At 36.9% G+C, this 57,671-nt stretch carries 49 protein-coding genes (2 of these 49 running past the window's edge); 45 read left to right on the top strand and 4 right to left on the bottom strand.

Annotation, left to right across the window (positions count from 1 at the left end; translation table 11 throughout):
• The 12 genes from BHF68_RS11565 to BHF68_RS11510 form a co-directional block, all read left to right on the top strand.
• Positions 1-479, top strand: the final stretch of a protein-coding gene (locus BHF68_RS11565) for an AI-2E family transporter (RefSeq protein ID WP_069643819.1). 595 nt of this gene lie to the left of the window's left edge; the window shows 479 of its 1,074 coding nt (coding positions 596-1,074); its start codon lies beyond the left edge, outside the window; it ends in the stop codon at positions 477-479.
• A 181-nt stretch (positions 480-660) separates the two neighbouring features.
• Positions 661-3,291, top strand: coding sequence for an alanine--tRNA ligase (gene alaS, locus BHF68_RS11560; protein WP_069643818.1), 2,631 nt, complete (start codon positions 661-663; stop codon positions 3,289-3,291).
• A 90-nt stretch (positions 3,292-3,381) separates the two neighbouring features.
• A complete protein-coding gene (locus tag BHF68_RS11555) occupies positions 3,382-3,633 on the top strand; it encodes an IreB family regulatory phosphoprotein (protein WP_141706282.1) in 252 nt (83 codons plus the stop codon).
• Positions 3,634-3,635: 2 nt separating this feature from the next.
• A complete protein-coding gene (locus BHF68_RS11550) occupies positions 3,636-4,589 on the top strand; it encodes an aldo/keto reductase (RefSeq protein ID WP_069643816.1) in 954 nt (317 codons plus the stop codon).
• Between the two features lie 47 nt (positions 4,590-4,636).
• Complete coding sequence (gene ruvX / locus BHF68_RS11545; protein ID WP_069643815.1) at positions 4,637-5,053, top strand: Holliday junction resolvase RuvX; 417 nt, start codon at positions 4,637-4,639, stop codon at positions 5,051-5,053.
• A gap of 14 nt (positions 5,054-5,067) precedes the next feature.
• Entirely contained in the window at positions 5,068-5,379 is a 312-nt protein-coding gene (locus BHF68_RS11540; protein WP_069643814.1) for a DUF1292 domain-containing protein, read from the top strand.
• A gap of 160 nt (positions 5,380-5,539) precedes the next feature.
• On the top strand, positions 5,540-6,586 hold the full coding sequence (mltG, locus tag BHF68_RS11535; protein ID WP_069643813.1) for an endolytic transglycosylase MltG: 1,047 nt from the start codon (positions 5,540-5,542) through the stop codon (positions 6,584-6,586).
• Positions 6,587-6,647: 61 nt separating this feature from the next.
• The gene (locus BHF68_RS11530; RefSeq protein WP_069643812.1) at positions 6,648-8,342 is read left to right on the top strand and encodes a methyl-accepting chemotaxis protein; all 1,695 of its coding nucleotides are present in this window, start codon (positions 6,648-6,650) and stop codon (positions 8,340-8,342) included.
• A 202-nt stretch (positions 8,343-8,544) separates the two neighbouring features.
• Positions 8,545-9,180, top strand: coding sequence for an O-methyltransferase (locus BHF68_RS11525; RefSeq protein WP_084019395.1), 636 nt, complete (start codon positions 8,545-8,547; stop codon positions 9,178-9,180).
• 5 nt (positions 9,181-9,185) lie between these two features.
• Complete coding sequence (locus tag BHF68_RS11520) at positions 9,186-10,409, top strand: peptidase U32 family protein (RefSeq protein ID WP_069643811.1); 1,224 nt, start codon at positions 9,186-9,188, stop codon at positions 10,407-10,409.
• A 56-nt stretch (positions 10,410-10,465) separates the two neighbouring features.
• The gene (locus tag BHF68_RS11515) at positions 10,466-12,244 is read left to right on the top strand and encodes a peptidoglycan D,D-transpeptidase FtsI family protein (protein ID WP_069643810.1); all 1,779 of its coding nucleotides are present in this window, start codon (positions 10,466-10,468) and stop codon (positions 12,242-12,244) included.
• 74 nt (positions 12,245-12,318) lie between these two features.
• Complete coding sequence (locus BHF68_RS11510) at positions 12,319-12,888, top strand: GGDEF domain-containing protein (protein ID WP_084019394.1); 570 nt, start codon at positions 12,319-12,321, stop codon at positions 12,886-12,888.
• Here the strand turns inward: BHF68_RS11510 and sigK are convergent, their stop codons facing one another.
• Positions 12,889-13,590 carry an RNA polymerase sporulation sigma factor SigK gene (sigK, locus tag BHF68_RS11505; protein WP_069643809.1) on the bottom strand — a complete coding sequence of 234 codons (702 nt, stop codon included), beginning with the start codon at positions 13,588-13,590 and terminating at the stop codon, positions 12,889-12,891.
• A 145-nt stretch (positions 13,591-13,735) separates the two neighbouring features.
• On the opposite strand from sigK, the gene BHF68_RS11500 reads away from it, so the two are divergent.
• The 22 genes from BHF68_RS11500 (at position 13,736) to BHF68_RS11395 (ending at position 42,060) form a co-directional block, all read left to right on the top strand.
• A complete protein-coding gene (locus BHF68_RS11500; RefSeq protein WP_069643808.1) occupies positions 13,736-16,060 on the top strand; it encodes a xanthine dehydrogenase family protein molybdopterin-binding subunit in 2,325 nt (774 codons plus the stop codon).
• The gene (locus tag BHF68_RS11495) at positions 16,057-16,902 is read left to right on the top strand and encodes an FAD binding domain-containing protein (protein WP_069643807.1); all 846 of its coding nucleotides are present in this window, start codon (positions 16,057-16,059) and stop codon (positions 16,900-16,902) included. The genes BHF68_RS11500 and BHF68_RS11495 overlap by 4 nt, the downstream gene beginning before the upstream one ends.
• Entirely contained in the window at positions 16,895-17,356 is a 462-nt protein-coding gene (locus BHF68_RS11490) for a (2Fe-2S)-binding protein (RefSeq protein WP_069643806.1), read from the top strand. The genes BHF68_RS11495 and BHF68_RS11490 overlap by 8 nt, the downstream gene beginning before the upstream one ends.
• Positions 17,357-17,426: 70 nt before the next feature.
• Positions 17,427-18,689: a putative DNA modification/repair radical SAM protein gene (locus tag BHF68_RS11485; protein WP_069643805.1), complete on the top strand. Its 1,263-nt coding sequence runs from the start codon at positions 17,427-17,429 to the stop codon at positions 18,687-18,689.
• 62 nt (positions 18,690-18,751) lie between these two features.
• Positions 18,752-19,498, top strand: coding sequence for a TIGR03915 family putative DNA repair protein (locus BHF68_RS11480; RefSeq protein WP_069643804.1), 747 nt, complete (start codon positions 18,752-18,754; stop codon positions 19,496-19,498).
• Between the two features lie 108 nt (positions 19,499-19,606).
• On the top strand, positions 19,607-20,569 hold the full coding sequence (locus BHF68_RS11475) for an ROK family protein (RefSeq protein WP_069643803.1): 963 nt from the start codon (positions 19,607-19,609) through the stop codon (positions 20,567-20,569).
• 17 nt (positions 20,570-20,586) lie between these two features.
• Positions 20,587-22,497 (top strand): 1,4-alpha-glucan branching protein GlgB, encoded by a 1,911-nt coding sequence (glgB, locus tag BHF68_RS11470; protein WP_069643802.1) that lies wholly within the window; start codon positions 20,587-20,589, stop codon positions 22,495-22,497.
• Positions 22,498-23,712, top strand: coding sequence for a glucose-1-phosphate adenylyltransferase (locus tag BHF68_RS11465; RefSeq protein WP_069643801.1), 1,215 nt, complete (start codon positions 22,498-22,500; stop codon positions 23,710-23,712).
• On the top strand, positions 23,709-24,842 hold the full coding sequence (gene glgD, locus BHF68_RS11460; RefSeq protein WP_069643800.1) for a glucose-1-phosphate adenylyltransferase subunit GlgD: 1,134 nt from the start codon (positions 23,709-23,711) through the stop codon (positions 24,840-24,842). The genes BHF68_RS11465 and glgD overlap by 4 nt, the downstream gene beginning before the upstream one ends.
• 30 nt (positions 24,843-24,872) lie before the next feature.
• Positions 24,873-26,324: a glycogen synthase GlgA gene (glgA, locus tag BHF68_RS11455; protein WP_069643799.1), complete on the top strand. Its 1,452-nt coding sequence runs from the start codon at positions 24,873-24,875 to the stop codon at positions 26,322-26,324.
• Positions 26,311-28,725, top strand: a complete 2,415-nt coding sequence (locus BHF68_RS11450) for a glycogen/starch/alpha-glucan phosphorylase (protein WP_069643798.1) — start codon at positions 26,311-26,313, stop codon at positions 28,723-28,725. The genes glgA and BHF68_RS11450 overlap by 14 nt, the downstream gene beginning before the upstream one ends.
• Before the next feature lie 3 nt (positions 28,726-28,728).
• Positions 28,729-32,115 carry a 4-alpha-glucanotransferase gene (malQ, locus tag BHF68_RS11445; RefSeq protein ID WP_069643797.1) on the top strand — a complete coding sequence of 1,129 codons (3,387 nt, stop codon included), beginning with the start codon at positions 28,729-28,731 and terminating at the stop codon, positions 32,113-32,115.
• 5 nt (positions 32,116-32,120) lie between these two features.
• Entirely contained in the window at positions 32,121-33,350 is a 1,230-nt protein-coding gene (locus tag BHF68_RS11440; protein WP_069643879.1) for a DUF418 domain-containing protein, read from the top strand.
• 159 nt (positions 33,351-33,509) lie between these two features.
• On the top strand, positions 33,510-34,661 hold the full coding sequence (locus BHF68_RS11435; protein WP_069643796.1) for an MFS transporter: 1,152 nt from the start codon (positions 33,510-33,512) through the stop codon (positions 34,659-34,661).
• A 136-nt stretch (positions 34,662-34,797) separates the two neighbouring features.
• Positions 34,798-35,202, top strand: a complete 405-nt coding sequence (locus BHF68_RS11430) for an ATP-binding protein (protein WP_069643795.1) — start codon at positions 34,798-34,800, stop codon at positions 35,200-35,202.
• 113 nt (positions 35,203-35,315) lie between these two features.
• On the top strand, positions 35,316-37,373 hold the full coding sequence (locus tag BHF68_RS11425) for a chemotaxis protein CheA (protein ID WP_069643794.1): 2,058 nt from the start codon (positions 35,316-35,318) through the stop codon (positions 37,371-37,373).
• Positions 37,374-37,389: 16 nt separating this feature from the next.
• Positions 37,390-37,818, top strand: a complete 429-nt coding sequence (locus BHF68_RS11420) for a chemotaxis protein CheW (RefSeq protein ID WP_069643793.1) — start codon at positions 37,390-37,392, stop codon at positions 37,816-37,818.
• A gap of 18 nt (positions 37,819-37,836) precedes the next feature.
• Complete coding sequence (locus BHF68_RS11415) at positions 37,837-38,199, top strand: response regulator (protein WP_069643792.1); 363 nt, start codon at positions 37,837-37,839, stop codon at positions 38,197-38,199.
• Positions 38,200-38,276: 77 nt separating this feature from the next.
• The gene (locus BHF68_RS11410; RefSeq protein ID WP_069643791.1) at positions 38,277-39,305 is read left to right on the top strand and encodes a ParM/StbA family protein; all 1,029 of its coding nucleotides are present in this window, start codon (positions 38,277-38,279) and stop codon (positions 39,303-39,305) included.
• Positions 39,305-39,670 (top strand): hypothetical protein, encoded by a 366-nt coding sequence (locus BHF68_RS11405; RefSeq protein ID WP_069643790.1) that lies wholly within the window; start codon positions 39,305-39,307, stop codon positions 39,668-39,670. The genes BHF68_RS11410 and BHF68_RS11405 overlap by 1 nt, the downstream gene beginning before the upstream one ends.
• 97 nt (positions 39,671-39,767) lie before the next feature.
• Positions 39,768-41,120 (top strand): citrate/2-methylcitrate synthase, encoded by a 1,353-nt coding sequence (locus BHF68_RS11400; protein WP_069643789.1) that lies wholly within the window; start codon positions 39,768-39,770, stop codon positions 41,118-41,120.
• A 136-nt stretch (positions 41,121-41,256) separates the two neighbouring features.
• The gene (locus BHF68_RS11395) at positions 41,257-42,060 is read left to right on the top strand and encodes a polysaccharide deacetylase family protein (protein WP_069643788.1); all 804 of its coding nucleotides are present in this window, start codon (positions 41,257-41,259) and stop codon (positions 42,058-42,060) included.
• 75 nt (positions 42,061-42,135) lie between these two features.
• Here the strand turns inward: BHF68_RS11395 and cybH are convergent, their stop codons facing one another.
• From cybH to BHF68_RS11380, 3 genes are read right to left on the bottom strand one after another with little or no spacing between them, the layout of a single operon-like run.
• Positions 42,136-42,906, bottom strand: coding sequence for a Ni/Fe-hydrogenase, b-type cytochrome subunit (cybH, locus tag BHF68_RS11390; RefSeq protein ID WP_069643787.1), 771 nt, complete (start codon positions 42,904-42,906; stop codon positions 42,136-42,138).
• Positions 42,907-42,926: 20 nt separating this feature from the next.
• Positions 42,927-44,636 carry a nickel-dependent hydrogenase large subunit gene (locus BHF68_RS11385; protein ID WP_069643786.1) on the bottom strand — a complete coding sequence of 570 codons (1,710 nt, stop codon included), beginning with the start codon at positions 44,634-44,636 and terminating at the stop codon, positions 42,927-42,929.
• A 19-nt stretch (positions 44,637-44,655) separates the two neighbouring features.
• The gene (locus BHF68_RS11380; RefSeq protein WP_069643785.1) at positions 44,656-45,756 is read right to left on the bottom strand and encodes a hydrogenase small subunit; all 1,101 of its coding nucleotides are present in this window, start codon (positions 45,754-45,756) and stop codon (positions 44,656-44,658) included.
• Between the two features lie 152 nt (positions 45,757-45,908).
• Between BHF68_RS11380 and BHF68_RS11375 the strand changes: the two genes are divergently transcribed.
• From BHF68_RS11375 to nifE, 11 genes are all read left to right on the top strand, one after another.
• Positions 45,909-47,087, top strand: a complete 1,179-nt coding sequence (locus BHF68_RS11375) for an FprA family A-type flavoprotein (RefSeq protein ID WP_069643784.1) — start codon at positions 45,909-45,911, stop codon at positions 47,085-47,087.
• Between the two features lie 66 nt (positions 47,088-47,153).
• Complete coding sequence (gene fba, locus BHF68_RS11370; protein ID WP_069643783.1) at positions 47,154-48,017, top strand: class II fructose-1,6-bisphosphate aldolase; 864 nt, start codon at positions 47,154-47,156, stop codon at positions 48,015-48,017.
• A gap of 94 nt (positions 48,018-48,111) precedes the next feature.
• Positions 48,112-49,467 carry an aspartate kinase gene (locus tag BHF68_RS11365; RefSeq protein ID WP_069643782.1) on the top strand — a complete coding sequence of 452 codons (1,356 nt, stop codon included), beginning with the start codon at positions 48,112-48,114 and terminating at the stop codon, positions 49,465-49,467.
• 308 nt (positions 49,468-49,775) lie between these two features.
• A complete protein-coding gene (glnA, locus tag BHF68_RS11360) occupies positions 49,776-51,107 on the top strand; it encodes a type I glutamate--ammonia ligase (protein WP_069643781.1) in 1,332 nt (443 codons plus the stop codon).
• A 37-nt stretch (positions 51,108-51,144) separates the two neighbouring features.
• Positions 51,145-51,717, top strand: coding sequence for an ANTAR domain-containing response regulator (locus BHF68_RS11355; RefSeq protein ID WP_069643780.1), 573 nt, complete (start codon positions 51,145-51,147; stop codon positions 51,715-51,717).
• A 241-nt stretch (positions 51,718-51,958) separates the two neighbouring features.
• The gene (gene nifH / locus BHF68_RS11350; RefSeq protein ID WP_069643779.1) at positions 51,959-52,783 is read left to right on the top strand and encodes a nitrogenase iron protein; all 825 of its coding nucleotides are present in this window, start codon (positions 51,959-51,961) and stop codon (positions 52,781-52,783) included.
• Between the two features lie 28 nt (positions 52,784-52,811).
• The gene (locus BHF68_RS11345) at positions 52,812-53,138 is read left to right on the top strand and encodes a P-II family nitrogen regulator (protein WP_069643778.1); all 327 of its coding nucleotides are present in this window, start codon (positions 52,812-52,814) and stop codon (positions 53,136-53,138) included.
• An 11-nt stretch (positions 53,139-53,149) separates the two neighbouring features.
• Positions 53,150-53,533, top strand: a complete 384-nt coding sequence (locus BHF68_RS11340) for a P-II family nitrogen regulator (RefSeq protein WP_069643777.1) — start codon at positions 53,150-53,152, stop codon at positions 53,531-53,533.
• Between the two features lie 34 nt (positions 53,534-53,567).
• The gene (gene nifD / locus BHF68_RS11335; RefSeq protein WP_069643776.1) at positions 53,568-55,199 is read left to right on the top strand and encodes a nitrogenase molybdenum-iron protein alpha chain; all 1,632 of its coding nucleotides are present in this window, start codon (positions 53,568-53,570) and stop codon (positions 55,197-55,199) included.
• Position 55,200: 1 nt separating this feature from the next.
• Positions 55,201-56,571 (top strand): nitrogenase molybdenum-iron protein subunit beta, encoded by a 1,371-nt coding sequence (nifK, locus tag BHF68_RS11330; protein ID WP_069643775.1) that lies wholly within the window; start codon positions 55,201-55,203, stop codon positions 56,569-56,571.
• 53 nt (positions 56,572-56,624) lie between these two features.
• On the top strand, positions 56,625-57,671 hold the 5' portion of the coding sequence (nifE, locus tag BHF68_RS11325) for a nitrogenase iron-molybdenum cofactor biosynthesis protein NifE (protein WP_069643774.1). It continues 342 nt past the right edge of the window; only the first 1,047 of its 1,389 coding nucleotides appear in the window; its start codon is at positions 56,625-56,627; its stop codon lies off the right edge, out of view.

Here is a 57,671-nt window from a genome sequence, read left to right as displayed (position 1 = left end):
ATCGTCATGGGATATTAAAATTATTTAGAAACATAGATGAGGCACTAGGGAACTATATCCGAGGTCAGATTACCGTTTGTCTAGTAGTTGGAGTACTATCATATATTGGTTACCTGATAATTGACATGAAATATGCGTTGGTACTTGCTTTAATCGTCGCCATTACAAATATTGTACCGTATTTAGGCCCAATCATTGGCGCCGCGCCAGCGGTGTTTATAGCTGCTACAATCTCACCTATAATGATCGTTAAAGTATTAGTGGTGAATATCACTGTACAACAATTAGAAGGGAACGTCATCTCACCACAAATTATCGGGAAAAAGCTACAACTACACCCTTTAAGTATTATTTTAGCCTTACTATTAGGTGGGCAAATAGCTGGAGTACTAGGGTTAATATTTGCAGTCCCTGTATTAGCTGTACTGAAGGTAGTTACGCAGCACCTAGTAACCTATTATACTCAAACAAAGCATTGACACAGTAAACGTCCCTCGATATAATTATCAAGAACTAGCTTTTATAATACATAGAGACCATCCTCTCGTCCCGGAACTGGATGAGGGGTTTTTATTTACAAAGCAGAATTTTTAACACAACGAGATAAATTTTAACACAACTAGATAAATGTAATATTTTCAGATTATGGAGGGATTAGAGTTGAAGCCATTAAAAGCAAGTGAAATACGCAAACAATTTTTGGATTTTTTTGCTTCTAAAAATCACGAAATCGTACCAAGTGCTCCGTTGGTGCCCATAGATGATGCTACCCTATTGTGGATTAACTGTGGAATGGCGCCATTAAAGAAATACTTTGATGGACGTGAAATACCTAAGAATCCTAGGATAGCGAACTCACAAAAGTCAATTCGTACTAACGATATTGAAAATGTAGGACGTACGGCTAGGCATCATACTTTCTTTGAAATGCTTGGGAATTTCTCAATTGGTGATTACTTTAAAGAAGAGTCTATTGCATGGGCGTGGGAGTTTTTAACAGACGTTATGAAGATGGATAAGGAACGCTTGTCTGTAACAATCCACCCAGAAGACGATGAAGCCTTTACAATTTGGAATCAGGTTATTGGCATACCAGAGGATAGAATTATTCGCTTGTCTGAGAATTTCTGGGATATAGGCGAGGGCCCTTGTGGACCTAATACCGAGATTTTCTATGATCGCGGTGAGCGCTTTGGCTGTAATGAACCAGGTTGTAAAGCGGGCTGTGACTGTGACCGTTATTTAGAAATATGGAACTTAGTGTTTAGCCAATATAACCACAACCCTGATGGAAGTTATACTCCATTACCGAAGAAGAATATTGATACTGGTATGGGGCTAGAGCGTATGGCATCTGTATTACAGGATGTCGACACTAACTATGAAACTGATTTATTATTTCCAATTATTGAACAAGCGTCACAGTTGGCCGGTAAACAATATAAGGTAAAAAAGGAATATGATGTAGCTTTTAACGTAATAGCTGACCATGCACGTACCGTTACGTTTGCGGTGTCAGAAGGGGTGTTGCCGAGCAATGAAGGCAGAGGCTATGTCATTAGACGCTTATTACGTAGAGCTGTACGCTTTGGTAAAGTATTAGGCCTAGAAGATGCCTTTCTATTTAAGCTTGCACCAGTTGTAGCTAATATAATGGAGGATTATTATCCAGAACTACAGAATAATCTAGACTTCGTGCAAAAAGTAATCCGTACAGAGGAAGAACGTTTTCATGAGACTCTAAACGATGGGTTAGTAATACTTCAGAACATGTTAAATGATTACAAACAACAAAATATAAATGAAATCAATGGACAAGCTGCCTTCAAGCTTTATGACACTTATGGATTTCCGGTAGATTTAACTGAAGATCTAGCAGAAGAGAGCGGATTTACGGTAGACAAAGAAGGCTTTGAGAAATATATGAATGAGCAACGTGAACGTGCACGAAATGCTCGTCAGGATGAGAGCAGCATGCAGGTTCAAGGCGGAGAAATAGCTGAGTTTAAAGAGCCTAGTGAATTTGTCGGCTATGATAACCTTGAAGCAGAAGCAAGGATTATTGCAATCTTTTCCGATAAAAAGCTAGTCCAAACAGCTGAACAACATCAAGAGGTTCATATCATTCTTAATCAAACTCCGTTTTATGCGGAGAGTGGTGGGCAAATCAACGATGTTGGTACTATATGTGCTAACGATGGATTAAGTGCAGATGTTTTAGACGTCCAAAAGGGACCAAATGGACAAAATATCCATCGTGTCAAAATCACACAAGGAAGTTTAAATGTAGGTAGTATAATTGCTGCTAAGGTTGATACTAATAGTCGAAAAGGTATTATTAAGAACCATACAGCTACTCATATACTACATAAAGCACTAAAGCAGGTCCTAGGAGAACACGTAAACCAAGCAGGCTCTTTAGTTAGCGCAGACCGACTAAGATTTGATTTCTCACATCTATCTAGTTTGACATCAGAGGAGCTAGTACAGATAGAGAACATTGTTAATGAACATATTTGGAAAAGCATACCTGTGTCTTGTGAAATAACGGATATTGAAACAGCTAAAGAAAAAGGCGCTATGGCTTTATTTGGTGAGAAATATGGTGATGATGTTCGTGTGGTATCTGTAGGCGACTATAGTATGGAGCTATGCGGTGGTTGTCATGTAGCTAATACAGCAGAAATCGGTCTGTTTAAAATCGCAAGCGAATCAGGAATCGGTGCAGGTATTCGTAGAATAGAAGCATTTACTGGTAAAAAAGCCTTTTCATTTTTTGATGAAAAGTATAATATGTTGGAAAGGGTAGCTTCTAGTCTTAAAACAAAAGTAGACGATGTTCCTAAGAGAATATCTCAGCTACAGGACGAAATTAAGCAGCTTCAGCGGGATAACGAGTCACTAAAAGGAAAGTTAAGCAGCTATGAAGCGACAGGTTTAATCAACAAGCTTGTAAGTGTTCAAGGCGTGCCAGTTCTTGCTCAGGTTATCAATGATGCTGATATGAAGGAATTATTGACTACTGTAGATGAGTTGAAGCAAAAGCTTGAAACTGGAGTAATAATTCTTGGTAGTGTAAAGAACGATAAGGTTAGCCTAGCAGCGTACGTTACGAGTGATTTAATCGAACGTGGCGTTCATGCAGGTAAATTGATCAAAGAGGTTGCTAGTATCTGTGGTGGCGGTGGTGGTGGCCGTCCAGATATGGCACAGGCAGGTGCAAAAGACGCTTCTAAACTAGGTGAGGCAATCCAGAAATCGTCCGAAATTATAATTAGCCAGATAAAGTAGTAGCGGTGACAGGAAAGGTAAGCTTAGAACCTAAGAAAGAGGGTGAGGATGTTGACTTCGAGTAACGATAGAACATCAATTGACCATACCATGAGATTTGATGTAAAAGCAGACGAGAATGAACTCCAACCTCGTGATGTTGTGCTGACAGTATATGAAGCCCTAAAAGAAAAGGGATACCACCCGATTAATCAAATTGTCGGATATATATTATCAGGAGATCCTGCGTACATTCCTAGACACAACAACGCTAGGAATTTAATTAGGAAAATTGAAAGGGATGACCTGATTGAGGAGCTTGTAACGTCTTACTTAAAGCAACACAAAAAGGCGGATTCTTAATCATGGAGCATCGGTATATTGGCTCTAACAAATTAAAAGTGTCGAGGATGTGTCTCGGCACTTTAACTATGGGTCCATTACAAAGGAATTTATCTATTGAAGAAGGCGCTAATATAATTGTCGAAGCAGTAAGACAAGGGGTAAATATATTAGATACTGCAGAGCTATATCAAACCTACCCTTATATTAAAAGGGCATTAGAGCAGCTAAGTGCAAATGATTATCCTCATATTATATCGAAATCATATGCCTATTCTGCTGATATGATGAAGTATAGCTTGGATAAGGCACTAAATGAACTTGGAGTCGAGCAAATCAGCGTATTTTTATTACATGAACAAGAATCAGAAGCAACATTAAAAGGACATTCAGAAGCATATGAGTATTTGTTAAAGGCCAAAGAAGAAAAACTAGTCCAAGCCGTTGGGATATCATGTCATTCGATTGAAGCCGTTTATGCTGCGGCCAAATTAGAGGGAATTGATTGTATTATGCCTATTTACAATCAAGCGGGAATTGGGATTATAGATGGTAATCGTCAGCAGATGACAGAAGCAATAAGTGCTGCCCACAGAAAAGGTATTGGGATTATTGGTATGAAGGCTTTAGCTGGTGGACATTTAATACCAAATACACATCAAGCTCTTGATTTTGTGTTAGGTTGTGATACACTTGATACGATTGCGATAGGTGTTCAGAATTTAAATGAACTGATGTATAATGTAGCTATCTTTAACAATCAGGAAATACATAATGTACATATTGAAGGTCTACAGCAACAGCCGCGAAGTCTTTTAATCGAAGAATGGTGTACAGGCTGTGCTAAATGTGTTAAACGCTGTACAGCTAACGCATTAACAATACATAATAATAGAGCAATAGTAAATCATAAGCTATGTAGATTATGTGGTTATTGCGGTAGTGTATGTCCTCATTTTTTTATTAAAGTACTATAATTACTAGTTTTATGGTTTTAGATTGATGCCAGAGGAGTATACTAATTATGAGGATTATGGGATTAGACATAGGCGATAAGACAATTGGCGTTGCACTTAGTGATGAAATGCTATGGACTGCTCAAGGACTAGAAACAATTCACAGAAAAAAACTTGCAGATGATTTACGGCGTTTACAGGAAATAAAAGAGCAATATGAAGTAGAAAGAATTGTTGCTGGTCTTCCTAAAAATATGAATGGAACACTAGGACCTAGGGCAGAATTGGTACAAGAGCTAGGCACGACTATCGCAAATGAGTTAGGCATACCAGTTATCTACTGGGACGAAAGGTTATCAACGGTTGCTGCTGAAAGAACATTGCTTGCCGCAGATGTTAGTCGTAAGAAGCGGAAGCAGGTTATAGATAAAATGGCGGCCGTGATTATATTACAAGGGTACCTAGATACCCAACAAGCAAAATAGAAGAGGTGATATTTATGACAAACCACGAGCATGATCATGAGCATGAAGAATCAACAGTAGTATTAACAGACGAAGAAGGAAACGAGCATGAGTTTGAGTTACTTACTATTTTAGAAGTTGAAGAAGTTAACTATGCTGTACTGTTACCATTAATTCAACCAGAAGCAACAGACGTTGATGAAGAAATTGAGGAAGAAGCTATTATCTTAAGAATTGCTCAAGATGAAGATGGTAATGATATACTTCAAGAAATTGAAGATGATGCAGAATGGGATAGAGTTGCGGCTGAATACGATAAACTCGTTGATGAAGAAGAGCAAGACTAATTTTAATACAAATTTTTCAATACGGAAAGGGCGCATAATTGCGCCCTTTTTCTAATAAGTGTGGTAAAATATCAATTAAAGTTTAAAAAATAAAAAAGTATAAAATCATAGTCAATTTATGAAATATTTATGGTACTATTACTACTAAGGAGATTTGAAAATGAATAAATATATTAGAGTTGCTTTGATTGTGATTGCTACACTTATACTGGTAATTGGCAGTGGGAGCTATTTTGTTTACCAATACTTTTGGAACCAGCTTGAGCCTGTTGAAGGTAATGAAATTATAGAAGTTCATATTCCTGCTGGATCTTCTGTGAGAAACGCTACGATAATTTTAGAGGAGCATGAATTGATTCGAAACGCTGAAATGCTTGCTTACTATATTCGTTGGCAGCATGAAGGCATTCAAATTATAGCTGGAGATTATCAGCTACAGCAAGGTTCTACAGTTGACGATTTATTATATGCTCTGTCGAGTGGGAATGTTGTTGCTAAAGAAACGATTCGTTTTACAGTACCTGAAGGTTATACTATCGAGCAGACAGCTAGGAAGTTAGCCAATGAAGGTATTATAGACGAGGAAAAATTTCTACAGGCAGCAAATAGTCGAGACTACGACTTTTGGTTCATAGATGAAATTCCTGAGGATACAAAAGCTAATTACACCTTAGAAGGATTTCTATTTCCAGAAACCTACGAAATGCTTAAGGGTGTTTCTGAGGAAGAAATAATAATAAGAATGCTACGGCAGTTTGAACTTGAATTTAAGCCAGAATGGAAAACTATACTAAATGAAATAGGTTTAACTGTATATGAGGCTGTAATATTGGCCGCGATTGTTGAACGTGAAGCTGTGGTAGACTTTGAAAGACCAATAATTGCAGGGGTGTTCCATAATCGACTAGAGTCTGCTTGGAAGCTTGAATCCTGTGCTACAGTTCAATATGCTCTAGGTAAACAAAGGGAGATTATTACATTTGCTGATTTAGAAGTAAACAGTCCATTTAATACTTATAAGAACGAAGGTTTACCACCTGCACCTATAGCTAATCCAGGTAGAGCTTCCTTAAAGGGGACAATTTTCCCTGAACAACATGATTACTATTTCTTTGTAACTAAGAAAGACGGTACAAATGAACATCATTTTTCAAAGACATACGCCGAGCATAGAAGTAATGATGCGATGAGCCGAGGATCGTGGTAGTAGATACGCTAATCTTTAATGCAGCAAAACTAATAATAGTTGGCGAGGAGGAATAGAGGAAATGAGAATGTTTAAAGGCTTACGAGGCAAGATTTTATTAGCTATAACCATGGTAGTTATTGTGAATATGGCAATCGTTATGGGATTCTTACAATTTGTATTACAGGATAGTGGGGAACATGCTGCATTAACCAAAGTAACCTCTGATTTGGCTACTGGTCGAGCAATTATAGATGCAACATATCCAGGGCCGTGGAATATTAGAGACGGGGAACTATTTAAAGGCGATGTACGAATGAATGAGAATTTTGAAATTGTTGATTACATTGGTGAGCTTACAGGAAATACAGTTACTATCTTTCTTGGGGACACAAGGGTAACAACAAATGTAATTACCCTTGAAGGCAATAGAGCAGTAGGGACACAAATCTCAGATGTGGTTGGGAATGCTGTATTAAACCGTGGAGAGACCTTTGTGGGAGAAGCAGATGTTGTTGGTCACACCTATCAGACTGCTTATGAGCCGATTAGAGACGCAGATGGCGACATTATTGGTATTTGGTATGTTGGTGCTTCTAGGGAATTCGTTACTGATATGATTTGGAACGCTCAGAGAGGTATGATTTATATTGCGTTAGGTGCAATCATTGTTTCTATGTTACAGGCTATGAGGGTTTCAACTAACTTCGCAAGGGCAATTGCTAAGATTAGTGAAGGAATTAAGCATGCTGAGAATAAGAATTTCAAGCACAGAATTGAATTAAATCGTAACGACGAAATAGGTGAATTAGCAAAATCATATAACAGTATGATTGATGAATTAGGCAATTTGATTAAGGATGTTAATCACAGTGTTGAGACAGTCTTAGTATCGGCAAAGGATTTAGATGCAGCATCAAGTGAACAAGCTAAAGCCAGTGAGCATATGGCAGCAACAGTTGACCAGATATCTGATGGCGCCAACAGCCAAACAAGTGCCGTAGATGAAACGGTTAATATAGTGTCAGATATCAATACGGGTATCGTAAGAATATCTGAAAATGCTTCTGAAGCTTATGATAGTTCGTATAAATCTGTTGAAATTGCTGATAGTGGTAAGGTCAAAATTGAGAGTTCCATTTCCCAAATGGAACAAATTAACGATAAGAGTCATGACACAGCAGATAAGATGAAAAACCTAGGTCAACGTTCAGAAGAAATCGGTAACATTATTAGCATGATTTCGAACATAGCAGAGCAGACCAACCTATTAGCATTAAATGCAAGTATTGAAGCAGCAAGAGCTGGTGAACATGGTCGAGGCTTTGCGGTCGTAGCAGATGAGGTTCGTAAGCTAGCAGAGCAATCGTCCCAAGCAACTGGTCAGATTGCTAACCTTGTTAAAGACATTCAACTAGAGATAGATGATGCGGTTAAAGAAGTAGAAAGCAATGTTGTTAGTATTGAAGAAGGGGTAGCTAGTGTAAGGCAGGCTAGTAGTTTCTTCGAAGAGTTACGCAACTCCTCGAACGAAGTTAGCGTAAAAGTTAAGGACATTAGCGACTCAGTTCAAAACATTCAGCAGGTTAGTAGAAATCTCGTAGAGAAAATTGAAGTCGTAAACGATGTAGCCAAAGAGACTGCTGATGGCACACAAACAATGGCTTCGATGTCTGAGGAACAAAGTGCAACATTACAAGAAATAAGTGCTACTGTTTCACAATTAACAAAAATAGCACAAGACCTAAAAGAAAAAGTAGATTGTTTTGAATGTTAATGTGTTCTAAATAAGTCTAAAGATAGTAAAGAAACTTGTTAAAAGATTCTTTACTATCTTTTTGTATTATTTTTGTATTAATTTTTGTATTAAAAAGAGATTCGTAAGTCTTGGTAAAATGTGATATATTATATTTCGTACTTTAGATGGCTTAGCCTTACTTTTAAATATTAATAATAACTATATAGTGGGTGGTTTAATCATGATAAATGAAGATTTAATTAAATATATGAGAACTATTCAACCTGCAAGAACTGAGACATACACAAAACTTGAGGAAATAGCGATTGCAGAAAAAATACCTATTATCCCTGAAGAGACTGGATACTTCTTACGATTAATCTGCTCCCTATATAAACCTCAAAACATTCTAGAGGTTGGGACAGCCATTGGTTACTCAACATTGTGGTTTCATGATAATAGTGAGGCTCAGATAGATACAATTGAGATTGATGAAGATAGAGTTAAGCGTTCAAGGGGTCTGTTTGCAGATTTGGGGTATGATAAACGGGTACGGGTACATCACGGAGATGCCAATGATATTCTCCCAACATTAGCAAAACAGTATAACTTTGATTTAGTGTTTATAGATGCGGCTAAAGGTCAATATAAAAAATATTTTCAAGAAATAGATGCAATGACTGACAAGGGTTCGATTGTAATAACAGATAATGTGTTTTTTCATGGGATGGTTGCGGGAATAAAGGCACCTACTAAGAAGCTGGCACCATTAGTTAAAAAGATACAAGCATACAATCACATGCTTAAAAATAATGATGGCTGGCAAACTACTTTCTATTCAATTGGCGACGGACTATCCGTCAGTATTAAGAGGTGATACATATGCTACAACACAACAATGATAAGCCTGAGTTGCTAGCTCCTGCAGGCAATCTTGAAAAATTAAAAATTGCTATTCGCTATGGTGCTGATGCTGTCTATATTGCTGGTGAACAGTTTGGCTTACGCAAAGCAGCAGGTAACTTTAGTAAAGATGATATGCGCGAAGGAGTAGAATTCGCCCATAAACACGGAGCTAAGGTGTATGTTGCCGCTAATATGATTTGTCATAATGAAGATCTTAAGAATTTAAAAGATTATCTTATAGGTATAGAAGAAACAGGGATAGACGCAATTATATTTGCTGATCCAGCTGTTTATTTAGCGGCCAAGGAAGTCATACCTAACGTGCCTTTACATGTTAGCACGCAAATGAGTACGACTAATTATGAAACAGTTAGATTTTGGGCAGAAGCAGGAATTGAACGTGTTGTATTGGCACGGGAATTAAGCTTTGAAGAGATTAGTGAAATTGGTCAACAGGTTAAAGTTGAGCTTGAATGTTTTATTCATGGTGCGATGTGTGTGGCCTATTCGGGGCGCTGTTTGCTATCAAATTATATGGCTAATCGAGATGCAAACCGGGGAGGCTGTGCACAATCGTGCAGATGGAACTATCGCGTACAGGCTAATAACCAACAGAATCAAATAGTAACAACTGAAGGACACTATATAATGAATTCACGGGATCTTTGTATGGTAGAATATATTCCGCAGTTAATACAAGCTGGTGTTAAAAGTTTTAAGATAGAGGGAAGAATGAAGAGTATTCATTATGTTGCTACGGTTACGAACGTGTATCGACAAGCAATAGACAATTTCTACTCTAATCCTGATAACTTTAAATTGAATCCTGATTGGATTAAAGAAATACAGAAAGCGTCCCATCGACCGCTCAGCACAGGCTTTTATTTTGCACATCCGACACATAACGAGCAAATGTACAAACCTGGGGAGAAGCTTAGAAAATATGATTTTATTGGTATGGTTCTTGAATATGACCCACTTACTCAGTTAGCTATAATAGAGCAAAGAAACCATTTTAGGATAGGTGATGAGATAGAGATTATTGGCCCAGGTGGTGTGTTTTTCAGCCAAATAGTAGAGGAATTATATAATGACAATGGAGAGCCAGTGGAGGTTGCTCCCCATCCTTTAGAAATACTACAGTTGAAAATGGCCCAGCCCGTTGAAGCTAACTATTTAATGCGAAAAGAAAATCTATAGCTGTTTACCCCCTAATAAGTATGGTCATACTGTGATTATATTAGGGGGTTTATTTTATGGTTAATGAGTCGTCGCGTCTATTTCATATTCGGCGTATAATTTTACTATTATTTATTATTAGCGCGAGCCTAGTTGCGATTATAATACATTTGGGATATATACAAATAGTTTCTAGCGGCAGGTATCAAGGAGTGGACTTGGTAGCCAATTCAATTGAGCAAAGATCTAGAAGCGTTTTATTAGACATTGGGCGTGGAGATGTTTTAGCCCGTGATTATACCCCGATAACTGGAAGGGAAAAACTCGCGTTATTATTACTACCTAGAAGATTAGACATAACAACAGAAGATTACAAAATCAGAGAGCTTGCAATTGTATTAGAAATTGATGAGGCACTGTTATTAAATAAAATTACAAACATCAGTTATCCGCAATTACTGACGATTAATAATCAAATTATAGATATTAATACTAATTTAATTAATGAAATTAAGGACATTAATTTGTCAGGTGCAATGTTTGTTGATGCAAAAGAACGCTACCCAGAAGATATGATTGCTAAGCATATAGTAGGCTTCATCGGTGAAGATTCGGCGTTAATAAATGCTAATTTTGCTGAGTATTTGGCTGCAGGAGTATATAGTGTGACTGATGTTGTAGGAAAAAAAGGTCTAGAGTATAACTATGAGCTAGAGATTAAAAGTGAAGGTGCTAAATATCTTTCTTATTACATATATCAGGATCGAAATTTGAATTTACATCCATTCTATGGACTTGGAATGAATATACAAGGCAATCAAAATCAACATAGACCCTTAAACATTATAACTACTTTAGACTATAATTTGCAGGAATATAGTGAGCGTTTATTAGATAAATATAATGTTGAGAAAGGTGCGATAGTAGTTTTAGAAGTTAATACTGGAGATATTGTAGCAATGGCAAGTCGACCTGATTATAATCCGAATCAAATTATAATGGATGAATATGAAAATACGAGAAATCGTGCTACGACGGCAAGCTTCCCAGGCTCAGTCTTTAAAACAGTTATAGCACTCGGTGTTCTAGAAGAGGGGATAGCAACTATACATGATCAATTTTATTGTAGTGGTAGTTTAGAGTTTACAAACGGCCAAAGCTTGCAGTGCTGGAAAGAGCATGGAGATTTAACATTACTAAGGGCATTTGCAGAGTCATGTAACACCACATTTGCTCAGCTTGCTATTAAATTAGGCAGAGAGAATATTCTCAAATACGCTAATGCACTAGGTTTGGGTGATGTAGTTAGCTACTACGACCTAAATATGAACCGCCTACAGCTTTATAACGAAGAGGAAGGTTCTATATTTCAAGTCAAGGGTGAAAATCAGCAATTATTGGCTAATACGGGTATAGGTCAGCAGGATGTGCGGATGACGCCAATACAAGCAGCGAATATGATGGCTATCATCGCCAACTATGGTAAACACAACCAACCTCGAATTGTAAGTGAATTACAGAGTAAAAGTGGTCATACTATTCATAAATATAATAATAAATCAGTTACAAATAACATCGGCAGACACAGCTACTATCAATTGCAACGGCTATTAGCAGCCGTTGTAGAAGATGGCACAGCTAGTCAACTTCATACAAAAGGAATAGCTGCTGCTGGCAAAACGGGCACTGCTGAGATTGGCAAAACAGGCAGAGTAAATCGCTGGTTTACAGGATACTTCCCAGATAAATATCCACAATACTCAATAGCTATAATCATTGAGGACGTAGCTTCCTGGGAACAAACAGGAACGTCAATCAATATTTTTTCTGATATCGTAAAATATATTTCTGACTGATAAAATTCAACAAACTTTGACATTATGTATATTATAATATAAAGATAGTATTGTTTTGAATTGAGGTGATTAGCTTGGACCAAAAGCAAAATTATAAAGACTTCTCAAAAGAAATTGAAAAAATGCATAAAGAATTAGAAAAAACCAAGCTTGAGCTAGAGAAATGGAAATATTATGCGCAGCGCGATGATATGACAGAAATTCTTAATCGCAGAGAAGGAATTATTTTACTTTCACAAGAGATTGAACTAACCAAGGAAACTAAAAAGCCTTTAACAATATGCTTTGTTGATATTGATGAATTAAAGAAAGTCAATGATACCTTTGGACATATAGAAGGTGACAATTTGATTATTGATGCAGTCAACATAATTAAAGACAATATCAGAAAATATGATATTGCCTTCCGTTTTGCTGGAGATGAGTTTATTATAATTTTTCCAAACACCAATATGAAATCTGCAGAAGAGGTTTGGAATAGAATAAGAGGTAAGATTGATTCTTTCAACAAAACTGCAAAAAAATATAAGATAGGCCTTAGTTATGGGATAGTAGAATATCCTTTGAATAAAAACCTATCGGTAAATGACTACATAAAATTAGCTGATAAAAAAATGTATCAATTTAAAAACTTAAAGCACTGATTATCTTAATTGTTTTTTATAGTACTCATTAAACATTTTATTTAGTGCTCTTTTTTCTATTCGTGAAACATAAGAACGGGAGATACCTAGTTTTTTAGCAATTTCCCTTTGGGTTCTTTCTTTTTCTCCATATATACCATAACGAGCTATTATTACTTCCCGCTCTCTATGATTTAATATATCCAAATGCTCAATAACTTTTTGCTTTTCTAAAGTAAGGGCTACTTCATCGGCTACCTCTGAATCCTCTGTTTTTAACACATCTATAAGCGTAATTTCATTACCCTCCTTATCGTGACCTATAGGGTCGTGGAGGGAAACATCCTTCTTAGTCTTCTTTGTAGAGCGTAAATGCATAAGAATCTCATTTTCAATACACCTGGCGGCGTAGGTTGCTAACTTCGTGCCTTTATTCATCTGGTAACTGTTAATGGCCTTAATCAAACCAATTGTGCCAATAGAGATTAAATCATCGTTATCTTCGTTTGTATTTTCAAATTTTTTGACGATGTGTGCTACTAAACGTAAATTATGCTTAATTAATTTTTCTCTTGATGCTTCACAACCATTGCGGAAATTTTTTAACGCTTTTTTCTCTTCCGCTGCATTTAATGGTGAAGGGAATGCGTTGTTCTTAATATAGGAAAACAATAGCCAAACTTCACGAAACATTAATCCCAAAGCTGCTAATAATCCTGACATAAGATTCCTCCCTGTTTTTAGGCATATAACTCATCATATGATTTGTTGTGCACGTCTGTGCAAGTACAATTTAGAAATAATTGTGTTTTAAAGTCTATCTAGCAGGCAATACTTTTAGTAATGCAATTGTCTAGGGAGGAACACAATGAGTATTGGTAACAGCGTAATCCGGAAAGAGTCCTATGATAAAGTTTCAGGTTCAGCAAAATACCTTGAAGATAAACAAGCTGTAGAGATGCTACACATTAAGCTTGTAATAAGTACATACGCCCATGCGAAAATTAACTCTATAAATACAGAAAATGCATGGAAAATACCTGGTGTTCGGGCAATTATTACTGGCAAAGAAGTTCCGTTAACAGGGGAAGAGATTCAAGACAGACCGATTCTTGCTGTTGAAAGAGTTAGATATCACGGAGAACCAGTAGCGGCTGTGGTAGCTGACACCCCTGTAATAGCGCAACAGGCTGCAGATTTAATAACTGTAATGTACGAGCCTTTGCCAGTTGTAAATAATCCGACTCAGGCATTAGCAGAAAATGCGCCGTTAGTGCATGAGAAATTAGAAGAATATAAGAAAATTCAACATGTCTATCCAGAGCCAAACACGAATGTTGCAAATAGAGAAAAAATTCGTAAAGGTGATATAGATAAGGGCTGGGCAGAAAGTTACCATCGTGTAGAATCTAGTTTTTCTTTTTCACCTTCTGATCATATTGCTATGGAGACCAGGTGTGTAACTGCTGAAATAAAAAAAGATGGTACGGTAATAGTTGGTTCTACGTCACAGGGTCCATTTATGGTTAAGAAGAAGCTAGCCGAATACTTAGGTTTAGATGTCGGGAAAATCATTGTCAATACTCCACTGGTTGGTGGAGGATATGGCGGGAAAGTACCTATCCAACTAGAGTTAATAGCGTATCTAGCATCTAAGGCTGTTGGTGGCAAGCCTGTAAAGCTTTTTAACTCTAGGGAGCAGGATATGATTACTTCACCTGTACATATCGGACTAGATGCGAATATTAAACTAGGTTGTGACAAGGAAGGCATTTTGAAGGTAGCGGAGATTACATATTTATTTGACACAGGTGCCTATTCAGATAAGGGAGCTACGATTGCCAGGGCAGCAGCGGTGAGTTGTACAGGACCATATAATGTAGAAAATATTAGCTGTGATTCGTTGGCAGTTTATACAAATCACCCATATGCGACGGCCTTTCGAGGTTTTAGTCATTCAGAAGCTTTATTTGTGTTTGAAAGAGCTATGGACATGCTTGCACAAAAGGTCGGTATAGATTCATTGGAATTACGACTAAGAAACGCTATAAAGCCTGGACATACAACGCCAACACAAATGACCCTTAATAAAAGCAATATCGGCAACGTTGAGAAATGCATAACAAGGCTAAAGGAATTAATGAGGTGGGATGAGGGGCAACGAATACAATTAGACAGTACTAAAATCCGTGCTAAAGGAATCAGCTCTATATGGAAGACTTCTACAATTGATACACATGCAAGCTCGGGGGTTATTCTTACATTTAATCCTGACGGTAGTATAAATTTAATATCAGGTGTAATTGAAATAGGTACAGCAACGAAGACTGTCTTAGCGCAAATGGTTGCTGATAGGATGCGCATGGATATAGACAAGGTTTATGTGAGGATGGAAGTAGACACACAGACTACTCCAGAGCATTGGAAGACAGTAGCAAGTAGAGGGACTTTTATGGCAGGAAGGGCTGTCATTAAAGCAGTAGATGACTTAATAAAGCAATTGAAGGACGTTGCTACCCATGTATTGGTTTGTGCAGCTGAAGATTTAGAAGTAGCCGATGGAAAAGTGTTTATAAGAGATGAGCCGTCAGTGTTTTGTCATATTAAAGATATTGCCTATGGATATAAAAATCCAAATGGTAATGCTATAGGTGGTCAAATAGTGGGTAGAGGTGACTATATACTAAGGCATTTAACACACATGCATCACGAAACGGGAGCAGGCAAACCTGGACCAGAGTGGACGGTCGGAGCCCAGGGTGTTGAAATCGAATACGATACGCGCACCTATACATATAAAATCCTCAAAGCATATTCAGTTATTGATGTGGGGAAAGTGCTAAATCAAAAAGCGGCATTAGGTCAAGTTATGGGTGCTATGAGTATGGGATTAAGCTTTGCAGCACGAGAATCCTTTGAGTTTGATAATCAAGGGAAGGTTTTAAACCCTAGACTTCGCACCTACGTTCCAACCCACTTTGGTGAACACCCCGAATATATAATCGATTTTCTTGATACACCGCACCTGGACGCTGCTTATGGGGCCAGGGGTTTAGGTGAGCATGGCTTGATTGGTATGCCTGCTGCCCTTGCTAACAGCTTATCGACTGCCACTGGCTGTAATATTAATAGATTGCCACTTGTGCCAGAGAATGTTTGGAAAATCACACAGCAAGCAGGTGATATTAAGTGATTCCTTTTGATTTCGAGTACCATAAACCACAAAACATTGCGCAAGCAGTGAGTTTATATCAGGAATTAAAGTCACAGGGTAGGAATGTTCTCTATTATTCAGGGGGGACTGAGATTATTACCTTAGGAAGATTAAATCAGGTTTATGCAGATGCAGTTATAGATATTAAAGAAATCTATGAATGCAATATAGCAAAAATTGAAGATGGCAAGCTTGTATTTGGTTCGGCCCTTACACTAGCAGAAATTAAAAATAAAAATATGTTCCCTGCGTTAACAAAAACAATAGGTGAAGTAGCCGACCACACAGTTAGAAATAAAATCACTCTAGGTGGAAACATTTGTAGTCAGATTATCTATCGCGAGGGGGTATTGCCGTTATTACTTGCAGATGCAGAAGTTGTATTAGCAGGTCCAGGTGGTCAAAGAAAAGTATATTTATCTGAGGTTTTTAATGGTAGCTTGCAAGCTAAGGCTGGAGAATTTCTTATTCAAGTTATCGTAGATCAGCAATGGGCAACATATCCATATCGTAGCGTGAAAAGAAGAAAGCAGGGTAATATCGGGTATCCATTAATGACAATAGTAGCAATGAATGCATCTAACAATCAGATTCGACTAGCAATCAGTGGTCTCTGTTCATATCCTTTTAGGTGCTTAGAAATGGAGATGGCAATTAATAATCAGGCAGCGCCATTAGATGAGCGCATAAATGATGCTATGGCAACTATACCTGATATTATCATTGACGATGTAGAGGGCTCGGCAGAGTATCGGCAGTTTGTCTTATATAAAACCTTAGAGGATATTCTAATGTCGTTAGAAGGTGAAGTAAATGTATAAATCAGAGATTACACTTGATATCAATGGTGAAAAAAGAACGGCATACGTCAGGCATGCTGATACTTTACTAGCAGTCTTACGCGAAAAGTTCGGACTTACAGGGGCTAAACCTGGCTGCCTGCATGGTGATTGTGGAACTTGTACAATTGGAATTGATGGAAAACCAATAAAAGCATGTCTGATGCTGGCAATTGAAGCGGTAGGCAAGAAAATCACTACAGTAGAGGGCTTGAATAACGCACCTATACAACAAACATTTGTAGATGAATTTGCATTCCAGTGTGGCTACTGTACGCCTGGTTTTATTATGAAAAGTCATCTGTTAATTGAAACCCATCCAGATGCTAATGAAAGTGTGATAAAAGAATGGCTTGAGTCTAATATTTGTAGATGTACAGGCTATAAAGAAATAGAGCAGGCAGTAAAAGCAGCACTCTTCAAAAAGCAAACATAAGTTTGCTTTTTGTTGTTTATGTGCTAATATAGTAAATAGAATCATTTAATTTTTTGGATGGTGTAGAGCTATGGATATACAAGAGAAAATAGAGATTTTGACAGAGGGTGCTAAATATGATGTATCCTGTTCGTCTAGTGGTAGTAGTAGAAGGGGTAGCTCTAATGGAATAGGGAGTACAGCTAGCAGCGGTATATGTCATAGCTGGGCTGATGATGGACGATGTATCTCGCTACTAAAAATTTTGTATAGCAACTACTGTATATACGATTGTATCTATTGTGTTAATCGGGCATCCAATGATGTTAGGAGAGCGGCTTTTACCCCTGAAGAGCTAGCAAAGCTTACAATAGAATTCTATAAGAGAAACTACATAGAGGGATTGTTTTTAAGCTCTGGGGTTATCAATACACCAGACTACACGATGGAGTGCTTAATCCAAACGATGAAAATATTAAGGGAACAGTATAGATTCAATGGCTATATACATATGAAAGCTATTCCTGGGGCTGATGAGAAGCTAATTCAACTGGCTGGTACCTATGCAGATCGTATGAGTATTAATATTGAATTACCGACGGAAGAAAGTTTATTGAAGCTAGCTCCGCAGAAGAAGAAAGAAATGATTACAAAGCCGATGACTTATATAAGTAATCAGATTTCAGAACAAAGAGAGAATAGAAAAAAGTATAAGCGAACACCTAGCTTTGTACCTGCTGGACAGAGCACACAGCTAATTATAGGAGCGACACCAGATAAAGACTATCAAGTACTACGTTTGACTGAGGGTCTGTATAAGCACTTTCAGCTAAAAAGGGTCTACTATTCCTCATATATACCAATCGTAGAGCATCCAAGCTTACCTACCACATCAGGTTCATCCCTTGTTCGAGAGCATCGACTTTATCAAGCGGATTGGCTGTTACGTTTCTATGGTTTTGATGTAGATGAACTGTTTAATAACAATTATGGACAACAGTTAGACTTAACACTCGACCCTAAGTGCGATTGGGCTCTTAGAAATATAGAGCTATTTCCAGTTGAGGTTAATAAAGCTGATTATGAGATGCTATTGAAGGTTCCTGGTATCGGTATAAAATCAGCTAGAAAAATCGTGACTGCTAGACGTTTTGGACCTATTTCCTATGAAGGACTAAAGCAGATGGGGATTGTTTTAAAGCGGGCACAATATTTTATTACTTGTCAAGGTAAGTATTATGGTAGCGTTAGTCTTGATGGGCATAGAATACGCAATAAGCTTGTTGGTGTATATGGTAATCAACAATCTAGTAATATCACTATAGGTCAGAGCTATCAGCTTTCATTTTTTTAATTTTAGATAAAGCGATATGATATATTTTATATTCTTGTATTTGGCTTAGGGGGTGAATCGTATTGGCTGTCTATGTTTTCGATGGAAGCTTTGATGGACTACTTACAGTTATATATCACGCGTTCAAAGAGCAATCAGAACCGACTGCAATTTATACAAAAGCTGACTTTAATGGCGATTTGTTTTCTCAAGTTATTGAAGTAAATACAGATTCTGAAAAAGCAAGCAAGGTGTTTAATGGAATAATTAATAAAAATTCACGTGAAATACTGCAAAGGATATATTATTTGTTTCTGTCGGAAGTAGAGGGTTCATATTTAGTAATCTATAGATATCTTAAGAAGTTAGGGAAGCTAGGTAAGGAATATGACCAAAATTTGCAGGATGAGACTATACGCTTGGCACATAAAATAAGTCAGACAGTAAGTCGCGAGCGCCACCGTATGCTTGGTTTAGCTAGATTTCAGTGTTTAGGTGAGGATATTTACTATGCTAAGATAGAACCAGAACATGATATTGTAGAATTACTAGCTCCTCACTTTGCCAAAAGACTATCTAATCAAGTTTGGTGCATACATGATTTAAAGAGAGAAAAGGCTGTCATGTATAATAACGGGGAATGGGTTACTACTACGTTTTCAAAAGATATGCAAATAAAAGGGCATACTAGTTCTGAGCAACTATACGAGCAGCTATGGCAAAAGCATTTTAAGCATATAGCGATTAAAAACAAAATAAATCCAAAATTACAAATGCAGAAAATGCCTAAAAAATACTGGCAGCATTTAACGGAAAAGACCACTTTTTAAACAAACAACTAAAAAGTGGTTTTTTAATGCAGGATTTACAAAATTTTAAACGTATATTTACAGTATATAGAGAATATACATATATATTGTTGCTAGGGAGGTCTTACTATAGATACATTATGCATAGGAGTAGATATTGGCGGCTCTACGATAAAAAATGGTTTATTCTTAAGCAGTGGTCAACTTGTATATGAAAGCAAGCTTCCCACTCCTAGAAATGGCAATTATCAAGAACTTTTAGATTCTTTGGCTAATGGGGTTAAGGAGCTTATTATGGGTGCCAATGTTTTATGGAGTCAAGTTTCAGCAATAGGGGTAGGAGTGCCAGCATTTATAAATTTTCGAGAAGGTATTATCTTACACGCTCCGAATTTAAGCTTAAGAAATATTAACCTGCAGAAGGATTTAGAAAAAATTTGGAACAAGCCTGTGTTTATTGAAAATGATGCAAATTTAGCAGCTCTTGGCGAGACCTGGTTAGGTGCAGGCAATGATTCTAAGCATTTAATGCTAGTTACGATTGGTACGGGAATTGGCTGCGGCATCATTATTGATAACAAAATATATCATGGTTCTATTGGTCTCGCTGGTGAAATTGGTCATATGACGATTGTGCATGAGAACGGCAGAGAGTGTACCTGTGGTAAAACTGGTTGTTTAGAGACTGAAGTATCGGCAAAGGCCATTTCAATAGCAGCAGGAAAACTTGCAACGCGGCTAAAGCAAGGCGTTTTAGTAGATTACTATAAAAAGCAGGGTAGTATTAGTTCAAGCTTTGTAATTGAACAAGCAAAGCTAGGGGACATAGATTGCCTTAATATTATTGCAGATATGGGGAAGATTCTAGGAAGCACTTTAGCTAATGTGGCAACAATACTTAATCCAGAAAAAATATTAATCGGTGGCGGGATTGCTAGTGTTGGTAACCATCTGATTGTTAATATTCAAAAAGGATTTAAGCAGCAAGCCACACCACTAATATATCAGAATACTACTATTGAATTAGCAAAGTTAGTAAATCGAGCGGGTATTACAGGTGCGGCTAAACTTGCTTTAAGCAATACTAAGTAGGGAAATGAGGGGTTGTCTTGAAACGTATTAAGCCAAGTAAACAAGAAATCAAATTGTTTCAAGAAGGCAAGCTATACAATAGCTATCAAGTATTTGGAGCGCATCCAATAATGAAGCGGGGATGTATGGGGGTGCGGTTTGCAGTTTGGGCTCCTAATGCACGCCAAGTCAGTGTCGTTGGAAGCTTCAATAGTTGGGATAGCAGTACTCATGTAATGGAGCATATAGATAACTCTGGTATTTGGTATATCTATACAGAAAATGCAAAGGTCGGAGATATCTACAAATATGCTATTACTTCGAATACAGGAGAGGTCGTTCTGAAAGCTGATCCCTATGCCTTCGCAGCAGAGTTGCGCCCCAATAGTGCATCAATCATAACAGAATTAAGTGGATTTACATGGACTGATAAAGAGTATTTAAATGATAGAGAGAAAAAATCTTCTCACAGGCAGCCAATTAATATTTATGAAGTACATTTAGGTTCTTGGAGAAGAAAGGATAACGGAGATTTTTTGAATTATCGTGAATTAGCTACTGAGCTTGTTGATTATGTTGTAGATATGGGTTACACACATATAGAGCTACTACCAGTTATGGAACACCCTTATGATGGGTCCTGGGGATATCAGCTAACTGGCTACTTCGCTGTAACTAGTCGATACGGGAAACCTGAAGATTTTATGTACTTAATTAATGAATGTCATAATAAAAATATTGGAGTAATCTTGGATTGGGTACCGAGTCATTTCTGTAAAGACTGTCATGGATTAGCACAGTTTGATGGCATGCCACTATATGAATATGATAATCCACAAAAAGCCGATAAAGGTGAATGGGGAACACTGAGTTTTGATTTTGCTAAGCCACAGGTACAAAGCTTTTTAATCTCAAATGCATTATATTGGCTAAAGATGTTCCATATAGATGGACTCAGAGTGGATGCGGTGGCTAGTATGATATATCTTAACTTTGGCAAAGAGGAGGGTCAGTGGACCCCTAACATATATGGAGGTAATGAAAATTTAGAAGCTGTTGCTTTTTTGCGGAGGCTTAATGAAGTCGTGTTTGATCAGGCTCCAAATGCACTTGTGATGGCTGAAGAATCTACCTCTTGGCCACTAGTTAGCGCCCCAACGTATTTGGGTGGTTTAGGGTTTAACTATAAATGGAACATGGGCTGGATGAACGACACGCTAAAATATATGGAATTAGACCCCATCCATAGAAAATGGCATCATAAGCTGCTGACATTTTCCTTTTTCTATGCTTTTTCGGAAAATTTCTTACTTCCATTGTCACATGATGAGGTCGTCCATGGTAAGAAATCGCTGTTGAACAAAATGCCAGGTGATTATTGGCAAAAGTTTGCTAGCCTGCGTGTCTTTCTCGGGTATATGATGACACACCCAGGTAAAAAATTACTCTTTATGGGTGGCGAATTCGGTCAATTTATAGAATGGAACGAAAACCAGCAGCTAGATTGGCTATTACTAGATTATGAAATGCATAAAAAGCTACAAGATTATGTTAGGTCATTAAACCATTTCTATAAATGTAGCCAAGAGCTATGGGAGTTAGATCATGAACAAGCGGGGTTTGAATGGATTGACGCTGACAATTATGAGCAAAGTATAATTGCTTTCATGAGACAAACTACAAATGGTGATTATGTTATTATTATTTGCAATTTCACTCCTATTGTCTATCATAGCTATCGGGTAGGAGTGCCTGAAAATACAACTTATATAGAAGCTTTTAATAGTGATGCAATAGCTTATGGAGGCTCGGGTCAGAGGGCAAGTGCTGATGTTATACAGGCTAATAATACAAAGTGGCACAACCAACCCTACAGCATAGAAGTTACTGTACCTCCGTTAGCTATAATAATCATACAACCTAATATCAACGATGGGGAGGATAAATAAATGCAAAAAAAACAATGTATAGCGATGCTGTTAGCTGGGGGAGAAGGGCGTAGATTAGCGCCGTTTACTTCGAAGTTAGCTAAACCAGCAGTTCCGTTTGGTGGTAAATACCGAATCATTGATTTTACGTTAAGTAATTGTGCTAATTCTGACATTAACACGGTTGGTGTATTGACTCAATATCGTCCCCTAGTATTGAACTCATACTTAGGAATCGGAAGTCCCTGGGATTTAGATAGACGAAATGGTGGTGTGACAATTTTGCCTCCTTTTATGCATCAAGAAGGTGGCGATTGGTACAAGGGAACAGCAAATGCGATTTATCAAAACATAGGATTTATAGACCAATATGACCCCGAATATGTATTGGTTATTTCTGGCGACCATGTATATAAAATGGATTACGCAAAAATGCTAGATTATCATATTGAGAAAAATGCTGATATTACAATATCGGTAATAGAGGTACCCTGGGAGGAGACTTCAAGGTTTGGTATTATGAACACCTCAGAAGATTATAAGATTACGGAATTTGAAGAAAAGCCTGCTAATGCTAAAAGTAATTTGGCATCTATGGGAATTTACATTTTTAATTGGAAGCTCTTAAAGGAGTATTTAATACTGGACGAACAGAACGAAAATTCAAGTAATGACTTTGGTAAAGATGTTATTCCTAAAATGCTCAACAACGATTGTAATTTGTATGCATATCCGTTCCAGGGCTATTGGAAAGATGTTGGTACGATTAGTAGTCTGTGGCAAGCGAATATGGATTTACTCGAGGAAAATCCAGATTTAGATTTGTATGATTCGTCTTGGAAGATATACTCTGTAAATCCTAACCAGCCACCTCAGTATATTGCACCATCTGCTAAGGTTTCTAGTTGTTTAATCAATGAGGGCTGTGTTGTAGAAGGAAATATTCACCGTTCAGTTCTTTTTTATGGTGTAGAGGTTGGGTCGCAAAGCTCTATTAAAGAGTCTATTATTATGCCAAATGTTAAAATTGGCAGGAATGTCTCAATTTATAAAGCAATCATAGGCGAAGGATCTGTTATTGAAGACGGAGTACAGATTGGCAATATAGACTGTGATGAAATTAGTGTGATAGATAACAACTCCGTCTTAAGCAAGCAGAATGATAAAACTAGCAAGGATAATAATCAAACAAGCAATGAAAATGAAAAAACAATAGATGGTGGTGCTGCTATATGAGTAACATAATGGGTGTAATTAACCTAGCAAATGACTGCAAAGAGCTACAGGATCTAACTATATTTCGCTGTAATGCATCTGTCCCCTTTGGAGGTAGGTACCGATTTATTGATTTTCCATTATCAAGCATGATTAACTCTGATATAACAAATGTAGCCATACTGGCAAATAAAAAATACACTTCGCTGATGGATCATGTTAAAAACGGAAAAGCGTGGGACCTGAACCGAAAGCGAGATGGACTATTTTTATTGCCGCCTGCTGACTACAACAATTTCCCTGGTATGAAGGGTGATATAAAGAATTTCTACTGGCATCTAGATTACTTCTATCGAAGTAATCAGGAATATGTAATCATAACCGAAAGTAATATTCTATTAAACATAGATTATCGTGATGTGTTGAAATACCATATGCAAAATAATGCAGATGTTACAGTGGTATGTGCTAATAGAAAACAAATAGCATCAGATACTTGGAATAACTATTGTAAAGCTATTAGATGTGATGATGAAGGCTTTATAAAATCTATGTCTGATGTGGATGGGCGTGATGCTGGTGGTAGCGAAGATACGATTATATCTTTAAATATGTATGTGATGAAAAGGACATTCCTTATCGAATTAATTGAATCATCTATGATTAAGGGGCATACTGATTTAATTAACCATTCAATTATAAAAAATATTAATCTGTTTAAAATAGCGGCCTATAAATTTACTGGGTACGTCGCACCTATTTTTTCAATTAAAGACTACTATCATCACAGTATGCAACTACTCAATTCAGAAACGAGAAATCAGCTATTTAACCTACCAGGAAAAATATTTACGAAAATTAAAGACGAACCACCTGTGAAGTATCTAAAGGATGCAGATGTTTGTAATTCACTAATAGCTAACGGTTGTTTAGTTGAGGGAGAAATCAATAATAGCATTGTATTCCGTGGTGTAAAGGTGCATAAAGGAGCTAAGATAAAAAATTGTATCATTATGCAACGCTGTGAAATTAGTGAGAATGCAGTATTGGAGAACGTAATACTAGATAAAGAAGTATTTGTCTCTAAGGGGGCAATTTTGAAAAATGAGGATGGCAATCCGAATGTAGTAGCGCGCCGCATGGTTATATAACTACTCATTATGAGGGGAGACTTGGTAATTATGAATATACTTATGGCCGCATCAGAAGCGGTTCCATTTGCTAAAACTGGTGGTTTAGCAGATGTAGTAGGTTCTTTGCCTAAAGAATTACATAGTAATAAAGTTAATGTTAGGGTCATATTACCAAAGTACGGAGCTATTTCGGAGGAATTTGTTGATAAAATACAGTATAAAACTTCAATTACTGTTAAGGTTGGTTGGCGGGAACAGTATTGTGGTATTGAAGAGTTAATTTATAATGGGGTTCATTTTTATTTTATTGATAATAAGTACTATTTTAATCGCGATAAACTCTACGGTTTTTATGATGAGGCTGAAAGGTTTGCCTTTTTCTCGCGAGCTGTACTTGAGGCAATACCTTATTTAGACTATCAGCCTGATGTTATTCATTGTCATGATTGGCAAACTGCACTTATTAGTGTATTTCTAAAGACTCAATATTCACAGAAACAATTGTATGAAAATATAAAAACTGTGTTAACGATTCACAACCTGAAATTTCAGGGAATATACCCTCGGGAAATTTTGGGTGATTTATTATCTTTAGGATCAGAACACTTTACTTCGGAGAGTTTAGAGTTTTACGGTAATGTCAATTATCTTAAGGGTGGCATAATTTATTCAGATATTGTTACAACTGTTAGTAAAACATACGCGGAGGAAATTACCTATTCGTACTTTGGCGAGAATTTAGAAGGTGTACTTAGAAGACAGGGTCGTATTATCGGAATTATTAATGGTATTGACTATGAACTATATAATTCCAGTACCGACAGTCAAATTTTCTATCAATACGATAGCACTTCACCCGATAAAAAACTTACAAACAAAGAAGCGTTGCAAAACTATCTAGGATTGCCTGTTGATAAAGACATTCCAGTATTAGCTATTATTTCTAGGTTAACATCGCAAAAAGGATTAGATTTAGTTCAAGGTGTCTTTGATGAGCTTTTAGCTGAAGGAATTCAGTTGGTTATATTAGGAACAGGCGAAGAAGAATACGAGCAACTATTCCGTAAAGCTGACGAGCAATACCCAAATCAAGTAAAGGCCTTAATTAAGTTTGATGAAGGTTTAGCAAGAAAGGTATATGCAGGCTCTGATATGTTCTTAATGCCGTCCAAATTTGAACCATGCGGCTTAAGTCAATTGATTTCCCTAAGATATGGAACAATTCCAATCGTAAGAGAAACTGGAGGACTAAAGGATACTATTAAAGGCTACGATGAAATTAGTAATACTGGGAATGGGTTCTCATTTATAAATTACAATGCACACGATATGCTTTATACAATTCAAAGGGCTGTTAGTCTTTATCAGGATAAAAAACACTGGAACAAACTCATTAAAAATGCTATGGACAGTGATTTTAGCTGGGAAGCAGCTGCTAAAGAATATCTAAATCTATATAGTGAGCTTATAGGAGGGAGTGCTATAGATGTTAACAAATAAAGAAGAATTTAAACAAGTATTTCAAAAACGATTAGTGGCACTCCATGGAACAGAGGTACAAGAGGCAACGACACAGGAAATATATAAGACTCTAGGTAGTCTAGTAAGGGAGTATATCAGTGAAAATTGGATAAACACAAATGCAAGCTATAAAAAATCTGGTGTTAAGCAAGTATACTATTTTTCACTAGAGTTTTTATTAGGACGCTTAATGGGAAGTAATTTACTAAATTTAGATATATATAATGTCTGCAAGGAAGGGCTATTAGAGCTAGGCATAGATTTAGATGATATCGAAGAAGCTGAGCCTGATGCGGGGTTAGGAAATGGTGGACTAGGAAGATTAGCGGCTTGCTTTTTAGACTCCCTAGCATCGTTAGAACTACCAGGGCATGGCTGTGGAATAAGATATAAATATGGATTATTTGAACAAAAAATTATCAATGGTTACCAGGTTGAGCTTCCAGATAACTGGCTTAAAGAAGGCAATGTATGGGAGATTCGCAAATCTGATAAAGCTGTGGAAGTTAAATTTGGTGGCTACGTGACTACTGAGCAAGTTGACGGAAGGTTAAGCTTCCTACACCATAACTACGAAAAGGTATTAGCAGTACCGTATGATATGCCTGTGGTAGGGTATAAAAACGAAGTGGTAAATACATTAAGGCTATGGAGCGCTGAGACAATCATCGGTAATTTTGATGCATATTCAATAAGTACCCATGACCAAAGAAAAATTATTGAGTATAAACGATCTACTGAAGCAATCACGGAATTTCTTTACCCTGATGATAGCCATATTGAAGGACGAACTTTAAGGCTGAAGCAACAATATTTCCTGGTAAGTGCAGGTATCCAAAGCATACTTCACAATCATAAAAAACATCATCACGATGTGTACAGTTTACCTGAAAATGTTGCGATTCACGTTAATGATACACATCCTGTATTAGCGGTCCCTGAGTTAATGAGAATATTATTAGATGATGAGTTATTATCTTGGGATGATGCTTGGGAAATTATGACAAAAACTATTTCTTACACGAATCACACAACCTTAGCTGAAGCATTGGAGACATGGCCAGTTGATTTAATGAGATCGTTGTTGCCTAGGGTCTTTATGATTATCGAGGAGATTAATAGACGTTTTTGTCAACAAGTATGGGCAGATAATCCTGGCAATTGGGAGCTATTACGCAGCGTCGAGATAATTCGAGATGGCGTAGTTAGAATGGCGAATTTGGCGATAGTAGGAAGCTATAGTGTTAATGGGGTTGCACAAGTTCATACAGAGATTATAAAGAAACGGGAAATGAAGCATTTTTATCAATATTTCCCTGAAAAGTTTAATAATAAGACTAACGGGATAACACATCGTCGTTGGTTGTTGAGAGCAAATCCATTACTAGCCAACGTGATAACAGAATTAATTGGCAGTGATTGGATTAAAAATCCTACTGAATTGCAACAGTTATCAAAATACGTAAAAGACGCTAGCTTCCAAGAACAGATTAGAAGCATAAAGCACAATAACAAATTAAATTTGGCTAAAATTATATCTAAGGAATGTGGACTTACGGTAGATGTCGGCTCCATATTTGACGTACAAATTAAAAGATTACATGCATATAAACGTCAAGTATTAAATGTACTTCACATTATGGATTTATATAATCGTTTGAAGGAAGATCCGACTATTGATATGCCGCCAAGAACATTTATTTTCGGTGCAAAGGCAGCCCCGAGCTACCATTTCGCTAAAAAAGTAATTAAGCTCATTAATACCGTAGCGTCGATAATTAATAATGACAAATATATAAATGACAAACTAAAAGTTGTATTCTTAGAAAACTACCGAGTCTCAATGGCTGAAGTTATTATTCCTGCAACAGATATCAGTGAGCAAATATCCACTGCAAGTAAAGAAGCCTCTGGAACAGGTAACATGAAGTTTATGATGAATGGGGCTATTACATTAGGAACATTAGATGGTGCAAATATTGAGATTGAAGAAGCGGTGGGAGATGACAATATATTTATTTTTGGGCTGACTCCAAATGAAGTATTAAACTACCATCAGGTTGGTGGATATAGCTCCTGGGATATGTATAATACGCACCCAAGAATAAGAAAAGTTATGGAACAGTTAATAACAGGAGAGGTTGCTCAACAGGCTGGAGATTTTAAGGATATCTATGATTCACTGTTAATAGATAATGATGAATACTTTGTTCTGAAAGATTTCATTCCTTATGTTGATGCCCAACTAAAGGCAGGCCAGGCATATATGAATCAGAATAAATGGACGCAGATGGCTATTGAGAATATTGCACAGTCTGGTAAGTTCTCTAGTGACAGAACGATTAAAGAATATGCAAGTGAAATATGGAGGATTCGTTAAACGATGACCACAGCAATTATGCATAATTCTTATGATGAAAATGATCGCATGCCGTTTGGGGCAGTTCCCTGTTGTCAACATGTTAGATTGAGAATTAAAATTGCCACAAATATACAGGTGTCCGCAGTTTTAATCAGCTTGCATATTGAAGGGTTAGGGGATAATCAATATGAGCTTACGTGTATCGACGAAGAAGACAATTTAAGTATATATGAAATTAATATTAAAGCACCTGACAAAGCAACACTCATGTGGTATTACTTCATAATAAAAGAATTACAGCAAACCTACTATTACGGAAAACACAGTTCGGGTAGGACTGGTGTAGGAGAAATATATTCACATATACCGCCAACATATCAAATTACTGTATTTGAGCCAGTGGCAAAATCTCCAAATTGGTATAAAGATGCTATTATCTATCAAATATTCGTTGACCGTTTTTATAACGGCAATGAAGATAAAACAATTGACAACCCTAAAAAAGAAAGCTTAATTCACGCCCATTGGGACAACACGCCCTATTATATCCGAGATTGTGATAGCAATCGCGTAGTACGCTGGGATATCTTCGGTGGTAATTTATTAGGGGTTATTAAAAAACTTGCTTACTTAAGGGAGTTAGGTGTTTCGATTATTTATTTAAATCCGATTTTTGAAGCACCAAGTAACCACAAGTATGATACTGGTGACTATCATAAAGTTGATTCCTCCTTTGGAACAAATGAATTATTTAAAGAGCTATGTATTAAGGCAAATAGCTTAGGGATTGAAATTATTCTCGATGGTGTATTTAGCCATACAGGTAGTGACAGTATATATTTTAATAAAGAAGGAAACTATCCATCTGTTGGTGCATATCAGTCAAAGGACTCACCGTATTATTCGTGGTATCGCTTTAGAGAATATCCAGATGATTATGAATGCTGGTGGGGAGTCGATGTCATGCCAAATGTGAATGAGCTGGACCCCTCATATCAAGAGTTTATTATCACAGGGAATAATAGTGTTTTAAATACATGGATGAATTTAGGGGCTAAAGGATGGCGACTAGATGTAGCTGATGAGCTACCCGACGAATTTATCAAACGCTTTTGGAAAACTATGAAAAACATAGATAGCGATTCGGTGTTGATTGGAGAAGTATGGGAGGACGCTTCCAACAAAATCAGCTATGGTCAGCGTAGAGAATATTTATTAGGATCTGAGCTTGATTCTGTTATGAATTATCCATTCAGGGACGCAGTGATTAATTTTCTCCAGCATCGAATAACTGCCAAAGATGTATATTATTCAATTATGGGTATCTATGAAAACTACCCTAAAGAATATTTTTATAGTGCTATGAATCTACTAGGCACCCATGATTCTACAAGACTATTAACAGCTCTAAATGAAACTTTTAAAAAAGTAAAGCTTGCTATCCTTTGGCAAATGACTTTTCCTGGGGTGCCAAGTATATACTATGGCGATGAAGCAGGTATTACAGGTGGTAAAGACCCACAAAATCGTAAAACGTATCCTTGGGGAAATGAAAATAAGTCGTTAATTAATTGGTATAAGAAATTAACGGCCCTGAGAAACGAATATGATGTATTGAAGACTGGTTCCTTTGCCCCTTTTTATATGCAAGAAACGGTATTTGGCTATCAAAGACAGATTGCTAACAATAAGGATGAATTTAATTCTTGCAAATGTAATAATTTCGCCCTCGTAATCCTTAATGCCTCTGAAACTGAAGAAAAACTAATTACATTGAACATCAACAATATTATTAAAGATGGAAGCTTAGTTGATGCTCTGGATGATTATAGAGAAGTTATAGTTAAGGATGGTATTTGTAATATTCAACTCAAACCCCTTGAAGGCAAGGTGTTACTTTTAGACCGTTGGGGAAGAAGTGGCGCAACAGAAAGGAAGTCAGGGGTATTATTGCACCCTAGTTCCTTACCATCTAATTATGGGATAGGCGATTTTGGTACAAATGCATTCTGTTTTATAGATTTTCTAAGTAAAAGCAAGCAAAAACTATGGCAAATACTACCCTTGAACCCAGTTGGTTATGGAGAATCACCCTATCAATGCCTGTCTGTTTATGCAGGTAACCCACTATTGATTGATATTGATAATTTAAGAGAATTAGGTTTACTAACAGATGCAGATTTATATGAAGTTAATAATGTGGAGCTGACTAATGACTCTATAGACTTTGAATTAGTTAAAAAAGTAAAGTATGAGATCTTGAAAAAAGCATTTACAAATTTTCAAAGTCAGACATTTCCTGTTTTAGCGGAAGAGTTTGAGCAATTCAAACAAGAGCATTCTAAATGGCTAGCTGATTATGCACTGTTTTCAGCACTTAAGCAACATTTTAATAATCAATCATGGGTTAATTGGGATGCTGCTATTGCTGCTAGGAACGAAAAATCCGTTAGTTATTATAGTGAGCTTCTATCGGAACAAATACAACAAGAGGAATTCTTGCAATACTTGTTTTTTAAGCAATGGCATACATTGAAAGACTATGCTAATAGTAAAGGTGTCAAAATCATCGGCGATATGCCTATATATGTAGCGCATGATAGTTGTGAGGTATGGCTAAATCAAGATTTATTTAAGTTAGACAACGAAGGAAATGTTACTCAAAAGGCAGGGGTGCCTCCAGACTACTTCAGTGAGACTGGCCAGCTCTGGGGCAATCCTATTTATAATTGGGATATTATGAAACAGGATGATTATAGTTGGTGGGTTACTAGAATTAGACATATGCTAGCGATGGTTGATTATATCAGAATAGATCATTTTCGAGCGTTTGCCGATTACTGGGTTGTACCAGCTGCGGAAGACGTTGCAGTTAACGGTGAATGGAAGGATGGGCCAGGCCTTGATTTCTTTAATAGTATTCAAAAACAGATTGGCAATGCTCCGTTTATTGCTGAAGATTTAGGGGAACTGTCAGAGCGGGCTAAGGTATTGAAAAAAGAAACTGGGTTTCCAGGGATGCTAGTTATGCAATTTGAAATTGATGCAAATCTAGCTACTAATTTCCAAATCCCCCTTTATATGAAAAATACAGTAGTATATACTGGTACCCATGATAACGATACATTATTAGGCTGGTATAAGTGTAATGCAGACACGCCTATAGAAGACAACGAACAATGGTCTGATTATATTTGCTGGTCATTTATTGAGCAGGTTTATAAAAGCGATGCGGATATTGCTTTAGTACCTATGCAGGACTTGCTATGTTTAGGGGCGAATGCACGTATGAATACCCCTGGAACTGTTGATAACAACTGGAAGTGGAGAATGACAGTAGAACAATTAGAAGACATTGACTATAAAAAATTAAAGGAACTGACTAAGATTTATTATAGAGGGGAGTGACCTTGGTGGAACAGTTAACACCAATTGAAGCTAATAGACGTATAGCAAGCTTAGATATTTTAAGGGGATTTGCACTGTTAGGAATCCTAATGGTGAATATGATTTATTTTAATACACCTATTGTATATTATTACGTAATAGGGGAAATTCCATGGGAGAGTCCGTTAGATAGATGGGCTTATTATGGAATTCAACTTCTTGCAGAAGGTAAGTTTTACACAATGTTTTCCTTCTTATTTGGAGTTGGATTTGTGATATTTATGGAGCGGGCTCAGGAAAAGCACAAAAAGGCAGGCCTATTGTTCGCACGACGATTGTTCTTTCTGTTGCTGTTTGGTCTTATTCATGCATTCTTTTTCTGGTATGGGGATATTTTAATAATGTATGCATTAATAGGATTTCTACTATTGGCTTTCTTTAATAGGAAACCAAAAACAATGTTGGTCTGGGCTATAACTTTATTAATTCTATCTATTGTAATTATGGGTCTATTGTTTATAGCATCAATGGCATATGCCAATATGGATATGGCAGAATATAACGCTCAAAATCAAATGTTTTTAGCCCAGATGTATGAGCAAATCGAAAGTTCTTATTTCGCTTATAGTGAAGGCTCATATGCTGATATTATGCAGCAAAGAATTACGGATCTAAGCTTTGTTTTCACATATGCAATATTTGGAGTTCCTATGATTTTGCCTATGTTTTTAATGGGTGCTTATGTTGGCAAAAGGAAGATTATCTCCAATGTTTCTGTTAACTTAGGACTCATTAAAAAAATATGGCTTTGGAGCCTTATCTTCGGTTTGCCAATGACAATCATGAAGGTATATAGTCAAGCCCAAGCATCCTTTGAGTTGATAACGGTATATAATTTTACGAATCAAGTTGGCATGGTTATTGGAGACCCTGCATTAAGCATCTTTTATATGACTTCAATCCTACTCTTACTACAAAAGGAAACGTGGCAAAGACTTTTACGACCATTTGCGAGCGTTGGTAGGATGGCATTGAGTAACTATATATTGCAGACCTTGATTTGCACAACGATTTTTTATAGCTATGGTCTAGGTATGTATGGTAACGTAGGTCCAGCTGTGGGTATTTTAATTGCAATTGCAATATACATTACTCAAGTGAAATTAAGTGTTATTTGGTTTAATAAGTATAAATATGGGCCGTTAGAATGGATATGGCGTTGGCTCACATACGGAAATGTAATCAGGCAAAAATAAAAGCAAATATAAATATCAAAAATAGAAACAAATATAAATATATAGAAAAACGACAGATCTTACGATATTATCATATCGAGGCTGTCGTTTTCAGTTATTATAAATAAGGTTATTATATATACAGTTATGATAAATACATGAATGTGGAGTGAAAGCAAGATGATGCTATTTATTTATTTTGTAATCGTAGTAAGTTTTATTGATACAATGGCTCAATTACCTATATTATCTCCGTTTGTTAGCTCATTAGGTGCCAGTGCGCTTTTGATAGGTATTATCATGGGGGCTTATTCGTTCTCTAATATGCTAGGTAATTTAGGTGCGGGCTTAGTAATAGACCAATTTGGCCGCAAAGTAGGAATCGTCGGTGGTATGCTAGTAGCGGGAGTAGCTGTGATGTTATATGCATGGGTAACTGAGCCAACACAGTTATTATGGCTAAGAATATTACATGGCATTGGTGGCGCAATTTTAATTCCAGCTGCTTTTACCTATGCAGGTGATTTAGCTTCCAGCAGGACTAGCTCTACTGCTAAATCAATGGGATACGCTGGCGCTGCTGTAGGTATAGCTGCTCTTTTGGGACCAATGCTTGCTGGTATTGGCAAGGAAAGGTTTGGCTATGAATCGGTATTTTTAGCAATCGGATCAATATTAGTTGTTACTGCAATATTGGCATTTATATTTCTAAAGGAAACTTACTCGAGAAAGGAATCAAATTTACAAAAGCTTACGGTTGAAGAATTTAAACGACTTTTATATTGTAATAAATTAAAAATCGCCTATTTATCGGGATTTAGTCTAATGTTTTCAATGGGAGTGTTAGCATATGCCTTTCCACTTAATCTAGAGAGTATAGGCTTCACTAGCAAGGAAACAGGACTTTTATTTAGTGTATTTTCAATAGTTGCAATTATTGTGTTTTTACTGCCAGTCAATCGTTTGTCTGACTATTATGGTAGATATGTACCTTTAGCAATTGGTTTTTTTGTAATAACTATTACGTTGACTCTATTACCGTTCGCGAAGGAAATCTACCAATTTATAATGTTGATGATTTTTTATGGTTGTGGATTTGGATTGATTTTTCCTGCTATGACTGCCATTATTGTGGATGAGACCGATACAAACTGTAGAGGTACAACCTTCGGTATTTTTTATGCTGCATTTTCGTTGGGTGTGTTTCTTGGTCCTATTGTAGGTGGTATGTCCGTGCAATTTTACTTTGAGCCTTTTTGGAGTGCTAGTATAATTTTCATATTTGTTCAGTGGTTATTTTATAATATTAAAAGGAAAATTAGCAAAACTTAATATGATAAATGTTTGAATTATACATTCTTTTGCTTGTTTAATTTATTATATTTTTTAAAGTTTTGCAGGATTTTAAAAAGTTATAAAGAAAAGATGTATAATAAAACATATATCAACAAAAGGTTGCGATTATAAGATGGAATTATATAGCTTTCAGATAGATAGCTGTTTACAAAAAGCTGATATATTAAAAAGTGAAATTAGGGAAATTTTAATTTATCATTATGATGAAAAAGAAGTGGAGGCATTTTTGTTTTGTTTCCACGAACTATTAAATAATGCAATTGAACATGGGAATCAGCTTGACAAAAGCAAGAAAGTTTTTGTTAAGGTTGAAATTAGCGGTAGTACTACTAAATTTACTATAGAAGATCAGGGTGAAGGTTTTAACTGGAGAGAAAGACTTCAAAGGGAGTTAGACATCTACAGCTTTGAAGAAAGAGGTCGAGGAATTATTATGACTAAGATGATGTGTGATGATATTTTATATAACAAATCGGGGAACAGGGTGGTTTGTATAAAATCTTTTCAAGAAAATTAGTACTAAAGGAGCATTTGTTGTTAATAATCTTTGTGAAATAAGGTATAATGGAATTGCTATAATATATTAAAGATTAGAAATAGAAATTTACATATAAGAAAGAGGTGTTTTTATTGGATACCAATCAATATTTAGATATGTTTATTGACGAGTCAAAAGAGCATTTACAAGCAATAAATGACAATTTATTAGAACTTGAAAAAAATCCGAAAGACATAGATATCGTGAAAAACGTATTTAGGTCAGCCCATACAATAAAAGGTATGTCCGCTACTATGGGATTTGAAGACATAGCAAACCTAACTCATGAGCTTGAAAATGTATTAGACCAAGTTAGAAATGAGATTACTGAAATAACACCAGAAATAATGGATGTTATTTTTCAAAGTGTAGATTTGTTAGAAGGAATGGTGTATTCAATTATTGAAGGTTCAGACGGTAAAGCTAATGTAGCTCCGCTTGTTGAACAATTAAAAGCAATTGCGAGTGGTCAGCAGCCGACGGCAAAGGAAACGAAGCAAGCTACAAGTACGGATAATAAGAGCGATGGAAATGTTGACGGTTCTTATGGGCATCTGCTTGATGAATATCAGAAAACTGTAATTTTACAGTCACAGTCGACTGGGCATAATGCTTTACATATTTCAATTTCATTAAGTAAAGATTGTATGCTTAAGGCTGCTCGAGTGTTTATGATTTTTGATGCTTTAGAGGGCTTAGGCGAAGTAATCCTTGCTGACCCAGCTGTCGAAGATTTAGAAGATGAAAAATTTGATTTATCATTTGAACTAGTATTTTTAACTGCAGAATCTAAGGATTTAATTAAAGGCAAACTAGTAAACATATCAGAGGTAGCCGAAGTAGAGATTAAAAATATCGATTTAACGATTAGCTCTGAAGATGAAGATATTAAAGCTGATGTAGAGCCTACTGTATCAGAATCTGCTTTGGACAGTTCTAAGCAGGAACAGAAACAACCGACAGAAAAGAACCAAGCTGCCATGAAGACAAAACCGATTAGTAGTAAAACAATTCGTGTTGATATAGAACGCTTAGACGTATTAATGAATTTATTTAGTGAGTTGGTTATTGACAGGGGTAGATTGGAGCAAATAGCTAGAGAATTAGGTCATTCTGAATTAGTAGAATCGGTAGAGCATATGAGTAGAATTAGTGGGGATTTACAAAACTTAATCTTAAATATGAGAATGGTACCGATTGAACAAGTCTTTAATCGATTCCCAAGAATGATAAGAGATTTATCGAAGGATTTGAATAAAAAAGTAGAGTTAGATATTAAAGGCGCAGACACAGAATTAGACAGAACTGTAATTGACGAAATAGGTGATCCACTTGTTCACTTATTAAGAAATTCTTTGGATCATGGTTTAGAATCACCTGAAGAAAGAATCAAAAAAGGCAAACCAGAAACTGGCAAGATACAGTTGCACGCATATCACAGTGGGAACCATGTCTTTATAGAGATAATTGATGATGGTAATGGTTTAGATCGTCAAAAAATTCTTAACAAAGCAATTGAGCGTGGATTGCTAACAGAAGAGCAAGGAAACCAAATGAGTGACCAACAGGTATTTATGCTGCTTTTCCAATCTGGATTTAGTACTGCAAAGGTAGTTACTGACGTATCAGGTAGGGGGGTTGGGCTTGACGTTGTAAGAAGTAAGATTGAAGCCTTAAGTGGTCAGGTTCATATCGAGTCAAAACTTGGTGAATATACGAAGTTCCAGATAGAACTACCCCTGACGCTCTCAATTATTCAGTCGATGTTAATTAGAATATCTGATGAGAAGTATGCAATACCATTAAGTTCTATTATCGAGACTGCTGTATTCTCTAAAAAGGATATATATTTGGTACAAGGTCAACAGGTAATAGACTTCCGCGGACATATTGTTCCGTTAGTTTCATTAGAAAAAGTGTTTGCTATTCCAAGAGCAGATGAAGTTGAAGACGATGAAGTATCTGTCATTGTAGTTAAGAAGGGCGATAAGATGGCTGGGCTTATAGTCGATGACTTTATCGGACAGCAAGAAATAGTATTGAAGAATCTCGGAACCTACTTGCCTAATGTGTTTGCTATATCTGGCGCAACCATTTTAGGTGATGGTCAAGTAGCATTAATTATTGATTGTAATGCCCTAATTCAATAGAGGAGGCGATACCTAAATGAAGATTATTATTTTCAAGCTGAATGATGAAGAATATGGTGTAGAGATAGATCAGGTGCGCTCAATTGAAAGGGTAAGTCATGTTACTAGGATACCGAATATGGCCGATTTTATTAAAGGAGTTATTAACCTACGGGGTATTGTAACACCTATTATTGATTTGAGAACGAGGTTTGGGATAGAAGCTATTAACGATAGCGATAATACTAGGGTAATCATTATTAGTGTGAAAGATATTGAAATAGGATTAGTTGTTGATGCGGCTAATGAAGTAATAGAAATAGACGAAAATAGAATAGAGCCTGCTCCTAAAGTAATTGGTAGTGTAGAGGCTGAGTTTATACGGGGAGTTATTAAGGTAGAAAATCGTCTGCTAATTCTCTTACATTTGCAAAAAGTGCTTAATCTACAAGAAAAAGAACTATAGTAATAAAGGAGTGGGAGGATGTCAGGAAAAGTACTAGTAGTTGATGATGCAGCTTTCATGCGCGTTATGATAAAGGATACATTGAAAAAAAACGGATATGAAGTTGTTGCTGAGGCCGCTAACGGTCAGGAAGCTGTAAAATTATATCAAGAACATCAGCCAGACTTAGTTACGATGGATATTACTATGCCTGAAATGGATGGTATAGAAGCCTTAAAAGAAATAAGAAAGGCAGACGGAAACGCGAAAGTGATTATGTGTTCGGCGATGGGTCAGCAGGGTATGGTTGTACAAGCTATTCAAGCAGGTGCAAAGGATTTTATCGTTAAACCCTTTCAGGCAGACAGAGTCATAGAAGCGATATCAAAGGTTTTAAAATAATTGCTTATAACATCGATTTATCAATAATCGATGTTTTATTTGTAAATTTTTATTTGTAAATAGAATGGAGGCAAATCATGAGAATAGCAATTGATATTGGATATGGTTTTGTTAAAGCAATGAATGAAAACGGGGAAACTTTACGTTTTCCATCTGTTGTTGCATTAGATAGAAGTGAGAAAATGAGAACAATCTTAAAATCACAGAATGAGGATTATTCTGTAAGTATATGGCCAGCAGGTGAACTGGAAAATTCAAAAAAATACTTAGTTGGCGATGCTGCTATGGTTGGTGGTAGTGGTTTACGGACTTGGGAAGAAAAAGCTATAGAAAATACTAATATGCAAATACTAATTGCAACTGCAGCAGCTCTATTAGGTAACGATGAGGATATTGAATTGGCTGTTGGTTTACCACTTACATACTATCGTTCGCAAAAGGAGGATGTAACTGTACTATTAAAAAAATTAGATGTATCAGTAATTGTGGAAGGACATAATAGAAAAAGAGTAAAAGTAAGCGATGTATATGTGTTTCCACAGGGTGCAGGTGCCTATTATGCAGCCTGTCTTGGTATAGACGGGGATGTGAAAAACCCACAATTAGTTAGTTCACCAGTTGGATTAATAGACATTGGCTACCGAACCACAGATATCTTAGTCATGTCTAAAGGTAAAAAAGGTCTGATGCCACGTGAGGATTTAAGTGGTGGAATTGATTTGGGTATGAAGTATGCTTATCAAATCGTTCAAAACGAAGTGGAAGAAGTAGTAAAGAAGTCTGTTGACTTATTATCCGTAGAGAAGGCAATATTTTGGGAAGATAGTAAGCTTCTACATAGAGGATCAGAGATAGACTTGGCTGGATTTGAGGATGGAGCCTATGAAGAACTAGCTCATCAAATTACTTCAAAGGTCAAAATAAGGTGGGGAGATGAAATTGACAGCCTGTCTGCGGTTATAATAGCAGGAGGAGGTGGGGAGGTTTTGGCACCTTACCTAAGACATAGTTTCCCAACTATGATTAAAATGGAAAAAGCAGCATTTGCTAACGTCGAAGGTTTCCTTGCAGCACAAGCATTAGCAAAAAAAAGGAAGGATAATTAATGCAAGTTATTGTTGACACAGATAAACTGTCAAAAGAAGCAAAGCAGTTAATTAATAACGTTGAAGATGCTCAATTTTTTATAATTGAATTAATCGAAAACCAAACTAGAGAAATCTTAACTGGCAAGAGCAATGATTCCATCATAGAAATTTTAAAAAGATTAGAAAAGAAAATTGATGGTCTGCAACAGGTGCCAGTTAGGAATTTGAAAAAAGAGGTAGCCCCCAATAGAGAGTTGCCACCAAACCATTTAAATAGCACACATAAAATAAATGCACCAAACAGTAGCAAGGAGACAGATAAGGTTAAAGAGCACGAGAAGGCTGCAGATGAGCTTGCAAAAGCATTAGATTTTTTTTCGTAGCTGTCTTAGGTAATGCTGTTATACCGTATAATCTATATATGTTATAATGTTAAAGGTTATGTTGTTACTTGAATGGTGAGGGAAGGAGAAATACATAATGAACGAGCAACAAAGAAAAAAAATAGAAGAACTTTCTTTAATTGTAGAGCAAGAAAGCTATATCGATTCCAATTTGTATGCTAATTATGATGTTAAACGCGGTCTAAGAAATAGTAATGGGACTGGCGTTTTAGCTGGGTTATCTAAAGTTGGGGAAGTTCATGGTTATTACGTAGAAGATGGCGATGTCATGCCTGATCATGGAAAACTGTATTATCGAGGCAAGAATGTATACGACATTGTTGATGGCTTTCAGAAAGATAAGCGCTTTGGCTTTGAAGAAGTATGCTATCTATTACTATTTGGCAAGCTGCCTACTGCTCTTGAGCTTAATGAATTCTCAGACTTATTAGGGGAATTGCGAGAATTAGAAGATGGCTTTGTTAGAGGTATGATTTTGAAAGCACCAAGTACAGATATAATGAACAAATTAGCTAGAAGTGTTCTTGCTAAGTATTCATACGATGATAATCCAGACGATACAAGTACTGCTAACGTTATTAGACAATCAATTGAGCTAATTGCTCAATTTCCATCAATTATGGCATACGGCTATCAGGCTAAATCTCATTACCATAATAATGAAAGCTTATTTCTCCATAAACCTAAACGTGAGTTAAGTACGGCAGAAAATATACTTACGATGATGCGTCATGATTCTGATTATTCTAGGGTGGAAGCTGAGATATTAGACTTATCATTAGTTTTACATGCTGAACATGGCGGAGGAAATAATTCATCGTTCGTAACCAGAGTCGTCACCTCTTCGGGTTCCGATACATACTCAGCTATTGCTGCCGCAATTGGTTCATTAAAAGGGCCTAAGCATGGCGGTGCTAATATGAAAGTACTTGCTATGATGAACGACATTAAACGTAACGTTAAGAAGTGGGATAATAAAGAAGAAATTAAGCGATATCTAACTAAAATAATCAATAAAGAAGCATTTGATGGTAGTGGCTTAATTTATGGCATGGGACATGCTATCTATACATTATCAGACCCAAGGGCTGTGCTATTAAAGCAAAAAGCGATTGAACTAGCTAAAGAAAAGGATAAAATGTTAGAATTAAATCTTTATTTAGCGATAGAAGAACTAACGCCGCAAGTATTTACTGAAGTTAAAGGAATAGACAAGCATATTGCAGCTAATGTTGATTTATATTCTGGTTTTGTTTATGAGATATTAAATATACCACCTGATATCTATACACCACTGTTTGCTACGGCAAGAATACCAGGTTGGTGTGCTCATAGAATTGAAGAGTTATTGACCGGGCATAGAATTATTCGCCCAGCCTATAAGAGTGTCGTAACTAAGCATAAATATAGACCGTTATCTGAACGTTAATTAAATATATTATCTATGCTAAGAAGAAAAAGAAAGCTAAAGTAACTGATGAAAAACAGTTACTTTAGCTTTTTTGTTAATAATAAATATATGTTTGTATAATACTACGAATGAGTTCACTGAAGGGAGAAACCACATGAGGTATAAACTTGGTAACGTGACAATATTTGTAGTAATATTTTTATTAGCTATTATTATCATAAGCAATCCATTTTCCAACGAAATCGCTATAGGGCCACAACCAATAGATGGTTCTGAGTATTCAGAAAGGGTGCAAAGGCCAGTCTCCAACTTTTTATTACAACGACAATTTCCCAATACGATGGTATTAACGGGGTCATTGTTGGATGACAAAATAGCTTTAACATTTGATGATGGACCAGACCCGCGATTTACACCTTTAATTCTAGATGTATTAAAGCAGTATAACGCAAGGGCTACGTTTTTTGTAATGGGATCTAGGGCAGTAGCTTATCCAGATATTATTAGACGTATGGAAAATGAAGGACATGTTATAGGCAACCATACATACTGGCACCCAAACTTAGTTAGACACGAGGTGGAGCGTACTAGATGGGAAGTACTTGAGACGGAAAAGGTTTTGAATGACATCCTGGGTTATAGGCCTAGACTTTTTCGAGCACCATACGGAGCATTGAACACTGACGTCGTGCAAGAATTAGCAAGACAAGACTTCTCGGTGGTAGGTTGGTCAGTGGATTCTTTAGACTGGAGACAATTGCCCGCAGATGAGATTGCGAGAAACGTGTTAGGAAATGTTCATCCTGGTGCGATTGTATTATTCCATGACGGTGGTGACTGGACGATGGATTTGACGGGTACAGTAAACTCACTGCATGAGATTATACCAGTGTTGCAGCAAGAAGGTATGAGTTTTGTGACTGTTCCTGAGCTAATAAATATATCTAAGCGCAAATAAGAAACAAGAAAGGGAGTATTGCTAAGTATATTTAGTGATGTAGCAATACTCCTTTTACATTATCTATTTTATAATTTAAAGCTTCTTTTCATTAAAATGCTTGACAGATTTATTATCCTCCGATTTTTTCTGTTCTAATACCTGTTCTTCTTGGATGTCCATTTCGATATTATGTTTAGCTGGACTATGTGGTTCATAATTAACAGGAATAAACTTATAGCCACTAATAATAGCAGATATGGTTCCATCCTCATCTAAAATATCCTGCCTTATAACTAAATAAAGATGAGCTATTATAAACCAAACAAACGCCCAAGCTACATAATGATGTAATGAACGGACTAGTATTGAGTTGCCGAAATAAGGCAAAAGCCATCCGAAATACTGTGCTTGAAAGCTGTCAGGATGCATTTCACCCTGTAATATGAAGCCTGTAATTATCATTATCGTTGATCCTATCCATATGATGAAAAAATAACTTAACTGCGCAAGTACATTATGACCATGCTCGAGTGTATGCTCTTTTTTGAAGAATAGATAGTATTTTAATGTTTCAAGCCCATCCTTAGCGAAACCTCTTCTCCAGGGTCGAAATCGCGCATACTCATTCCCAACGAAGGCCCAATAGAATCTAAAAATCATATTAGCAATAAACAACCAAGCTGCATATCTATGAATGAGAATCATCCAACCCATTAAGAAATAATTTGTCGGCTCACCAACATGTCCAAAAACAGGTCTACCAATATAGAAACCTGTAATTAACAAGACAACTATCAGTATCGCGTTAAGCCAATGATAAATTCGCACGGGTAGTTCCCAAATATATTTGCTTTGTTTAAGCATTTTTACACCCCAATCTATACCTAGAGTATTTTGATAGCTGAACGTCTATTTTTATCGAGGTCGACTATATGGGCGGCACATGCTAAACAAGGGTCAAAAGAATGGATAATCCTTAACAACTCAAGTGGCTGATCTTGATTAGCCATAGGAACACCAATTAAGGACTCTTCATAAGGACCTTTTTGACCTTGACCGTCGACTGGGGAACCATTCCAGGTAGATGGAACAACAGCTTGATAGAGACTAAGAGCACCATTATTAATTTTAACCCAATGTCCAAGGGCACCCCTTGGGGCTTCCGTAAAACCAACACCAGTAGCTGTAGTTGGCCATGTTCTTGGTTCCCATAGCTCACCGTTATGCACTGAACTGTCACCTGCTACTATATTAGCTACCAATTGATCAAAAAAGTCACGTAATTTACGAACTGTATATTGAGTTTCTAGACCTCTTGCTAGTGTTCTACCCAAGGCAGAAAATAGTGCATCCGTACCTAAATCTAAGCGCTCAAGTGAATCGTCTACTAAGTCACGAATTTCCGTTCTACCGCGTGCATATGCTACCAACATCCGTGAAAGCGGACCAACCTCCATTGGGTTGCCACGCCATCTAGGTGTCTTAATCCAGCTATATTTTTCATCTACATTTAAGTAATCATAGGGTGGATATGGACCATTATAACGAACCTTGGTTTGCCCATCCCACGGATGAAGCCCTATGCCTTCTTGATCGTATTCAAACCAAGCATGGTCAACAAATTCTTGAATTTCTTCAGGGTTTCTAACATCTACATCATATACTTCATTCAGATTTCCATTTAAAATAGCTCCAGCAGGGAATAGGAAATCCTGTGGATTACTACCACCATGATTGCCTAATCCACCAAATACTAAGTGGTTGCCAAAACCACCATATGTCCAGTCACGATAAAATGAACCAATGGCTAATAAATCAGGAATATAAACTTGTTCAACAAAGGCAATAGCTTTGTCTATCTCTCTCTTTACTAAATTTAGACGCTCCATATTAATGGTATTAAAGCTGTCCATATTAATAGCGCAGGCCATACCACCTACAAGGTAATTTGGATGTGGGTTTTTTCCACCAAATATAGCATGGATTTGTGCTATGTCTTTCTGCCAATCTAGGGCCTCGAGGTAATGTGCAGTTGCCATTAAATTAGCTTCTGGTGGCAGTTGATAAGCTGGGTGTCCCCAATAACCATTTGTAAATATACCTAATTGACCGCTGTTAACTAAGCGGCGTAATTTATTCTGCACATCTCTAAAATATCCCGTCGATGATTTAGGCCAATTTGATATTGACTGAGCAAGTTGCGATGTTGCTGCAGGATCTGCGTCTAAAGCAGAAACTATATCTACCCAATCTAATGCGTGTAAATGATAGAAATGGATTACATGGTCCTGTACAAATTGTGCTGCAGTCATAATATCTCGAATTAAAGCTGCATTTTTAGGCACTGCTATATCAAGTGCATCTTCTACTGCTGTTACTGACGCTATTGCGTGGATATGGGTACATACACCACATATTCTTTGCATATAAGACCAAGCATCCCTAGGGTCTTTTCCAACCATAATTTGTTCTAAGCCGCGAAAGGCGGTGCCTGAGCTATATGCATTTTGTATTAATCCGTCCTGTACATCTATTTCCATACGAAGGTGACCTTCGATACGTGTTATAGGGTCAATTACTATACGTTCGACCATATGCTATCACTCCTGTTCTCTATGCTTTATTCTCTGGATTATTATGAAATTCAGATTTTTTCTTTTCCTTCCCCTTTTTTACGGCGGTTGCTACTCCGTGGGCAGCTACACCTACTACTGTAGCGCCAGTTACTGCCATCCCTACCCGATCTGGGTCTCTTGGTACGGTAGCTCCAGGAAAACGTTGATAACGTTCGTAGAAAGGAGTATGGTCGTTATACCAATTATCCTCTGAGCAGCCCATACAAGGATGGCCTGACTGGACAGGCCAACTGACACCATTATTCCACTGTATAACTCCACATGCATTGTAAGTAGTTGGACCTTTACAGCCTACTTTATATAGACACCATCCGTGCTTGTGACCATAATCGTCGAATTTTTCTACAAACATTCCAGCATCAAAAAACGCTCTGCGTTGGCAGGTGTCGTGTATACGATGATTGTAAAAAGCTTTAGGTCTACCGAGATTAGTTAATTCAGGGATTGTACCAAAAGTTAAAATATGAACTATCGTACCAGTAATAACCTCAGCAATCGGTGGGCAACCTGGGACATCAATTACAGGGACGTTACGAACGATTTCCCTGACCCTTCTAGCATCCGTAGGATTTGGATATGCACCTTGTACACAGGTGTTTGTAGCGCACGAACCGAACGCTATTACTGCAATAGCATCCCTAGCAGTCTCTAGAAGTATATCTTCAGCGGAGTGACCACCGATAGTGGTATATATACCGCCGTCTGCTACTGGAATTGATCCTTCAACAATTACAAGATACTGACCAGGATAATCCCTAATAACGTCTCTTCTAGCTTGTTCAACGGCATCACCAGCAGCTACTGAAAGAGTTTCTTGATACTCTAAGGAAATCATATTAAATAGTAAATCTTCCATCATTGGATGTGCCGACCGAATAAAAGATTCTAAGCAACAAGTACATTCCTGTAAGTTAAGATAAATTACTGGCATCCTCGGTTGAGTCTCGAGTGCTTTAGCTATCTTAGGTGCAAATGAGTAATCAAGTCCGAGCATAAGTGCTAAAGTGGTACAACCCTTTAGGAACTCATCTCTAGTAAATCCTCTTTTCTTTAGAATTTCATAATAAGTATCTGCCATAGGCTGCTACCTCCATCATGTTTTATAAACCAGTTTTAACTAATAAACATTTATATATACCTTTCAAGTTTGGACTTGATTAAGAACTACTGGATAGTATAAAGTAGAATAGGAAAACAAAAGTAAAGTATATTTTAAAAGGGGAAAATAATATGATTGCAATGACAGACAGTATTTACTGGGTTGGAGTAAATGATCGCGAAACGCATTTGTTTGAATCAATGTTACCTATCCCACAAGGAGTATCCTATAACGCTTACATGATAGTGGATGAAAAAGTTGCATTAATCGATACGGTTAAAGCAGATTATAACGATACATATCTAGACAAGATTAAGTCTGTTATCGGAAATCGAGACGTTGATTATTTAGTAATCAACCATATTGAACCTGATCATTCTGGTTGTATTAAAAGTGTAGTAGAGGCCTACCCGGATGTTAAGATTGTAGGTAATAAGAAAACTGCTAATTTCCTAGAAGGCTTTTATGGCGTTACTGAGAATGTGTTAATAGTGAAAGAATCAGAAACACTCAACCTGGGTAAACATGAGCTAACATTTTTTATGACTCCGATGCTACATTGGCCAGAAACGATGATGACCTATGAAGGTAGCAACAAAACTCTTTTCTCAGGGGATGCATTTGGTGGTTTTGGTGCACTAAATGGTGGAGTTTTTGATAATGAAGTGAATTTTTCATTTTATGAAGATGAGATGAGAAGATATTACGCTAACATTGTTGGGCGATATAGTGATATGGTTCAGCGAGCGTTAAACAAATTAAGTAATATTGAAGTCCAGACTATTTGTTCAACCCATGGTATAGTTTGGCGAGATAACCCTAAGCAAGTGATTGATTTGTATGATAAGTGGAGCAAGCAAGAAGGCGAAGATGGAGTAGTTATTGCATACGGGTCAATGTACGGTAATACCAAAGCAATTGCCGAACAACTTGCTAGAGCATTTGCAGAATTAGGAATAAAAGATATTAAAGTCTATGATGCAGCTAGAACCCATATGTCTTATATTTTAAGTGATATATGGCGCTACAATACGGTTTTACTGGGAAGTAGTACATATAATAGCAAGATGTTTCCACCGATGGAAAGCCTTCTGTCAAAAATGGAAAATAGCAAATTAAAGAACAAAAACATTGGAGTATTTGGCACCTATAGCTGGAGTGGCGAGTCAGTTGATTTGCTTCAAAAATTGACAGAACAATGTAAAATACAGCTGTTTGAGCCGACTATTAAAAATATATTTGCTCCAGGTTCTGAGACTGTAGATAATTGTAAGGCTTTAGCGAAAAATTTAGTTGCTGCAATGAAATAGCTATATCTAATACAAAATAATACTTAATATAAAATACTTAAATATAAAAGAAGGGATGATGTGAATATGGCATTAGTATCAATGAAGCAAATGCTAGAAAAGGCTAAGGAGGAGCATTACGCCGTTGGTCAATTTAACATTAACAACTTAGAATATACTCAAGCTATTTTGTTGGCAGCACAGGAAGAGAACTCTCCTGTAATTTTAGGAGTTTCAGAAGGTGCTGCGAAATACATGGGTGGATTCAAGCTAATAGTAGAAATGACAAAGGCCTTAATAGAAGAATATAAAATTACAGTACCAGTGGCAATACACCTAGACCATGGATCAAGCTTTGAAAAATGTGTGCAAGCGATGTATGCAGGCTTCACATCTGTTATGATTGATGGGTCTCACTATCCACTGGAAGAGAATATAGCTTTGACAAAACGTGTAGTAGATGTTGCACATTCGTTAGGTATTTCTGTGGAAGCGGAATTAGGTCGAATTGCTGGACAGGAAGATGATCTGATAGTTACTGAACTAGAAAAGGCATATGCGATTCCTGCAGAATGTGAACTATTAGTTAAAGAAACAAAAGTTGATTGCTTTGCACCGGCGCTAGGCTCTGTACACGGTCCGTATAAGGGTAAACCGCAATTAGGATTTGACAAAATGAAAGAAATAATGGAGCTAACAAACATACCTTTAGTACTACACGGGGGTTCCGGTATACCATTAGGGGATATTCAAAAGGCAATTTCCTTAGGAACAGCTAAAATAAATGTAAATACTGAGAATCAAATTATGTCTACAAAACGCGTTCGCGAGGTATTAGCAGAAAAGCCAGAGATGTATGATACTAGGAAATTCATGGGACCAGCTAGAGATGCTATTAAGGAAACAGTTAAAGTTAAGATGAGGGAATTCGGTTCATCTAATAAGGCCTAATATAATATCACCTAGTTAATGTTATTACCAATACCTTATGGTATAATGGCTTATTATGTTTTAAAATATTTATTTTTAGTGGCAGGGGGATATTATGAAGGTTTCAAAGTTTGGGGGTTCATCCCTAGCGGATGCAAAGCAGTTTAGGAAAGTATCGGATATAATTAAAGCGGATAATAGCAGAAAAATTGTCGTTGTATCAGCTCCTGGTAAGCGATTTAAAGAAGACGTTAAAGTCACAGACCTGTTAATCAACTGCGCTAAAACGCACTACCAATCTGGTAAAAGCGATGATGATTTAGAATTAGTTATTAGTAGATATAAGGAAATCGCCGAGGAACTGGGTTTAGATAGTGGTATTATTGATGTAATTAGAGATGATTTGAATCAACGATTAGCAAACACATCTATAACTGAAGGGCAATATATTGATAGTCTTAAGGCGAGTGGTGAAGATAATTGTGCTAAATTAATGGCAGAGCATTTGCGTAACCAAGGGCTAGAGGCTAATTACATCTCACCAAAGGAAGCTGGATTATTTTTAAGCAATGATTATGGGAACGCCCATGTACTTCAGCAATCATATGATAATTTAGCTAAGCTGTCTGAAAATGCTGGTATAGTAGTTTTCCCTGGCTTTTTCGGGTACACACCAGAAGGAGATTTAGTGACTTTTTCTCGTGGTGGGTCAGATATCACAGGTTCAATATTAGCTGCTGCTGTTAAAGCAGATTTGTATGAGAATTTTACAGATGTTGATTGTGTTTTCTCTGTTAATCCATCACTAGTTGCCAACCCGAAGGCAATTTATGAATTAACTTACCGTGAAATGCGTGAGCTTTCATATGGAGGATTTAGTGTTTTACATGCCGAAGCGCTGCTTCCAGCATACAAGGAAAAAATACCTGTAAAAATTAAAAATACCAATAATCCAGATTGTAAGGGCACTTTAATAGTAGCTGACAGGTCACCAGAAAATGGACCAGTAGTGGGTATTGCAAGTGATACTGGATTTTGTAGTATCTATGTGAGTAAATACTTAATGAACCGAGAAATTGGCTTTGGTAGAAAGCTACTTCAAATATTAGAAGAGGAAGGTTTATCATACGAGCATACACCTTCAGGCATAGATGATATATCAGTAATACTACATGAAGAGCAGTTTGATAGTCAGACAGAAGAGAAGGTTACTAACAGAATAAGAACAGAATTAGAGGTAGACGACATAGCGGTAAAAAGAAATATTGCCTTAGTTATGATTGTGGGCGAAGGAATGCGTCAATCCATTGGCGTTGCTGCTAAAGCTACTAGAGCATTTGAACGAGCAAACGTTAATTTAGATATGATCAATCAAGGGTCGTCTGAAGTAAGTATGATGTTTGGAGTTAATGCTAACGACGCAGATCGTGCTGTCCAAGCCCTATATAAAGAGTTTTTTGATTGCAACTAAATGTAATTTATTTTTTTTCAAGCAGTTGCTAAAAACTATTGCCATGTGATGTAAAGTATGCTAACATAAGTTTAAGGTTAGATTAAGTGATAGTCTAATACTTAGAAACTGTGTAGGCAAAGGCGTCTGCATTTGTAGAGAATTAACTAACCTCTATAAATGTTGGCGCCTTTATTGTACCTAAATTAGTCAACTAAGAGATTTATTTCTTTCTAAACAAGGCACCAGCTAACTCCATGTAATGAAACGTGACATGGAATGATAATAAAACAGATAATTTAAAAAAGATTATCTAGGAGGTGCGCTGATTGGAACTGGCTAAGGCTGAAATCATTAGAATTGCAACAGAGTTTAATATCAAATTCATACGGCTTCAGTTTGTTGATATTGTGGGGAGAGTTAAAAACATAGCAATTCCAGTGAAACAACTCAAAAAAGCTTTGAATGGTGAGGTCATATTTGATGCTACATCTATTGATGGTTTCAATGACATCGATAATTCAGAATATTATTTAATACCTGATATTAATACATTTGTTGTCTTACCCTGGAGAACAGCTAAAGCTAGGGTGGCGAGACTGATATGTGATATATACACATTAGAAAAAAAACCATTTGACGGCTGCTCCAGATATACTTTGAAGAAGGTGCTTCGTGAGGCAGAACAGCTTGGCTATATGATGAATGCTGGTGTAGAGCTTGAGTTTTTTTTATTCCTAACAAATCAAAAAGACTGTCCTACAATTAACACGAATGATAGAGCTGGATATTTTGATATGTCAACTTCAGATGTAGGTGATGATGCCCGCAGAGAGATGGTTTTAGCATTAGAGCAGATTGGCTTTGAAGTAGAATCATCCCATCATGAGGTAGCTGAAGGACAGCATGAAATTAGATTTCGCTACTCAGATGCATTAGATATGGCAGATAAGATAGTAACTTTTAGGACGGTAGTAAAAAGCATTGCAAAAAACTATGGTCTACATGCTACATTTATGCCAAAACCTATATCGGGAATTGATGGTTCTGGAATGCATACACACCAATCGCTTTTCAAAAATAATAATAGCAACGCATTTTGGGACGCGCGTGCACCAATGGAATTAAGTGATGATGCTTTATATTATATAGGTGGATTACTCAAACACGCAAAAGCAATTACAGCAATAACAAATTCTACTGTTAATTCTTATAAGAGGTTGGTACCAGGATATGATGCTCCTATATATATTGCTTGGTCTTCTAAAAACCGTGGTGCATTTATAAGAGTCCCTGAAAAAAAGGAATTGTCGACAAGGATAGAACTAAGAAGCCCAGATGCTGCGTGTAACCCATACTTGGCTCTGGCAGTGATGCTTAGAGCAGGTTTGGAGGGTATAAAGAAGAAATTAACACCGCCAGAACCAATTAATACGAACGTATATTCATTTACAGACGAAGAAAAAAAAGCAAAAGGTATAGAAATGCTTCCACTAAGTATAGGTGAGGCTTTAGGACATCTAGAAAGTGATGAAATAATAAAGAATGCAATAGGTTTTTATATATCTGAGCAATTCATATCACTGAAAAAACGAGAGTGGAGTGATTATCTGGCTACTGTGCATCACTGGGAGAGAGATTACTATATAAGTAAATACTGATAAATGTAAAGTCTTGTTTTGAAAGTGGGGTGCTCATATGAACAGCACACGTGTTATCATTGTAACTGATGATGTAAATTATAAAATACACTTGAAACGCTTGTTCATGAATTCAGGGCATTCAGTAATTGGTGAAGCTGATCATCAATCAGCAGCACTACGCTTAGTCAAGAGTAGATTGCCAGATTTAATCATAGTTGATGGAGATTGTATGAATGTAAATATAACCAATCTTATAGAAATTATTGAGCAAGATCCGTGTTCAGCACTTATAGTGTTAACACAACAGCTCCAAAAACAATTAGTGGAAAAAGCAAAAGAATTATGGTTTTACTTTTACATGTTAAAACAATTACCAGATACTATGCTAGTCTCAAATGTTGAGGTTGCCCATGCCATGTTTAAGCGCACAAAAAAAATGGAACAAGAAATTGATAAGCTAAAGAAGACATTAGAAACTCGTAAGGTAGTAGAAAAGGCAAAAGGTTTACTTATGAAAGAGCTTGATATGACTGAGGATGAAGCTTTCAGACATGTTCAAAAAATTAGCATGGATAAATGTCTTCCAATGAAGGAAGTAGCCAATGCTATTATTATAACTTATAGTTAGTTATAGGCTTTGAAATTAAGCTAGATTATAATTTTATACAGGACAATAGCAATGACGTTATTGTAATAAACTATTAGACAAAGGTGTCAATAGGATGCACAGGTGAATTATGCTGTGTAGCACTATTGACGCCTTTTTTATATTCAAACATAAAGCGTTACTTGTATTAAGGAGGGATCAAAAACGTTAAAAAAGAACGCGCAAACTACAACTTTATTTTTAAAAATTAGGAGGAATTATTATGAGACAGGTAGCGATTTATGGTAAAGGTGGAATTGGAAAATCAACAACGACACAGAATTTAACAGGTGCTTTAGCCTCTGTGTTAAAGAAGAAAATTATGATTGTTGGTTGCGACCCGAAGGCAGATTCAACACGTTTGTTGCTTGATGGATTATGCCAAAAAACAGTTCTAGATACACTACGTGATGAAGGTGAAGATATAGAACTTGATGACATCATGAAGCCAGGGTTTGGGGATATTGATTGCGTAGAATCTGGAGGTCCTGAGCCTGGTGTTGGTTGCGCTGGACGTGGGATTATCACATCTATTAATATGCTAGAGTCATTAGGTGCATATGAAAGGGACTTGGACTATGTTTTCTACGATGTATTAGGTGACGTTGTATGTGGTGGGTTCGCAATGCCGATACGTGAAGGAAAGGCACAGGAGATTTATATTGTAGCATCTGGTGAGTTAATGGCACTATATGCTGCTAACAATATAGCGAAAGGAATCCAAAAGTACGCAGATAGCGGTGGAGTTCGTTTGGGTGGGATCATCTGTAACAGTCGTAAGGTAGATAAAGAATTAGAATTATTAACTGCATTTGCTGAAGAAATTGGTTCGCAGTTAATTCATTTTGTGCCTAGGGATAACATTGTTCAGCATGCTGAAATCAACAAGAAAACAGTAATTGATTTTAACCCAGAATGTAATCAAGCCCAGGAATATATTGCACTAGCTACAGCGATTGATAATAACAAAATGTTTGTCATTCCTAAGCCAATGCATACAGATCGTCTAGAGGAACTAATGATGGAACATGGTTTTATGAATTTATAAAAAACAGTAGCTAAAGGAGGCAGAAAGTATGTTAATGGTAAAGGCGATTGTAAGACCTGAAAAAAGTAGTGAAATATTAGCTGAATTAAATGAAGCAGGCTACCCTGCAGTAACCAAGTTAGATGTTGTCGGTCGTGGTAAGCAGCGCGGTGTTAAGGTTGGAAATGTTGTGTACGATGAAATACCAAAAGAAATGCTGATTTTTGTTATCGAAGATGAGTGTAAAGACGATGTAGTGTCAATTATAGCCCGCAAAGCAAAAACAGGTCAGGCTGGAGCATTTGGAGATGGGAAAATCTTCATCTCACCAGTAGAAGAAGCCTACACGATTAGTAGTGGCCTTAAAGGTCTATAGGGGGGCTAACTATGAAAGAAATAATGGCTATTATACGCATGAACAAGGTGGCTCAAACGAAAAAAGCATTGGTAGAAGCGGGTTTTAATGGACTTACTGCAATGAAAGCGGTAGGTAGAGGTAAGATGCTCACTGATTTGTCTGAACTTGATAAGTTAGATGCCGCACAAGAAGAAGTTCGTGAAAAGTTTATGGAAAGCATTTTAACGGGCGGTCGTCTAGTACCTAAGCGATTACTGTTATTGACAGTTCCCAGCGACGAGGTAAAAAAAGCTGTGGACACAATTATCTCAGTTAACCAAGAAGGTAACCGTGGAGATGGCAAAATCTTTGTTCTCCCATTAGCAGATGCTATTAGAATTCGTACGGGCGAACAAGGAGAAGAAGCTGTATAGCTAAATTGAAACGACGATTAAGGAGGTTAGCATAATGGCTCTCAGTAAACATGAAATAGAGAAGCGCAAAAAAGCGTTAGAAAAAATATTAGAAGCGTATCCAGCTAAAACAAAGAAAAACAGACGGAGTCATATTGTTGTCCGTGATACATCTGAAGGTGCCCAAGAGATTACAGCGAACACGCGAACTCTACCAGGAATCATGACTAATCGAGGATGTGCATTTGCAGGTTGTAAAGGTGTTGTACTTGGTCCTATTAAAGACATGGCCCATATTGTCCACGGCCCGATTGGCTGTAGCTACTACGCATGGGGCACAAGAAGAAATAAGGCAAAGACTGCCGAGGGTGAAGTTAATTTAATTAACTATGCTTTTTCAACTGACATGCAGGAAAGTGACGTAGTTTTTGGTGGTGAAAAGAAGTTAATCGCCATGATTGATGAAGTTGTAGAAACAATGAAACCAAAAGCAGTAACTATTACGGCGACCTGTCCAGTAGGTCTAATAGGTGACGATATTGGATCTGTTGCAAAAGCAGCAGAAAAGAAGTACGGAATACCTGTAATGTCCTTTAACTGTGAAGGATACAAAGGAGTTAGTCAATCTGCAGGTCACCATATTGCAAATAATGTGTTAATGCAACGGATTATAGGTAGTAGTGATTTGGAAGAACCAGCAGGCAAATACGCTATTAATATTTTAGGTGAATATAACATTGGCGGCGATAGCTGGGAAATTGAACGTGTATTAAAGGATATTGGCTATCATGTTGTATCGGTTATGACAGGTGACGGATCTTATGAGCAATTAAAAGACGCACATACTGCAGAGTTAAATCTAGTCCAGTGCCACCGTTCTATTAACTATATAGCCGAGATGCTAGAGGAGAAATACGGTACACCATGGCTAAAAGTCAATTTTATTGGTGTCCAAAGTACAGCTCAATCGCTACGCGACATGGCCTTGTATTTCGGCGATCCAGCTCTAATACAAAAAACAGAAGAGGTCATTGCTAAGGAACTAGCACAGGTTGAAGTAGTAATGGAGCAATATAAGAAGCTCTGTGAAGGGAAAACAGCATTTTGTTTCGTGGGAGGATCCCGTGGCCATCATTACCAAGGGCTGTTTAAAGAAATCGGCATTGACACTGTTTTAGCTGGCTATGAATTTGCCCACAGAGACGACTATGAAGGTCGAGAAGTTATTCCGAACATTAAAATGGATGCAGATAACAAGAATATTGAAGAAATCAAAGTAACAAAGGATGAAAAGCGTTATAAATTAAAAATTCCAAAAGAGCGCTTAGAAGAAATTAAAGACAAAATTCCATTAAGCTACTATAACGGTATGATCAAAGATATGGATGATGGAACATTTATAGTTGACGACTTGAATCATTATGAAACAGAAGAATTTATCAAGCTGCTTAAGCCAGATATTTTGGCATCAGGAATTAAGGATAAATATGTGATACAGAAAATGGGTATCCCATCTAAGCAATTACACTCCTACGACTATAGTGGCCCTTATGCAGGATTTAAAGGGGCAGTGAAGTTTGCGGAAGATGTAACTATGGGATTTACATCTCCGACATGGAACTACATCGTTCCACCATGGAAAAGTTCTCCCACATTAGAAGGTACTGTCACAGAAGGAGGCGAGTAATATGTTAGATGCAACACCTAAAGAAATTACCGATAGAAAAAGTGGCGGGATGATTAACCCTGCTAAAACCTGTCAACCTATAGGAGCTATGTATGCCGCATTAGGAATCCATAGTTGTCTACCACATAGTCATGGTTCGCAAGGTTGTTGTTCTTATCACAGGATGCATTTAACTAGGCATTTCCGTGACCCAATCATGGCTACAACAAGTTCATTTACTGAAGGAGCATCAGTGTTTGGTGGTGGTGCGAACTTAAAGACAGCGATTAAAAATGTGTTTAATGTGTATAACCCAGAAGTTATGGCTGTCCATACGACTTGTCTAAGTGAAACAATTGGTGACGATTTACCAACAATCATCAAATCCGCAGATGTTCCAGAGGGTAAATTAGTCATTCACGCCAATACACCTAGTTATGCTGGCTCTCATGTAACAGGTTTTTCTAACATGACAAAGGGGATGGTGCAATATCTATCTGAGGCTACGGAAGAAACTAAAAAGCAACAGGCAAATATTATACCTGGCTTTGTAAACCCTGGAGACATGCGCGAAATTAAGCGTATCACAGAAGCTATGGATATCGAATATATAATGTTTCCTGATACATCTGGTGTAGTCGATTCACCGATGACAGGGAAGCACGAAATGTTTCCAAAGGGTGGAACAACAATTTCGCAATTGAAGGATACAGGAAATTCAAAAGCAACTTACGCGTTGGGGAGTTATGCATCTGCTGATGCAGCGTATCACCTAGAGAGAAAGTGTAAGATAGAGCCTATTGTGTTGAAAACACCAATTGGGATAAAAGCAACTGACGAGTATGTAATGGCTTTAAGTAATAAATTTAGTAAAGAGATACCTAAGTCGCTGGAAGAAGAACGAGGGCAATTGGTTGATATAATGACTGACACCCATTTCCATTTCCATGGGAAAAGGGTCGCTGTATTTGGAGATCCAGATATAGTAATCGCTTTAACGGAATATTTGTTAAGTCTTGGTATGACACCTGTTCATGTATTGACAGGGACACCAGGGAAGAAATTCGAAGAAGAAGTTAAGGAAATATTAGCAGCGGCTGGAATTGAAGGCTCAAACGTAAAGGCTGCAGGAGATTTATTTACATTGCAGCAATGGATTAAAAACCAACCAGTAGATTTGCTAATAGGTAACACATACGGTAAGTACATTGCAAGAGCTGAAGATGTTCCATTTTTTCGTGTGGGATTTCCGATTTTAGATCGAAGTGTACATTCGTATATGCCTATTGTTGGCTACAAAGGGGCAATGAGATTGCTAGAAATGATTAGTAACGCATTGTTAGAGCGCCAAGATCGCGATGCTGCTGAAGAAGACTTCGAATTAGTTATGTAAAAATATATTTACAATTGTTTAGGGGTGTTTTTCGCCCCTAGACTAAACTTTTTATGAAGGTGGTGGTGAAATTGGATAGCACAAAATCAAAAAAAAAATCATTTATTGCAGAAAGAAGCGAATCTATCAGCATGAAAGGACATCAAAAGTCACAGGTCAAATGTGATACAGACAGCGTTGCAGGCTCAATGAGTCAAAGGGCGTGTGTTTTTTGTGGGGCACGTGTTGTGCTAAATCCAATCACTGATGCCATACATTTGGTTCATGGTCCTATAGGTTGCGCCAGTTACACTTGGGATATAAGAGGCAGTCTTAGTAGTGGGTCGGAATTATACCGAAACAGCTTTTCAACAGATATGAAAGAGAAAGACGTTATTTTTGGTGGAGAGAAAAAGCTAGAGCAAGCAATCGATGAACTGGTTGATGAATATCATCCGAAGTTAATGTTTGTATATTCAACTTGTATTGTAGGTGTGATTGGAGATGATCTTGATGCAGTCTGTAAAAAGAAGTCTCTGCAATATGGAATTGAAATTATACCTGTGCAATCGAGTGGATTTATAGGTAATAAAGCCGCAGGCTATCGTGCTGCCTGTGATGCAATATTAAAAATTATTAAACCAGAAGAGACTACAAGTCAGGCAATAATTGAAAGAAAATCAAACTGCAAAAGGGTTATCAATTATTTAGGTGATTTTAACTTAGCCGCAGAAGCCTGGATTATTCAAGGATACTTAAAAGAAATTGGAATTGATATTAATGTAACATTCACAGGTGATGCTAACTATGAGGCGCTGAAAAAAGCAACAGATGCTGAATTAAATATAATTCAGTGTGCTGGTTCAATGACATATCTTGCAAAGAAAATGGAAGAACTATATGGAATTCCTTATATGCATATTTCATTTTTAGGAATTGAAGACACAAAAGAGTCATTACGTAGAATTGCGCATTTCTTTCAAAATATTGAATTAGAAGAAAAGACAGAAAAGTTAATTGCTAGAGAAGAAAGCCAAATTGCAAAAACATTACACTGGTATAAACAGCAACTGCAAGGAAAAAAGGCAGCTATCTACGTAGGTGGAGGCTTTAAAGCAATA

Origin of the sequence: Desulfuribacillus alkaliarsenatis, from assembly GCF_001730225.1 — a bacterium.
In the GTDB taxonomy this organism is placed as follows: Bacteria; Bacillota; Bacilli; order Desulfuribacillales; family Desulfuribacillaceae; genus Desulfuribacillus; species Desulfuribacillus alkaliarsenatis.
The sequence above is the reverse complement of the archived record's forward strand: the minus strand, read 5'-3'. Positions and strand labels throughout refer to the sequence as shown.

What these genes read in the sequence shown, in the direction of transcription:
- BHF68_RS11555 (WP_141706282.1), top strand. Translation starts at nt 3,382, where the DNA reads ATGAGATTTGATGTAAAAGCAGACGAGAATGAACTCCAACCTCGTGAT.
- BHF68_RS11550 (WP_069643816.1), top strand. Translation starts at nt 3,636, where the DNA reads ATGGAGCATCGGTATATTGGCTCTAACAAATTAAAAGTGTCGAGGATG.
- ruvX (WP_069643815.1), top strand. Translation starts at nt 4,637, where the DNA reads ATGAGGATTATGGGATTAGACATAGGCGATAAGACAATTGGCGTTGCA.
- BHF68_RS11540 (WP_069643814.1), top strand. Translation starts at nt 5,068, where the DNA reads ATGACAAACCACGAGCATGATCATGAGCATGAAGAATCAACAGTAGTA.
- mltG (WP_069643813.1), top strand. Translation starts at nt 5,540, where the DNA reads ATGAATAAATATATTAGAGTTGCTTTGATTGTGATTGCTACACTTATA.
- BHF68_RS11530 (WP_069643812.1), top strand. Translation starts at nt 6,648, where the DNA reads ATGAGAATGTTTAAAGGCTTACGAGGCAAGATTTTATTAGCTATAACC.
- BHF68_RS11525 (WP_084019395.1), top strand. Translation starts at nt 8,545, where the DNA reads ATGATAAATGAAGATTTAATTAAATATATGAGAACTATTCAACCTGCA.
- BHF68_RS11520 (WP_069643811.1), top strand. Translation starts at nt 9,186, where the DNA reads ATGCTACAACACAACAATGATAAGCCTGAGTTGCTAGCTCCTGCAGGC.
- BHF68_RS11515 (WP_069643810.1), top strand. Translation starts at nt 10,466, where the DNA reads ATGGTTAATGAGTCGTCGCGTCTATTTCATATTCGGCGTATAATTTTA.
- sigK (WP_069643809.1), bottom strand. Translation starts at nt 13,590, where the DNA reads ATGTCAGGATTATTAGCAGCTTTGGGATTAATGTTTCGTGAAGTTTGG.
- BHF68_RS11500 (WP_069643808.1), top strand. Translation starts at nt 13,736, where the DNA reads ATGAGTATTGGTAACAGCGTAATCCGGAAAGAGTCCTATGATAAAGTT.
- BHF68_RS11490 (WP_069643806.1), top strand. Translation starts at nt 16,895, where the DNA reads ATGTATAAATCAGAGATTACACTTGATATCAATGGTGAAAAAAGAACG.
- BHF68_RS11485 (WP_069643805.1), top strand. Translation starts at nt 17,427, where the DNA reads ATGGATATACAAGAGAAAATAGAGATTTTGACAGAGGGTGCTAAATAT.
- BHF68_RS11465 (WP_069643801.1), top strand. Translation starts at nt 22,498, where the DNA reads ATGCAAAAAAAACAATGTATAGCGATGCTGTTAGCTGGGGGAGAAGGG.
- glgD (WP_069643800.1), top strand. Translation starts at nt 23,709, where the DNA reads ATGAGTAACATAATGGGTGTAATTAACCTAGCAAATGACTGCAAAGAG.
- glgA (WP_069643799.1), top strand. Translation starts at nt 24,873, where the DNA reads ATGAATATACTTATGGCCGCATCAGAAGCGGTTCCATTTGCTAAAACT.
- BHF68_RS11450 (WP_069643798.1), top strand. Translation starts at nt 26,311, where the DNA reads ATGTTAACAAATAAAGAAGAATTTAAACAAGTATTTCAAAAACGATTA.
- malQ (WP_069643797.1), top strand. Translation starts at nt 28,729, where the DNA reads ATGACCACAGCAATTATGCATAATTCTTATGATGAAAATGATCGCATG.
- BHF68_RS11435 (WP_069643796.1), top strand. Translation starts at nt 33,510, where the DNA reads ATGATGCTATTTATTTATTTTGTAATCGTAGTAAGTTTTATTGATACA.
- BHF68_RS11430 (WP_069643795.1), top strand. Translation starts at nt 34,798, where the DNA reads ATGGAATTATATAGCTTTCAGATAGATAGCTGTTTACAAAAAGCTGAT.
- BHF68_RS11420 (WP_069643793.1), top strand. Translation starts at nt 37,390, where the DNA reads ATGAAGATTATTATTTTCAAGCTGAATGATGAAGAATATGGTGTAGAG.
- BHF68_RS11415 (WP_069643792.1), top strand. Translation starts at nt 37,837, where the DNA reads ATGTCAGGAAAAGTACTAGTAGTTGATGATGCAGCTTTCATGCGCGTT.
- BHF68_RS11410 (WP_069643791.1), top strand. Translation starts at nt 38,277, where the DNA reads ATGAGAATAGCAATTGATATTGGATATGGTTTTGTTAAAGCAATGAAT.
- BHF68_RS11405 (WP_069643790.1), top strand. Translation starts at nt 39,305, where the DNA reads ATGCAAGTTATTGTTGACACAGATAAACTGTCAAAAGAAGCAAAGCAG.
- BHF68_RS11400 (WP_069643789.1), top strand. Translation starts at nt 39,768, where the DNA reads ATGAACGAGCAACAAAGAAAAAAAATAGAAGAACTTTCTTTAATTGTA.
- BHF68_RS11395 (WP_069643788.1), top strand. Translation starts at nt 41,257, where the DNA reads ATGAGGTATAAACTTGGTAACGTGACAATATTTGTAGTAATATTTTTA.
- cybH (WP_069643787.1), bottom strand. Translation starts at nt 42,906, where the DNA reads ATGCTTAAACAAAGCAAATATATTTGGGAACTACCCGTGCGAATTTAT.
- BHF68_RS11385 (WP_069643786.1), bottom strand. Translation starts at nt 44,636, where the DNA reads ATGGTCGAACGTATAGTAATTGACCCTATAACACGTATCGAAGGTCAC.
- BHF68_RS11380 (WP_069643785.1), bottom strand. Translation starts at nt 45,756, where the DNA reads ATGGCAGATACTTATTATGAAATTCTAAAGAAAAGAGGATTTACTAGA.
- BHF68_RS11375 (WP_069643784.1), top strand. Translation starts at nt 45,909, where the DNA reads ATGATTGCAATGACAGACAGTATTTACTGGGTTGGAGTAAATGATCGC.
- fba (WP_069643783.1), top strand. Translation starts at nt 47,154, where the DNA reads ATGGCATTAGTATCAATGAAGCAAATGCTAGAAAAGGCTAAGGAGGAG.
- BHF68_RS11365 (WP_069643782.1), top strand. Translation starts at nt 48,112, where the DNA reads ATGAAGGTTTCAAAGTTTGGGGGTTCATCCCTAGCGGATGCAAAGCAG.
- BHF68_RS11355 (WP_069643780.1), top strand. Translation starts at nt 51,145, where the DNA reads ATGAACAGCACACGTGTTATCATTGTAACTGATGATGTAAATTATAAA.
- nifH (WP_069643779.1), top strand. Translation starts at nt 51,959, where the DNA reads ATGAGACAGGTAGCGATTTATGGTAAAGGTGGAATTGGAAAATCAACA.
- BHF68_RS11345 (WP_069643778.1), top strand. Translation starts at nt 52,812, where the DNA reads ATGTTAATGGTAAAGGCGATTGTAAGACCTGAAAAAAGTAGTGAAATA.
- BHF68_RS11340 (WP_069643777.1), top strand. Translation starts at nt 53,150, where the DNA reads ATGAAAGAAATAATGGCTATTATACGCATGAACAAGGTGGCTCAAACG.
- nifD (WP_069643776.1), top strand. Translation starts at nt 53,568, where the DNA reads ATGGCTCTCAGTAAACATGAAATAGAGAAGCGCAAAAAAGCGTTAGAA.
- nifK (WP_069643775.1), top strand. Translation starts at nt 55,201, where the DNA reads ATGTTAGATGCAACACCTAAAGAAATTACCGATAGAAAAAGTGGCGGG.